The organism is Cupriavidus sp. 05T41 (genome assembly GCF_056396525.1).
The window spans coordinates 112,339-158,647 of sequence record NZ_JBFTLQ010000005.1 but is presented as its reverse complement, the minus strand read 5'-3'; the positions used below and the strand labels follow the sequence as shown (position 1 = coordinate 158,647).

Sequence of the window (46,309 nt, the reverse complement as noted above, 5' to 3'; positions counted from 1 at the left end):
CCGCTGGCACCGCTGGCACCGCTGGCACCGCCCCAGCCGCCTTCGCGGCGGCGTCCGCGCCCGCGCGGCTGGCTGGCCGGAACCAGCGAGGCGGCGCGCGCCGCCGGGTCCACCGCTTCCACCGTCATGCCTTCCTTGAGACGGTCGGCGCCGTCCACCACCACGCGCTGGCCTGGCTCCACGCCCTTGGTCACCACCGTGCGGATGCCATCGGAGGGTCCCAGGGTGACCACCTGGACCTTGACCTTGCTGGTGTCGTCCACCACGTAGACGAAGGTGCCTTGCTGGCCGCGCTGGATGGACGCCACCGGCACCACGGTGGCGTCTTCCATCGTGTCCACGCGCGTGCGCACGTTGACGAACTGGTTGGGGAACAGCATGCCGTCGGTGTTCTGGAAGATCGCCTTGAGCTTGACCGTGCCGGTGGTGGTGTCGATCTGGTTGTCGGTGGTCAGCAGCTTGCCCTCGGCCAGGAGGTTGCGCGCCTGGCGGTCCCAGGCCTGCACGGCGACGTCCTCGCCGGCGTGCAGGCGCTTGAGTACGGACGGCAGGTTGTCTTCGGGGATCGTGTAGAGCACGGCGATCGGCTGGATCTGCGTGATCAGCGCGATGCCGTTGGTATCGTTGGTGCTGACGATATTGCCCGGATCGACCTGGCGCAGGCCGATGCGCCCGGATGCGGGGGCCAGGACGCGGGTGTAGCCGAGCTGCAGGCGCGCGCTGTCCACATTGGCCTGGTCGGTCTTGACCAGCCCTTCGTACTGGCGCACCAGCGCATCCTGGGTGTCGACCTGCTGGCTGGAGATGGAATCCTGGCCGAGCAGGGTACGGTAGCGCTTCTGGTCGAGCCGGGCGTTTTCCAGCAGGGCGCGGTCGCGCGCAAGCGTGCCCACGGCCTGGTCCAGCGTGGCCTGGAACGGGCGCGGGTCGATCTCGGCGAGCACGTCGCCGGCCTTGACCATCTGGCCCTCCTTGAACAGGACCTTGAGCATCGGGCCCGAGACCTGGGCCCGCACGGTCACGTTGGCCACCGGCGTCACGTTGCCCAGGCCGTTGAGGATGACGTCCATATTACGCCTGGCCACGGTGCTGACCACGACCGGCGAGCGCTGGGCGCCGGCGCCGCCGGGACCCCCGCGTCCGCCGGGGCCGCTGGCGCCACGCGCGCCGGGACCGGCCGCGCCGCCCTGGGCATCGGCGTTGGTGGCGGTGCGATGGTGATACCAGTACCAGCCGCCGCCGGCCAGCAGCACGATCAGCGCGGCGGCGATCAGTTTGCGGCGGTGCGAGACCGGCTTGCCGGACGGTGGCAGCTTAGCCTGTTGATTTTCTTCGGGGTTGGCCATGACCGGTTCCTGGGATGCGACGCGACGAAACGCGTTGTTCGATATTCGGGGTGGAAGAGGCAGAAGTATGCCGCAATGCCATCGGCATATGCCGCTAAGGGCACGTGGCGGCACGTCGTGCCGGCTGCTTCAGGTCGGTGCCGCGCGCTCCGGCGGCGCCGGTGGCAGCAAACATAAGCGAAGCATAATGCGCCTTGATTCCGTCGATGTTTCATTGCCGACGGCCTTTCTTACAGATCATTACCAGTGGCCCGGGTGTAATGCCCTGAAACAATTCGCCCGGATTGCCGCGCCCAGCCTAGCTATCATCTGCTTATGCGAGCCAATCAGCCTACCCAGATCCTGGTCGTCGACGACGATCCAGAACTCCGCGACCTGCTGCGCGAATACCTCAGCCAGCAAGGTTTTGCCGTGTCGGTCCTGCACGATGGCGAAGGTTTGCAGGCGCGCCTGGAGCGCGAGCGTCCGGCCCTGATCGTGCTGGACCTGATGATGCCCAAGGTCGACGGCCTCACCGCGCTACGCAACCTGCGCGCCAAGAACGACGATATCCCGGTGATCCTGCTGACCGCCCGCAGCGACGAGATCGACCGCATCGTGGGCCTCGAGATCGGCGCCGACGACTACCTCGGCAAGCCGTTCTCGCCGCGCGAATTGCTGGCGCGCATCAATGCCGTGCTGCGCCGCAAGCTGGCGCGCCCGGCATCCGCGCCGGAGGACCGCGAGGGACTGACCTTCGGGCCGTTCCGCGTGAATTTCCGCCAGCGCTCGCTGGTGCGCGGGGGCGAGGCCGTACCGATCAGCGACACTGAATTCGCGCTGCTCAAGCTGCTGCTGACGCACCCGCTGGAAGTGCTCTCGCGCGAGCGCGTCGTGGAGCTGATGTACGGCTCGGCGAGCGGCATCAGCGACCGCGGCATCGACGTGCAGATCTGGCGCCTGCGCCGCCTGCTCGACGAAGACGCGCAGCGGCCGCGCTATATCCAGACCGTGCGTGGCCGGGGCTATACCTTCGTGCCCGACGAAGCCGACGACATACCACGATGAAACTGCGCATCGATACCCTGTTCGGCCGCATCGCACTGCTGATCGCCGCCGTGCTGGTGCTGAGCCACTTCTCCTGGCTGGCAATCCTGCGCATGGACCGCCGACAGCAGCAAGTGGACTATTCGGTCGAGCAGATGCTGTTCCAGTTCGACAGTATCCAGCGCGCGCTCGCCGCTAAGCCGCCCGCGCCGCTGCCCAGCCTGGTCGAGGTGGCCAGCGAAGCCAGCGCGGCGGAGCACACCGTGGCGGCCAAGGGCCGCGCGCGGCGCCTGGTCGAGCAGTTCGCGCTGCGCCTCCCGGCCGGCAGCAAGGTGCGGCTGGAGGAGGAGGAAACCTCGCGCATCTGGGTCAAGCTGCCGCAGCGCCAGGACTGGATAGCCATGCCGGTGCTGTGGGTGCTCAACCCGCCCCCGGACAACCGCCTGGTGCCGGGCGTGATCCTGGTGGTCGGCGTGGCCATGGCGGTGGCACTGCTGATCGCCTGGCAGATCCAGCGCCCGGTGCGCGACATGGCGGCGGCGGCCGAGCAGCTGTCGCGCCAGCACAGCGTTGAGCCGCTGCGCGAGCGCGGCCCGCACGAGCTGCGCCAGCTGATCGTGCGCTTCAACCGGATGATGGCCGACCTGACGCGCATCGACCAGGAGCGCAACACCATGCTGGCCGGTATCGCGCACGATCTGAAGACCCCGCTGGCGCGGCTGCGCCTGCGCGCGGAGATGCTCGCCGATCCCAAGGCGGCGGCCGGCGTGACGCGCGATGTGGAATCGATGTCTGCCATCGTCGAGCAGTTCCTCACCTTCGCGCAGAGCGGCGAGCCGGCCGCGCGTCCGGTCCAGGTTGACCGCCGGCTCGGCGAACTGGCCGCTTCGCTGGCAGAGCAGGACAAGACAGTGGAGCTGTCGCTGACGGCGGGCGAGGGCTTCCGGATGATCGCCACCCAGCTCGACCGCATTGTCGGCAACCTGGTCGACAACGCCTATTCCTACGGCGCGCCGCCGGTGCGCCTGGCCACCTCGCGCCAGGCCGACGGCTGGCACATGGTGGTGGAGGACGAGGGCGACGGCATCCCGCCGGACGCCATGGAGAAGGTCACGCTGCCCTTCGTGCGGCTGGACCCGGCGCGCGGCGGCAACGCGCATTCGGGCCTGGGGCTGGCTATCGTCGACCGGCTGGTACGCCAGGCCGGTGGCCGGCTGGTGCTGGAAAACCGGCCCGAAGGCGGCCTGCGGGTCGAGATGATCTTCCCGTTCGCGGCGCTGGCGCAGGCGGCCTGAGCGCCCCCGCCGCGCGGCACGGCGTACCAGACCTGGAACACTTCCGGCCGGATCGGCGGGCCTGCGTGCCGGTCCGGCCGCGCCGGTGCCGTGCGGGGCGCGCGCCGGCTCGCATGGTACAGAGATTGCTGCTCCTGACGGCTTTGCCCGCGCTGCCCGCCCAGGCGGCGCATCGTGCCGTTCCAGTCGATCAGGAGACGCATCATGGCAACTTTTGTCACCCTACTGAACTTCACCGATCAGGGGATCCGTACCGTAAAGGAAACAACCCGGCGTGCCGCCGCCGTTCGCGAAATGGCGAAGACCTGCGGTATCGAGATGAAAGACATCTATTGGACGCTCGGCAAATATGACCTCGTGGCGACCTTTTCCGCCCCCGACGAAGCCACCATGACCGCGTTTGGACTTTCCCTGGGCGCGGCCGGCAATGTTCGCTCGCAGACCCTGCGCGCCTTCTCCGCGGACGAGATGGATAAGATCCTTGCCAAGATGCCGTGAACGGGTCGCTCCGACCCGCGGCCCCCATGAAAAAGCCCGCGCGAAGCGGGCTTTTTCATGGGGGCTGGCGAGGCGGCGCGTCAGCTTGCTTTTTTCTTGTCGCCGATCCGGCTTTCCTTGCCGGCCAGGAGGTTGCCGATGTTCTGGCGATGGCGCACCACCAGCAGCACGCCGATCGCGAAGACCGCGCCGGCGATCACGTCGATGCCCGACATCAACACGTAGAAGAATGGCGCGAACACCGCCGACACCAGCGCGGCCAGCGATGAATAGCGGAAGAAGAAGGCGATGATCAGCCAGGTGGCCAGCGTGCCCAGTCCCAGCAGCGGGTCGATGGCGAACAGGATGCCGGCCGCGGTCGCCACGCCCTTGCCGCCGGCGAAGCCGAAGAACACCGGGAACAGGTGGCCCAGGAAGACCGCCACCGCCGCCAGCGCGACGCCGGTGTCGCCGATGCCGTAGGCCGGCCCGAAATGCTGCGCGAGCCAGACCGCCAGCCAGCCCTTCAGCCCGTCGCCGATCAGCGTCAGCACCGCGGCTTTCTTGTTGCCGCTGCGCAGGACGTTGGTGGCGCCGGGATTGCCGGAGCCATAGGTATGCGGATCAGGCAGGCCCATGGCCTTGCTGACCACGACGGCGAAGGAGATGGAGCCGATCAGGTAGGCGGAAATAGCGAGAATCAGGTTGGCCATGTGGGAAACGGGAATTTGAGGCTGGGCGGATTGTAGCGCGGTCGGCGCCGGTTCAGTTCCGTGACTTCCCCAATACCGGAGCACCGTCTTTGCGGCACGGCCCGCCCGGGTGCTTTCAGTCGGGCAGCGCGCATTCCACCGCCACCGCACCCGCCAGCTCGGTCAGCACGCCGGGCGCGATGCTGACCAGATAGCCGCGCCTGCCGCCGTTGATATAGATCTTCTCCAGCGCCAGCACGCCGGCTTCCACATACACCGGCATGCGCTTGCGGGTGCCGAAGGGCGATGTCCCGCCCACCATGTAGCCGCTGTGGCGCTGCGCGACTTCCGGCTTGCATGGCTGCACGCTCTTGCGGCCGGTCTGGCGCGCCAGGTTCTTGGTGGAGACCGAGCAGTCGCCATGCATCAGCACGATCAGCGGCTGCGCCTTCTCGTCCTCCATGACCAGCGTCTTGACCACGGCGTGTTCCGGCACGCCGAGCTGGCGCGCCGATTCGCCGGTGCCGCCGTGCTCCACGTAGTCGTAGGCATGCTCGCCGAAGGCCACGCCATGTTGCCTGAGGAACTGGGTGGCAGGGGTTTCGGATACGTGTTTGGACTTGCTCATGATTCGGTGAACTGGCGGTTTCGTCGCTCAGCCGCGCGGGTGGTGATGCTGGTGCAGCTCGCGCAGGCGCTCGCGCGCGACATGGGTGTAGATCTGCGTGGTGGAGATGTCGGCGTGCCCTAGCAGCAGCTGCACCACGCGCAGGTCGGCGCCGTGATTGAGCAGGTGCGTGGCGAAGGCATGCCGCAGCGTATGCGGTGACAGCGGGGCGTGGATGCCGGCTTCGCGCGCATGGCGCTTGATCAGGTGCCAGAAGGTCTGGCGCGTCATGCCGTCGCCACGCTGGGTGACGAACAGCGCGTCGCAGGCGCGCTCGCCGAGCAGGGCGGGGCGGCCCTGCGCGAGGTAGCGGCGCAGCCAGTCGCCGGCTTCCGCGCCGAACGGCACGAGCCGCTCCTTGTTGCCCTTGCCGCCGACCACGCGTGCCACGCCTTCGTTGAGGCCGACCTCCACGGTCTTCATCTGCGTGAGCTCGGACACGCGCAGGCCGCTGGCGTACATCAGCTCGAGCATGGTGCGGTCGCGCAGGCCGAGCGGGGTGCCGGTGTCGGGCGCCTCGAGCAGGGCTTCCACCTGCGCTTCGCTCAGCGTCTTGGGAAAGCGCGGCGGCTGCTTGGCCGGGCGCAGCAGCAGGCAGGGGTCTGCGGTGATCATGTGCTCGCGCAGCGCCCACTGGAAGAAGCGCTTGAACACCGTGAGCCGCCGGTTGGCCGACGATGCGCGCGTCTCCAGGTGGCGCGAGGCGATGTAACCACTGAGGGCTTCGTCGTTCACCTCGAGCAGCGCGCACACCGCATTGGCATGCAGCCAGCGCGAGAGCAGCGCGAGATCGCGCCGGTAGGCGTCGATGGTGTTCTGCGAGAGGCCGTCCTCGAGCCAGAGCGCATCGCAGAAACGGCCGACCAGGTCGAGGTCGGCCAGCAGCGCGGCTTCGTCAATGGTTTCGTCGATGGCGTCATCGCTGGCTTCGTCGCCCGCGTGGGCGGCGCCGCCGCGGGCGACGTCCGTGTCGTCGGTGGGGAGTCCGCTCATATCAGCAGCACGCCTTCGTGGCGCAACAGCCAGCGCTTGGTCTCGAGCAGGTAGCCATCTTCGCTGTGGTGGGCGAAGCCGCCGAGGCCGCCGGCGCCGACCACGCGGTGGCACGGGATCACCAGCGGGAACACATTGGAGCCGCACGCTTGCCCGACCGCGCGCGGTACGCTGGCGATGTCCCGCGCCATCGCGCCGTAGGTGGTGGTCTTGCCGCGCGGGACCGCGGCGATGGCCTGCCACACGCGGCGCTGGAACCCGGTGCCCGCCGGCGCCAGCGGCACATCGAGAGGGGCGTCGGGATCGGCGTAGTAGGCCTCGAGCTGCCGCGCCAGGCGTTCTGCGACGGCGCTGGCGGGCGCGATGAGGGGCATGCTGTCCGGCAGGTAGACGATCTCGCGGATCAAGTCACCCTCGGTGCGCACGCCGACCTTGCCGAAAGGCGCGGCGAGGATGGCGTCGAAAATGGAATGCATGGTTGGCCGGGCGGGATGCAGGGACGGAACGGATGGCCTTGCGGGCCATTCCGGATTCTAGTGCATGGCGCCGCCGCAATGAAAAAGGGCTTCCCTCGGGAAGCCCTTGCGTTGCCGGCAGGGATAGCCTGTCGCGTGTTGTCTCTCCTTCCCATTTCGTCGGAAATGGGCGCAAGACCTTCCACGGCGCAGGCTTGCCTGGCTTGCCTTGCGCTTACTGTTCGAGCTTGATGTTCTGCACCTTCACCAGGTTCTTCATCTTGTCGAACTCCTTCTTGATCTCGGCCGCGTGCTGCGCCGGCGTGTTGCCCGACGGCTCGGCGCCGGCGGCGCGCAGGCGCTGCTGGAAGTCCTTGTCCTGCAAGGCCTTGACGGCGGCGTCGTTGAGCTTCTTGATGACGTCGTCAGGCGTGCCGGCCGGGGCCACCAGGCCGTACCAGGCGGGGTCGTTCGGCTCCTTCAGTCCCATTTCGCCGAAGGTAGGCACATCGGGCAGCGAGTCCAGGCGCTTGTTCCACGCCACTACGATCGGGCGCAGCTTGCCGGCCTTGATATAGGGCATCGACGAGGGCAGGTTGTCCACCATGATCGGCACCTGGCCGGCCAGCACGTCGTTCAGCGCGGGACCCGCGCCGCGGTAGGGGATATGGACCATGAAGGTCTTGGTCGAGACCTTGAACTGCTCGCCCAGCATGTGGCCGAAGGCGCAGGTGCCCGAAGTGGCGAACGAGTATTTGCCCGGGTGCGCCTTGAGCGCGGCCAGGAACTCCTTGTAGTCCTTGGCAGGGAAGTTCGGGTTGACCGCGATCACATTGGCCACGTTGGCCAGGTTGGTGATGGGCTTGAAGTCCTTGATGGGGTCGTAGGACAGCTTGGGATTGCAGGCCGGGTTGACCGCCATCGTCGATACGGTGGAGATGCCGATGGTGTAGCCGTCCGGCGGCGACTTGGCGATGGCGTCCGCGCCGATCGAGCCGCCCCCGCCGGCGCGGTTCTCCACCACCACCGGCTGGCCCAGGATGCGGCTCATCTGGTCGGCCGCGCCGCGGCCCACGATATCGGTGGTGCCGCCCGGGGCGAACGGGATGATCAGGCGGATCGGCTTGGTCGGAAAGCTCTGTGCCTGCGCGACCGACGCGGCGACTGCCAGACTCAGGGCCAGTGCAATCTTGCTTGTGTGCATGAGATCGTGTTTCCCATCAAAGACCGGGCGGGGATATCCGCCCAAGGTGAAGAACGCCGGCCAGGCACCCGCGGTGGCGGGGCGGTGTGGCCGGCGGCGTGAGTTGTGGCGGCGGGCCGTGCGGCGTTGCCGGTCCGCCGGCGTTCAGCCGCCCAGGAGCCCGCGCTTGAGATCCCGGTCGACCGGATGGTCGCCCAGGAAGATGCGCAGCACGGCCTGGTAGAAGTCCTCGCCCGGAATTGCCCTGCCGCGTGGCGTGCCGTTGATGGCGACCACGGTGCCGCCGTCGGGCGAGAAGTCGAAGTCGATCACGTCGCCTTTGCGGGCGGTGCCCATCTGCTCCATGGTCTGGCGTAGCTGGAGCATGCGGTCCGACAGGCGCAGCACCTGCATCTCGCTGTGATTTTCGCGGATGCCCTGGTTGAGCGCCTTGAAGAATGCCTCCGACCTTACCTCGCGCAGCGGCCGGATCTGCAGCCGCTTGGGGCCGGGCACACCCAGCACCACGGTGGCGTTGCGGGCTTTCTCCGGCAGGTAGAGCGCGGCCACGTAGCCCTTGATGACAAAGCCAGAGCGCAGGCCGGTGCCGTTGAGCTGCAATTCCTTGCCGCCCACGCGGGTTGCGTCGTCGATGCGCATGCCCTCGATCTCGCCGGCGCGCGCGTGCGGCGCCGGCAGGGCCAGCGCCGCGCCTGCGCACAGGACGAGCGCCAGCTGGCTTGCGCGATGGCGCAGCAGGGCGCGCGCGGACGGGGTACGACGGGGCAACATGAGGCGTGGACGGTACGACGGAACGTGCCATATTGGGCGAATTCTGGAACAATACCAATTGGTATCTGCCCTAGTCGGCACATGACGATGCCATCCTTCCGTCCCTTCCCATGGCCGGAACCTGGCCGCCACCGGCGCGGCGGCCATCACGAAAAATAAAACGAGACAATGTCTTTTGCCTTGCTGCTGGTGCCGGATTTCAGCCTCATCCTGATTGGCTGGCTGCTGGTGCGCTACACGTCGTTCGACCGCGCGTTCTGGTCCGGCGTCGAACGCCTTGTGTACTTCGTCCTCTTCCCGGCGCTGCTGCTGCAGTCCACCAACAGCGCCAAGTTCGACTTTTCGTCGACTTCGGCCATGCTCGGGCTGGCCGTGATGACCACTGCCTTCGGCATGGCTGGCGGATACGCGGCCAAGTGGGCGCTGCGGCCCGCGCCGGTCGACTTCGCCTCCGGCCTGCAGACCGCCTTCCGCTTCAATTCCTATATCGGGCTGGCGCTGGCCGCGCGCCTGGGCGGCAGCGAGGGCCTGGCCATGATGGCGGTGATCGTCGGCTGCACGGTGCCGCTGTGCAATGTGGTGGCGGTCTGGGCCCTGGCCCGTCACGGCGAGGCGCGCGTGTGGCGCGAAATCGCGCGCAACCCGCTGATCCTGGCCACCGCGGGCGGCTTGCTGACCAACCTGCTGGGCCTGCATCCGCCGGAGGTACTGGCGACGACGCTGACGCGGCTGGGCTCGGCATCGACCGCGCTGGGGCTGATCACGGTGGGCGCCGGGCTGCAGATGCGCGGCGCCTCCGGCGCGGTCGGGCCGATGGCGTGGTGGAGCGGGGTCAAGCTGCTGGCAATGCCGTGCTTTGCGTGGGCGGTGGGGCGGATGCTCCCGCTGACGGAGCTGCAGTCGCAGATCGTGGTGCTGTTCGCTTCGCTGCCGACGGCGTCGAGCGCCTATATCCTGGCCGTGCGCATGGGCGGCAACGGGCCGATGGTGGCGGCCACCATCTCCGTGATGACCATCGCCGCCATCGTCACGACGCCGTTCTGGCTGTCGCTGGTCAGTTAGCCGGCTCAATCCGCGATGCAGGCCGGCGCGTCGGCGCCCACATCCTGCGCCAGCGCCCAGCCGATATGCTCGCGCACCAGCGGGCTGGCGTCGGCCTGGCGCGCGCCGAGCGCGGCGCGGATGCGCGCGGCGAGGGCGGCGTCGCCGGTCTCGCAGGCTGCGCGAAGGCTGTTGCCCAGGCCCACCGCCAGGTTGCGCAGCCAGCGCTCGTGGCCGATGCGGCGGATCGGGCTGCCTTCGAGTCGCTGGTTGAACTCCGTTTCCGTCCAGCCGAACAGCGTGACCATGTCGGGCGCCCCGAAGCCATTGCGCACGTCGAAGTCAGGCAGCGTCGCGCGGTGGGCAAACTTGTTCCAGGGACAGGCCAGCTGGCAATCGTCGCACCCGTACACGCGGTTGCCCATGGGGGCGCGCAGCGGCTCGGGGATGGCGCCCTTGTGCTCGATCGTCAGGTAGGAAATGCAGCGGCGCGCGTCGAGCCGGTACGGTTCGAGGATGGCCTGGGTCGGGCAGATGTCGATGCAGCGGCGGCAACTGCCGCAATGGGGCTCCAGCGGCTGGTCGGCGGGAAAGGGCACGTCGACCAGGATCTCGCCGAGGAAGAACATCGAGCCGCCGTCCCGGTCCAGCAGCAGCGTATGCTTGCCGCGCCAGCCCAGTCCGCCCTGCGTGGCCAGCGCCACCTCCATGACCGGCGCGGAGTCGGTAAAGACCCGGTAGCCGAACGGGCCGATGGCGGCTTCGATGCGGCTGGCGAGCTGCTGCAGGCGGTTGCGCAGCACCTTGTGGTAGTCCCGGCCGCGCGCATAGAGCGAGATCACCGCGGTGGCGGGATCGTCCAGCCGGGCCAGTTCGTGGCCGCGCCAGTCGGCTTCGCCGGAAGCCGGCAGGTAAGGCATGCGCGCCACGATGGCGCGTACCGTGCCGGGCACGAGTTCGGCTGGGCGGGCGCGCCGCAGGCCGTGGTTGGCCATATAATCCATGTCGCCGTGGTAGCCCTGTGCCAGCCACGCCATCAACCCCGCTTCCGCCCGGCTCAGGTCGACTTCGGCGATGCTGACCGCGTCGAAGCCCAGTTCCGCGCCCCACGTCCGGATCGAGCGCGCCAGCGCATCCAGCCGCGCGGCGTCCGCACGGGCGCCGCCGCTGGCGGGAGGAGGTTGGGTGGCGGCTGGCGCCTGGGTTGCACGGTCGATCATTCCCGAATTGTACGCAATGCCCTTGCTCGAAGAACGCACCTTGATCCTGCCAGACGAAGCCGCCACCGCGCGGCTGGGCGCGGCACTGGCCGGCGCGGCGCGCGCGTTGCCGCCGCAGACCGTGCACCTGCAGCTGTCGGGCGATCTTGGCGCGGGCAAGACCACGCTGTCGCGCGCGATCCTGCGCGCGCTCGGCCATCAGGGCAAGGTCCGCAGCCCCACCTACACGCTGTGCGAGCCGTACGCGGTCACGCGCGCGGATGGCTCGCCGCTGACCGTCTACCACTTCGACCTGTACCGTTTCGCCGATCCGGAGGAATGGGCCGATGCCGGGTTCCGCGACTGTTTCGCCGAACCCGCCGTCAACCTGGTCGAGTGGCCGGAGAAAGCCGGCCGGCTGCTCGGGGAACCCGACCTTCACTTGTTGCTCCAATCGGACACAAGCGACGCCGACGATGCTGCGGAGCGTCGGATGGTTACGCTTCGTGCCTATACTCAGACTGGACTTACCCTGCTTTGCGCATGCTGATCAAGCGACTCGCTACCGACCGTCCCGATGAATTGTTGCTGGCCCGCCGTAAATGGCTGGCGCAGTGTCTCAAGGCCGGCGCCGGCAGCGTGGTGCTGACGCTGGCGGGGCCTCAGATCGCCTTCGGCGCCGGCATCGTGGCCGTGCGCGTCTGGCCCGCCGAGGAATACACCCGCGTCACCATCGAGTCCGATGCGCCGCTGGCCGCCGTGCACCAGATGGTCCACGGCCCCGACCGCCTGGTGGTGGACATCGATGGCCTGGACCTGTCGCCTACGCTGCGCGAACTGGTGGCCAAGGTCACCTCCAATGACCCCTATATCCAGACCGTGCGCGTCGGGCAGAACCGCCCGCGCGTGGTGCGGCTGGTGTTCGACCTGAAGGAAGACGTCTCGCCGCAGGTGTTTACGCTGGCGCCGATCGGCAGCTACCGCAACCGCCTGGTGTTCGATCTCTACCCGGTCAACCCGCCCGATCCGCTGTGGAAGCTGGTGCGCGACACCGAGGACAAGCAGCGCCGCTTTGCCGCGACGCCGCCGCCGGCGGGCGCCGATGGTGTGTCCGGCGCGCCCGCCACGGGCGAGGAAGATGCCATCGGCGCGCTGGTGCGCAAGTTCGACGACAAGGGCGCCAATCCGGTGCCGGCCCTGCCGCCGATGGCGGCGAACCGGCCCAGGCCGCAGGCGCCCGCCACACCGCCCACGGCAGGCGCGCCGCCCGTGCCGCCGCTGGCGCAGAACAATGCGCCGCCCGCGCTGCCGGCCAACAATGCGCCGGCCGACCGGCCCTTCAAGATGCGCCGCCTGCTGACGGTGGCGATCGACCCGGGCCACGGCGGCGAAGACCCCGGCGCCACCGGCGCGTCCGGTTCGCGCGAGAAGGACGTGGTGCTGCAGATCGCGCACCGCCTGCGCGCCAAGATCGACGCGCAGCCCAATATGCGGGCCATGATGACGCGCGACGCCGATTTCTTCGTGCCGCTGAACGTGCGCGTGCAGAAGGCGCGCCGCGTGCAGGCCGACCTGTTCGTGTCGATCCACGCCGATGCCTTCCTGTCGCCGGAAGCCAAGGGGGCCTCCGTGTTCGCGCTGTCCGAGCGCGGCGCGTCGAGCAGCGCGGCACGCTGGATGGCCAACAAGGAGAACGCCTCCGATCTGATCGGCGGCGCCAACATGGGCAACAAGGATGCCCAGGTCGCGCGCGTGCTGCTGGACCTGTCCACCACCGCGCAGATCAACGACAGCCTGCAGGTGGGCAAGGCGGTGCTCGCGGAAATCGGCGGCATCAACAGGCTGCACAAGGGCAGCGTGGAGCAGGCGGGCTTTGCCGTGCTGAAGGCACCGGACATTCCCTCGATCCTGGTCGAGACCGCCTTCATCAGCAACCCCGAAGAGGAGCGCAAGCTCAACGACGAGAACCACCAGGAGCAGCTGGCCAACGCCATCCTGCGCGGCATCCGCAATTACTTCGCGCGCAATCCGCCTCTGTCGAAGAATCCGTCGGTGTAGGGCGGGGAGCCGCCGGAAGGCAGCCAGAAAGCAAAATGGCCGGCATCCGCCGGCCATTTTGCCTTGTGCGCGAAGACTCTTGTGCGCGAAGACTCTTGTGCGCGAAGACTCTTGTGCGCGAAGACTTACGCGCGTGCGGTGGCGCCATCGGGGAGCGCGTCGCGGTTGGCGTAGCGCGAGGCGATCACCGAGCAGACGATCAGCTGCAACTGGTGGTAGACCATCAGCGGCAGCACCAGCAGGCCCAGCGCCGGATGGCCGGCGAACAGGATCTTGGCCATCGGGATGCCGTTGGCCAGGCTCTTCTTGGAGCCGCAGAACACCGCGGTGATCTCGTCTTCCACCGAGAAGCCCAGGCGGCGCGCGGTGAAGGTGGTGGTGGCCAGGATCACCAGCAGCAGCACGGCGGCCAGGACCATCACCGCGCCGATGGTTTCCCAGTTGTACTTGCGCCACAGGCCGGCGGCGGTGGCGTCGCAGAACGAGGAATAGACGATCAGCACGATCACGCCGCGGTCGATCTTGTTGGTGACCTGCTTCTTCTTGGCCAGCCAGCTGGCGATCAGCGGGCGGGCCGCCTGGCCCAGTGCGAACGGCAGCAGCAGTTGCAGCGCCACGCCCATCAGCGCCTTGCCCAGCGGCATGGAGGCGCCGCTGGCGCTGATCACCAGGCCCATCAGCAGCGGGGTGGCGGCCATGCCGATCAGGCCGGAGATGGTGGCGTTGAAAATGGCGCCGGGCACGTTGCCGCGCGCCATCGATGTCATCGCCACCGAGGACGATACCGTCGACGGCAGCGCGCACAGGTAGAACACGCCCAGCAGCAGCTCGGCGGGCAGCATATGGCGCAGGCCGAACATCAGCGCCAGCCCGACCACCGGGAAGACGATATAGGTGAAGGTCTGCACGAACGCATGCAGGCGCCAGTGACGCGCGCCGGCCACCAGCTTGTCGCGCGACAGCGCCGCGCCGTGCAGGAAGAACACCAGCGCCACGCCCAGATTGGTGACAAGGCCCAGGTGCAGCGGACCGTCGCCGGTGCCGAGCTGGGGCGCCAGCAGCGCGATGCCGATGGCGGTGAGCATGATCAGGACGAAACCGTCGATCAGGTCGTAGATTTTCTTGAAGGGTGAGAGGATGGCGGACATGACAGCAGTGTTGGATAAGGGTTTCGCCTAGTATTGGACGCCACCGCAGCCTAGAATGCAAATTCATTTATCGCATTCATTGATCTCATAAACGCATGAATTACACATTGCGCCAGTTGCGGGTGTTCCTCGCCGTGGTCGGGCACGGCAGCTTCAGCCGTGCCGCTGATGCCGTGGGGCTGACCCAGCCCGCCGTCAGCCGGGGCGTGGCTGAGCTGGAAGAAGCACTTGGCGTGCGCTTGCTCGACCGGACCACGCGCGAAGTGGTGGTGACCGAGGCGGGCCAGGCGCTGGCGCCGGCCATCGAGCGCCTGCTAGGCCAGCTCGACGACACACTGGAAGAAACACGCCAGCTGGGGGAGCGCTATCGCGGGCGGGTCGTGATTGCCAGCGCACCCACGATCTCGGCGCGCCTGATGCCGCTTTACGTCTCCGCCTGCGCGCGCCAGTACCCGGACATCCGCCTGAGCGTGCGCGATAACGTGCAGGCCGACGGGCTCGAGCAGATCCGTGCCGGCGCGGTGGATTTCGGCGTGCTGATCGACCCGCTGGCGCGCGAGGGGCTGACCATCGCGCCGCTGGCCACCGACCCGTTCTGCTTCGTCTGCCGGCGCGACCATCCGCTGGCCAGCGCGGAGTCGGTGCCCTGGAGCGCGCTGGACGGCATGCCGCTGGTCCTGCTGGATTTCGCCTCGGGCAGCCGGCCGCTGATCGACCGCATCTTCGCCAGCCACGGCGTGGCGCCGAGCGTGGTGCAGGAGCTGGGGCATTCGGCCAGCGTGTTCGGCATGGTCGAGGCCGGCATCGGCGCCTCGGTGCTGCCGTCGTTCTCGCTGCCGCTGCCGGCGGCGTCGCCGCTGGTGTGGCGCCCGCTCACGCCGCGCGAGGAGCGGCGCATCGTCATGGTGTGCCGCGAGGACCGCTCGCTGTCGCCCTCCGCGGCGGCGGTCTGGCAGATGGTGCAGAGCCTGCCGCTGCCGGCCGAGCCCGCCATGCCGTAGGCTGGTTGGGCCCGGCCGGCGTTCAGGCGCGCGTCGCCGTCACCATCACGGCCTCCAGCGCAAAACTGCCGTCAGCCTGCACAAGATAGTGGTCGCGGACTTCCGCCGGCGCCAGCTGCCACAGGTGCCGGATGGCCGCCACCGCCACCTCGGGCGTGCGCATGCGCTGCACCCAGCTGGCGAATTCCAGTTCGATCCGCCACACCGGCGACACGCTGGCCGCGAAGCCGGCGGTCGCCAGCATCGCCAGCCAGGCGCGGCCGGTGTAGTCGCGGATATGGGAAGGATCGCGCAACAGTTCCACCGACTGCAGCCAGGTGTCGAGCAAGGGATCCTCGGCGCCGGCGATATCGATCAGCACGACCCTGCCGCCGGGCTTGAGCACCCGGTGCATCTCGGCCAGCGCCGCCGGCACGTCGCGCCAGTGGTGGGCGCTCATGCGCGAGATCACGGCGTCGAAGCTGGCATCCTCGAACGGCAGCGATTCCGCCGCACCCTGGCGCGTGACGATATTGCCCAGGCCCTTGTCGCGCGCGGCGGCTTCCACCACCGCCAGCATCTCGGCCGAGAGATCGTAAGCCGTCACTTCGGCGGCGGCGCCCGCCGCGGCAAAGCTGGCGTGGCCGGCGCCACAACCCAGGTCGAGCACGCGCGCCGCGGGGATGTCCGCCAGCGCCCGCGCCAGCTGCTGCAGGTCCGCGCCCTGGGCGTGGACCGCGCTGGTGAGGTAGGCGCTGGCGGTCGCGCCGAACTGGGCGGCGACAAGGTCTTGTTGTTGCATGGGGTTCTCCTGGCGGCGCTGGCCGCTGGTGGGTTCTGGTGACCGGGGACCGGGAATCTGGAGGCCACCCGGCGGGACTTGCCCTTCAGGTGGCTTCGACGTACTGTAGCAGGCTGTTTTCCCGGTACAAGTCACCGATTTATCCTGGTATAAAACGCACCAGCTTCTACTGGATACCGACCAGGGCCTGCCCCGACGACCTGATGAACGACACCACGCCACTTGCAGAAGCCGCTGCCCCGAATGACGCCGCCAGTGAGCGCGAGCTAACCCGCGAAGCCGTGCTCGGGCGTTTCCTGCGTGCGCACCGCGAGCGGCTGGCACCGTCCGAAGTCGGCCTGGCCCCGGGCCGGCGGCGGCGCACGCCGGGCTTGCGCAGGGAAGAGCTGGCGCAACTGGCGGGGCTGAGCGCCACCTGGGTGACATGGCTGGAGCAGGGGCGCCCGGTAGCGCTGTCCGCGCGTGCGCTGGACGGCCTGGCGGGCGCGCTGCGGCTGTCGCGTGCCGAACGTGCCTATCTGTTCGAGCTGGCCGGCCGCCGCGACCCGATGCAGGCACAGGACACGCACGTGCCGGCGACCGTGATGGCGAGCGTGGAAGCGATCAGCGGCCCGGCCTACCTGCTGGACCGGCAGTGGAACGCACTGGTGTGGAATGCCGCGGCGGCGGACCTGTTCGTGGGATGGCTGGACGACGCCAGCAGTGAGCGCAACCTGTTGCGCAGCATGTTCCTGTCGCCGGGGCTGCAGGCGCTGGTGGAAGACTGGCCGCACCGGGCGGCCCGGCTGGTGGCGGAATTCCGCGCCCACAGCATCCGCCATGCCGAAGATCCACCCACGCGGGCGCTGGTCGAGGGCCTGCTGGCCGAAAGCCCGGCCTTTCGCGCGGACTGGGTCTCGCAGGATGTGGAGGAGCGGCAGGGCGGCCGCCGCGGTTTCCTCCATCCGCGGCGCGGCTTGCTGCATTTCGAGCAGCTCACGCTGGTGCCGGCCGCCGCGCCGGGATTGACGCTAGTGATGCTGATGCCGGCGCACAGCGCCGGCTGAACTTACTTCGGCTGCATGCGGATGGCGCCGTCGAGCCGGATCACCTCGCCGTTGAGCATGGTGTTGCCGAGGATGGCGCCGACCATCTTGGCGTACTCGGCCGGGCGGCCCAGGCGCGGCGGGAACGGTACCATCTTGCCGAGCGCGTCCTGCACTTCCTGCGGCATGCCCAGCAGCATCGGCGTCTCGAAGAGGCCGGGCGCGATGGTCATGCAGCGCACGCCGTCGCGCGACAGGTCGCGCGCGATGGCCAGGGTCATGGCCACCACGCCGCCCTTGGAGGCGGCGTAGGCGGCCTGGCCGATCTGGCCGTCGAAGGCCGCCACCGAGGCGGTATTGACGATCACGCCGCGCTCGCCTTCGGCGTCGGGCGTGTTCTGCACCATGGCCGCGGCAGCCAGCCGGATCATGTTGAAGGTGCCGATCAGGTTGACGCGGATGGTCTTGTCGAAGGCGTCGAGCGGGTGGGGGCCGTTCTTGCCGACCGTCTTGTTGGCGGTGGCGATGCCGGCGCAGTTGACCAGCCCGGCCAGGCGGCCGAGCGCGGTGGCGGCGGCCACCACGGCCTGTCCATCGGCCTCGCTGGTGACGTCGCAGCGCACGAAGCGCCCGCCAAGCTCGGTGGCCAGCGCCGCGCCGGCGGCTTCGTTGAGGTCGGCGATCACGACCTTGCCGCCGGCCGCGGCCAGCATGCGGGCGCTGCCTTCGCCCAGGCCCGACGCGCCGCCGGTGACGATGAATACGTTGTCGCGGATTTCCATGCCTGTCTCTCTCCTTCGATCTCGGGGTTCGGAATTTGCAATGCCGTTGGATCGGCATGTTGGCATAACGTTTACGTAAACGTCAATCGAGAGTCAGCGATGGTCGTCCCGCCGGCATCGCCGGCATCGCCCGCACGCCGGCGCCGCAAATGAAAAAGGCAGCCCGAAGGCTGCCTTTTCCCGGTGGCGCGGCGCGGGCGCCGCTGCTGCCGCTTACTTCAGTGCGTCGAACACGCGCGCGGTGATGTCGTCCACGCTGCCCACGCCCGCGATCTTGCGATACTGCGGCGGCGCGACCTTGGCGGTGCCATCGCCCTCGGCGGCCCACTTGGAGTAGTAGTCCACCAGCGGACGGGTCTGCTGCGAGTAGACGTCCAGGCGTTTCTTGACGGTCTCTTCCTTGTCGTCGTCGCGCTGGATCAGCGGCTCGCCGGTGACATCGTCGAGGCCTTCGGCCTTGGGCGGGTTGTACTTGACGTGATAGGTACGGCCCGAGGCTACGTGTGCCCGGCGGCCGCTCATGCGCTCGATGATGGCGTCGAACGGCACGTCGATCTCCAGCACGTAGTCGATCGCCACGCCCGCTTCCTTCATGGCTTCGGCCTGGGGAATGGTGCGCGGGAAACCGTCGAACAGGTAGCCACCCTTGCAGTCGGCCGCCTGCAGGCGATCCCTGACCAGGCCGATGATGATGTCGTCAGACACCAGGCCACCTGCGTCCATCACCTTCTTGGCTGCCACGCCGAGCGGCGTGCCTGCCTTCACCGCCGCGCGCAGCATGTCGCCGGTGGAGATTTGCGGGATGCCGAACTTCTCGCAGATGAACTGGGCTTGCGTGCCTTTGCCGGCGCCGGGCGCGCCCAACAGGATCAAACGCATTTACGGGTCCTCAGAGTTTTGAATCTGGTAAGGCGGGGGATAGAAGGAGGGTAACGCCGAAACTTGACGCGAGGCTTACCGCGCCGCAAGTGCGGCACGCCTCGGATCGGAGTCTGGTCTGTTGACGGCCGGTACGCTGTTGGCCGCTACCGATGGCGGCGGACGGGTACCGGACGGGCTCGCTCTTTCATCTCCCACCGAGCCTTGGCCGGGCGCCTGGCGCCCGACGGCTCTGTATCGTCGAGCATTATGCCATGAGGCGGCGCGAAAACGGCCTGCAGCCGTGGTGAGAACTGTCATGACACTTGTGCCGGTGATGCCGTGCCGGTATCGGCGGCGGGCGGTCCGGCCCGCTCGGATGTGACTTCAGGGACCTTCCTGCGCCATCGACTGTGCCCACAGCGCGCGCACGCGCTCCAGGTCGGCCTGCGTATCGACACCCGGCGCGGGCGCGGCGGCGGTCTGCAGCACGCCGATGCGCTCGCCATGCCACATCGCGCGCAGCTGCTCGAGCGCCTCGGCCTGTTCCAGCGGCGCCGCCGCCAGCGTGGGGAAGCGCCGCAGGAAGCCGGCGCGGTAGGCGTACAGGCCGATGTGACGCAGCACCGGCATGCCCGGCAGCGCCACCTGGGCCGTGGCGGCGGCCTGCGCGGGGACACCGGCCCAGGCATCGCGCGCCCAGGGAATCGGCGCCCGCGAGAAATACAGCGCGCGTCCGGCGGCGTCGCACACCACCTTCACCACATTGGGATTGAAGACTTCGGCAATCTCGCCGATCGGATGGGCGGCGGTGGCGATGGCGCAATCGGCATGGTGCGCCAGGTGCAGCGCCACTTCGTCGATCAGGCCCGGCTCGATCAGCGGCTCGTCGCCTTGCACGTTGACCACGATGGCGTCATCGGCCAGGCCCAGCAGCGTGGCCACTTCGGCCAGGCGGTCGGTGCCGGACGGATGGTCGGAGCGTGTCAGCAAGGCCTCGATGCCATGCGCGGCGCAGGCGGCCGCCACTTCAGGCGCATCGGTGGCCACCACCGTACGCGCGGCGGAGCTCGCGTGGGCGCGTTCGGCCACGCGTACGATCATGGGCCTGCCGCCGATATCGGCCAGCGGCTTGTTGGGCAGCCGGGTCGAGGCCAGGCGGGCCGGAATGACGACAGTGAAGGCGGGCAGGGACATGGCGCGTGCTTGGCGTGCTTGGATGGCGTTCGATGGGCGTTCGATGCTTATTCGGGCGAGACCAGCCGGCCCGGCACGGTCTGGCGGGCCTCGTCGGCCAGCATCACGGGAATGCCGTCGCGGATCGGGTAGGCCAGCTTGTCGACCTGGCAGATCAGCTCCTGGGCGGCGCGGTCGTGTTCCAGCTTGCTCTTGCAGAGCGGGCAGACCAGGATTTCAAGCAGCCGGTTGTCCATCTCGTGTTTCCTTGGTGTGGCCTGCGGCGGCCGCTGCACCTGCCGCGCCGGAGGCGGACTGGGCATGCGCGGCGACAGCGCGGCGAATTTTGTCGATCAGGCCCGCGTCGATCACGGGCGTGGTGGGAACGACCCAGATCCGCGGATCGAGCGGGTCGCTGAGGCGCTCGCATTTTACGGCATCCTTCTCCGTGATCAGGATGGCGTCAGCCGCGCGCGCGACGGGATCGTCGGCGAAAGGGTCCTCGGCGAAGTCGTAATGGTCCGGCAGCGGCATGGTGTCCGGCTGCAGGCCGGCCGCGCGCAGGCTGGCGAAGAAGCGCTCCGGGTTGCCGATGCCGGCCGCGGCCAGCACGCGCTGCCCGGCGAACGCGGACAGCGGACGCGCCATGGTCGGGTCGGCCAGCTGCCAGGCTTCGTCCAGCTCCAGGCGCATGCCGTAGACCTCTGGCCGGGCCGGGCTGGCACGGAATTCCGGGTCATTGATCAGGGTGGCGTCGCGACGGCGCGACAGCGGCTCGCGCAGCGGGCCCGCCGGCAACAGGAAGCCGTTGCCGCCCATGCGCGCGTCGAACATCACGATCTCGAAGTCGCGCTGCAGCCGGTAGTGCTGCAGGCCGTCGTCGAGCAGCAGCACATTGACGCCGGGATGGGACACCAGCATGGTCTGGGCGCATAGCGCGCGGTCCGGGAAGACCCATACCGGCACATCGGCGGCGCGCGCGATCAGCAGCGGCTCGTCGCCGACGTCCTTGGCCTGCGAGGTCGGCTTGACCCGGCGCGGATGCCTGAGCTTGACGCCGTAGCCGCGCGAGACCACGCCCGGGCGCAGGCCGGCCTCAGCCAGCGCATGGGCCAGGGCGATCACGGCGGGGGTCTTGCCGGTGCCGCCCACCGTGACATTGCCGACCACCACCACCGGCATGGGCAGTCGCGTGGAGCGGTACCAGCCGCGCCGGTAGGCCAGGCGGCGCCAGCCGCTGACCAGGCCGAACACCCACGACAGGGGCAGCATCAGCCAGGCGAACCAGCCACGGCGCTGCCACTGGGCGGTCACGAAGTCGGCTAGGGCGTGGCGGGGAGCGGGCATGTGGCGTCGGGAAAGGACGGGCGGTAACGGTGAAAGGGGGGGCGCGAAAGAGAGCGCGGCATAACGCGGCACTCCGGGCGGGCCGCGGCGCGCAGCGTGTCGCGCCCGGCTTATCCAACCATTATGGGCACCTTGAGGCGCCCACGGCAAGGCCGGGGTTTGCCGGCCTTCGCGCAGCGCCGGCCCGGCGCCGGCTCAGCGCGCCTGCGAACTCTGCGTGGCGAAGGTCAGGCGCGACAGGCCGGCCAGGCGCGCGGCTTCCATGACATTGATCACCGACTGGTGGCTGGCCTGCGCGTCGGCATTGACGATCAGCACGGGCGGCTGGCCGCTGCCGGTACCTGCCACCTCGCGCAGGCGCGCGGCGAGGCTGGTCACGTCCTGCTGGTCCATGACCTGCTTGTTGATGGCGTAGACGCCCTTGGCCGATACCGTCACCACGATCTCGCCCGGGCGCTGCTGGGCCTTCTCGGCATCCGCGGTGGGCAACTGGACCTGGAGTTCGGTGTAGCGCGAATAGGTGGTCGTGATCATCAGGAAGATCAGGATCACGAGCAGGACGTCGATCAGCGGGATCAGGTTGATCTCGGGTTCTTCGCGCCTCTGGCGGGAACGGAAGTGCATGGCGGTCAGTAGCGCATTAGGCCCGGCGCTGCGGCAGGATGGCATCCAGGAACGCCGTGGCGCGGAATTCCAGCTCGGCCACGTAGTCGTCCACGCGGCGGCGGAAATAGCGCCAGAAGATCAGCGCGGGAATCGCGATGATCAGGCCGAAGGCGGTGTTGTAGAGCGCCACCGAGATGCCGTGCGCGAGCTGTTCTGGGCTGGCGCCGGAGCCGCCCTGGCTGCCAAAGATCTCGATCATGCCGATCACGGTGCCCAGCAGGCCCATCAGCGGCGCCACCGAGGCGATGGTGCCGAGCGCATTCAGGTAGCGCTCCAGCTCGTGCGCTACCGCGCGGCCGGCTTCTTCCACCACTTCCTTGGCAGCGTCGCGCGAGGTATGGGGCTGCAGCACGACGTGGCGCAGGCCCGCCGCCAGCACGCGGCCCAGTGGCGAATTCTGTTCGAGCGTGCTTACCACCTCGGGCGTGGCGCGGCGCTGGTGCGCCACCGTCAGCGCCTCCTCATACAGCCTGGGCGGCAGCACCTTGCTGCGCTTGAGGCTGAGGAACCGTTCGACGACCAGCGCCAGGGCGATGACCGAGGCGATCAACAAGGGCCAGATCGGCCAGCCGGCCGCTTGAATGATGGAAAACACGTGGAACCCCGAAATTCGACGGCTTGTTTGCAGGCCAGCCGCTGCAGCCGTACGCGCGCTGGCTCTGTTGGAAAAAATCAGGCGCCACTCTAACCCGCGGCGGCGTGGCGCGGCAAGACGCTGGACCGTGGTGTATCGGCGGCGCATCGCCGCAGCCTGGCGTCGCCCGGCGGGATGTCCACATCCAGGCGGGACAGTGCTGTGGATGGATTGTGGACAGCTGCCTGACAAGCCTGTCAGGTTATTGATTCAAAAGGAAAAATCCCTGGCAGCCTAAAAAACAGGCAGCCAGGTTGTGATGCGGACCTCCTTCCACGAGATGGAAACCGGCGGCGGTGGGGTTTACGGATGTCCACATAAAAGCAGGACAGGATTGTGGACCGGTTGTGGACAGCTGCCTGGAAACGACCCTAAGTCATTGAATGGAAAACCTATTTTATGTGCTGCTCAAATAATGTGCAGTGGGGGCCAGACAGGGCGGATAAGGGTCGTCGCGGGCACGAATCGCAAAAAAATCACCCATGTCTCTCATTTTCCACATTCGGCCGGGACAGGCTTGTGGACGGGTTGTGGAAAACTGGCTGGAAAACAGGATAAGTCATTGATTACAAATAAAACTAACTTTCCTGATTAAAAATTGGGCAGGGGGCGAAAAGCCTGCGGTTTCGTGACAGATTCGTGTCGGGCGACGTTTGTGATGCCGGGAGCCTTTTCCACGGCGACGCGACTGCTTTTCCGGATTGCCCACAGGCGCGTGGCCCCCGGCGGCAAAGTAATCCACAGGCAGGAGCCACACATTCAGGTTGTCCAGAGTTCCTGTGGATAACTTTGTGAACAAGCCGGGGGTGCAGCCGGTAAGTCGTTGACGCATAAGGGGTTTGCTTACATTGCCTAAAAAATAAGACGGAAGAAACCACATAAGAATCAAAGGCTTGTGTCAAGTCATGCGGCTTTGCGGGTCGCAGGGCCTCCTTGCACCAAGAGGCTTGACAGACCGGTTATGCTGTGGACATGTCAATTCCACGCCGCTTGCGCGGCCGCGCCGCATGCCCGAACCGCTGAACTTTTCGCGTGAATCACAGCCCATGGCACCCGGTGGCGGGCGCGAAGCCATTCCCGTCGGCGAGCTCAACCATGCCATCGCGCAGGTGCTCGAGCGCAACTTTCCGCTGACCTGGGTAAGGGGCGAAATCTCCAATTTCACGCGTGCTGCGAGCGGGCACTGGTACTTTTCGCTCAAGGACGCGCGCGCCCAGATCCGCTGCGTGATGTTCCGGGGGCGCAATCAGCATGTGGACTTTGCGCCGCGCGAAGGCGAGGCGGTGGAAGTGCGCGCGCTGGTGTCGATGTACGAGGCACGCGGCGAACTCCAGCTCGGCGTGGAGGCCATGCGCCGCGCCGGCATCGGCAATCTGTACGAAGCGTTCCTGCGCCTGAAGGAAAAGCTCTCGCAGGCCGGGCTGTTCGCGCCGGAACGCAAGCGTGCCGTGCCCGCCCACCCGCGCACCATCGGCGTGGTCACTTCGCTGCAGGCGGCGGCACTGCGCGACGTGCTCAGCACGTTGCGCCGGCGCGCGCCGCACGTGCCGGTGGTGGTCTATCCGGTGCCGGTGCAAGGCGCGGGCGCCGCCGACAAGATCGCCTCGATGATCGATCTGGCCAGCGCGCGCAATGAGTGCGATGTGCTGATCCTGTGCCGTGGCGGCGGCAGCATCGAAGACCTGTGGTCGTTCAACGAGGAAAGCGTGGCGCAGGCCATCGCGCGCTGCGCCGTGCCGCTGGTGTCGGGTGTCGGCCATGAGACCGATTTCACCATTGCCGATTTCGTGGCCGATGTGCGCGCCCCCACCCCCACCGGTGCCGCCGAGCTGGTCAGCCCGGACCGGGCCCACATGCTGATGCAGGCCATGCGCGCACGCCACGCACTGGCCCAGTGCATGCAGCGCCAGCTCGACCGCCGCGCCCAGAACCTGGACTGGCTGGCGCGCCGCCTGCGCAGCCCCCAGGCGCAACTGCAGGAGCGCCGCTCGCAGGTCGACAACCTCATGCGGCACCTGCGCAGTGCGCTGCGCGATACCGTGGCTGCCCAGCGTCACCGGCAGCAGGTGCTGGCCATGCGCTGGGCCGCCGGTCGCCCCGATCTGGCGCTGGCCCAGGCGGAGCTGCGCCGTGCCGCGCTGCGCATGCGCGACGCCACCCAGCGCCAGCACGAGCGCGCCGGCCAACGCTGGCAGCGCGCCGCCGGCGCGCTGGAGCTGCTGGCGCCGCAACGCACGCTGGAACGCGGCTACGCCGTGCTCATCGACCAGCGCGGGCGCGCGCTGCGCTCACCGTCCGAGCTGCGCGCCGGCAGCACCATCGAAGTCCACCTGGCCGAGGGCGTGGCCGACGCCGCCATCGCCAGCGTGCAGCCGCGGCTGGCAGATCTGTAGGCGCGCCGCGGGCGTCGGCGAGGCACCGACAGCAAGCGCATATCGATGAACCTAATATGATCGAGGGGGCTTTGTTTTCCGCGTTTGCGCGGGTCTGGCAAGTCCCCTACAATCGACAATTCCTGAGAATTACTGATCTTCAACCCCACAGAGACAGAACAATGGAACATACTCTCCCCCCGCTGCCCTACGCGCATGATGCGCTCGCTCCGCACATCTCCAAGGAGACCCTGGAGTTCCACCATGACAAGCACCACCAGACCTACGTCACCAACCTGAACAACCTGATCAAGGGCACCGAGTTCGAGAACTCGTCCCTCGAGGAAATCGTCAAGAAGTCCTCCGGCGGCATCTTCAACAACGCCGCGCAGGTGTGGAACCACACCTTCTACTGGGACTCGCTCAAGCCCAACGGCGGCGGCCAGCCGACCGGCGCACTGGCCGATGCCATCAACGCCAAGTTCGGCTCGTTCGACAAGTTCAAGGAAGAGTTCACCAAGACCGCAGTCGGCACCTTCGGTTCGGGCTGGGCCTGGCTGGTGAAGAAGGCCGACGGTTCGCTGGACCTGGTCTCGACCTCCAACGCTGCCACGCCGCTGACCACCGACGCCAAGCCGCTGCTGACCTGCGACGTGTGGGAACACGCTTACTACATCGACTACCGCAATGCCCGTCCGAAGTACGTCGAGGCATTCTGGAACGTCGTGAACTGGGACTTCGCCGGCCAGAATTTCGCTGGCTGAGCGCGCGTTTGCGCGTGACTGCGGTGCGACAAGGCAATCCGGCAAGCGGCGAGACCGTTTGCCAGAAGCCGGACTAGACGGCGCGCCGCAGTCTGAAGCCTGGCGCAGGTAGTACAAGGAAGAGGGCCCTCCATTGCGAGGGCCTTCTTTTTGCCCGCCGTCGACGATGGCCGGCTACGGCCTCCCGGCGGCCCGCTGCTGCGGCCTGGCGGCGGCAGCGCTCGCGCAGGCCGCGCTGACTGTGCTGAATGCGTTCCGTCCCGCGTAGCTCGCCAGCTCGCCGAGCTCCGCCTCGATGCGCAGAATCCGGTTGTACTTCGCCACCCGGTCCGACCGGCAGAGCGAGCCGGTCTTGATCTGCGTTGCCGACGTTCCCACGGCAATGTCGGCAATGGTGGTGTCTTCCGTTTCCCCCGAGCGGTGGGATACCACCGCCGTGTATCCGGCTGCCGTCGCCATCGAGATCGCCGCGAGCGTTTCGGTCAGCGTGCCAATCTGATTGGGCTTGATCAGGATGGAGTTGGCAATGCCCTCGCGGATCCCGCGCTCCAGGGTAGCGGTGCTGGTGACGAACAGGTCGTCGCCCACCAGTTGCAGGCGCTGGCCCAGCGCCTGCGTCAGCAGCTTCCAGCCGGCCCAATCGTCCTCGGCCATACCGTCTTCGATGGTGACGATGGGATAGGCCTTCGCCAGCGAGCCCAGGTAGTCGCAAAAGCCCGCCGCGTCGAAATGCTTGCCTTCGGATGCCAGGCTGTAGACGCCATTCTCGTACAGCTCCGAACTGGCCACATCCAGGCCGAGCACGATATCCGTTCCCGCGCGATAGCCGGCGAGATCGATGGCGGCGAGGATGGCCTCGAGCGCGGCTTCGTTCGATGGCAGGTCCGGCGCGAATCCGCCTTCGTCGCCCACTGCCGTGGCAAGCCCGCGCTTGCGCAGCACGCTTTTGAGCGCGTGGAATACTTCGGCCCCCCACTGCACGGCCTGTGCGAACGAGACGGCACCTACCGGCAGGATCATGAACTCCTGGATGTCGACGTTGTTGTCGGCATGGGCGCCGCCGTTGATGACGTTCATCATCGGCACCGGCAGGACAAAGCGTGCCGGGTTGCCGAAGCGCCGGTACTGCGGCACGCCCTCGGACGCCGCCGCGGCGCGCGCGGTGGCCAGCGACACGGCGAGCAGCGCGTTGGCGCCCAGCCGCGATTTGGCCGGCGTGTCGTCGGCCTGCAGCAGCAGGCCGTCCACCGCGGACTGGTCGGCGGCGTCGCACCCGACCAGCATGGCGCTCAGTTCGTGGTTGACGTGCGCCACGGCGCGCAGCACGCCCTTGCCGCCGTAGCGGGCCGGGTCATTGTCGCGCAGCTCCAGCGCTTCGCGGCTGCCGGTGGATGCGCCGGAAGGGGAGGCGGCGTAGCCGCAAGCGCCGTCGGACAGCGTGACCTCTGCGGCCACGGTGGGGTTGCCGCGGGAGTCGAGAACCTCGAAGCCGCGGATCGAACGAATAGCAGTCATGGTGTCGCCCTTGTTTCAGTGAAGTCGTTGACGGTGCCAGTCAGGCGGCGGGCTGGCCGACCGTGGCGATGCGCAGCAGGTTGGTGGTGCCGGGCGTGCCGAACGGCATGCCGGCCGAGATCACGATCACCTGACCGGGCTTTGCAAAGCCCTCCTGCTCCGCGGTGTCGCACGCATAGGTGGTCATCTCCGTGACGCTCTCCACCTCGTGGATCACCACCGCATGCACGCCCCACACCAGCGCCATGGCGCGCGCGGCATGCAGGCTCGGCGTCATGCCGATGATGGGCGCTTCGGGCCGCTCGCGCGACATGCGCATCGCGGAGTATCCCGAACTGGTGTACGCCACGGTGGTGGCCACGTGCAGGAGCCCCGCCACGCGCCGCATGGCGCTGCCGATGGCATTGGCGATATCCGGCGTCGGCGGCGTCTGCGAGGCCTCCATGAACTCCCGGTAGTAGGGGTCGGCCTCGGTCTGCACGATGATGCTGTTCATCATCTGCACGGCTTCCACCGGATACCTGCCTGAGGCCGATTCGGCGGACAGCATCACCGCGTCGGCGCCGTCGTAGATGGCGGTTGCCACATCGGAGGCCTCGGCGCGGGTGGGCACCGGCGAGCTCACCATCGACTCCAGCATCTGCGTGGCCACGATGACGGGCTTGCCGGCGCGGCGGCAAGCCTGCACGATGCGCTTCTGGATCGCCGGCACCTGCTCGGCGGGCAGTTCCACGCCGAGATCGCCGCGCGCCACCATCACCGCATCGGTCTCGGCCACGATCGCCTGCAGCTCGGCGATGGCAGCGGGCTTCTCCAGCTTGGCGACGATGCCGGCGCGTCCCCCGACGATCTGCTTGATCTCGCGGATATCCTCCGCGCGCTGGACGAAGGACAAGGCGATCCAGTCCACGCCCAGCGACAGCCCGTAGTCCAGGTCTTCCCTGTCCTTGGCCGTCAGCGCCGACAGCGGCAGCACCACGCCGGGCACGTTGACGCCCTTGCGATCGGATAGCAGGCCGCCGTCGATCACCTCGGTCTGCGCGAAATCGGGGCCAAAGGCCTTGACGCGCAGGCGCAGCTTGCCGTCGTCGAGCAGGAGGTCGGTGTCGGCCTGCAGCGCGGCGAAGATCTCGGGATGCGGCAGGGCCACGCGGGTGGCGTCGCCGGGACGGTCCCGGTCCATGTCGAGCCGGAACGACTGACCCGCCACCAGCGTCACCGGGCCATCGCCGAATTGCCCCACGCGCAGCTTCGGGCCCTGCAGGTCGAGCAGCACGCCGATCGGCCGGCCCAGCTCCGTCTCAAGGTCGCGGATCAGCGCGAGCCTCGCCTTGTGGTCGGCGTGCGTGCCGTGGCTGAAGTTCAGCCGGAACACATCGGCACCGGCCTGGAACAGGCGGCGCAGCGTGGCGGCATCGCTGCTCGCGGGGCCGATGGTGGCGACAATCTTGGCATTGCGGGTACGGCGCATGATCTAGCATCCTTTCCCGGCCGCTGCGCAGATCAGCAGGGCACGGAAGTCGTTGACGTTGGTAAGCGTGGGGCCCGTGACGATGGCGTCGCCCAGGGACCCGAAGAGGGTGTGTCCGTCGTTGTTGGCAAGATAGGCGCGCGGCGCCATGCCGCTGGCCCAGGCCCGCGCGAGCGTGGTGGGATCGGCGTAGGCCCCGGCGATTTCCTCGATGCCATCCACGCCGTCGGTATCGGCGGCCAGCGCATGCACGCCGGCGTGACCGTCGAGCGCAATCGCCAGGGACAGCAGGAACTCCACATTGCGCCCGCCGCGGCCACTGCCCTTGACCGTGACGGTGGTCTCGCCGCCAGACAGCAGCACGCAGGGAAGCTCGAACGGGGGCGTGCCGTGCGCGGCCTGGAAGGCGATGCCGGCCATCACCTTGCCGACATCGGCCGCCTCGCCTTCGATGCGGTCGCCCAGCACATAGGGCTGGATGCCGGCTGCCTGCGCGGCCCGCGCGGCGGCCGCCAGGGATCTCGCGGGCGTGGCGATGGTGCGCACCGCGCTGCGTGCCAGGCGCGCATCGCCCGGCTTGATGGATTCTCCGGCACCGGACACCAGCAGCCGTTGCGCACCCGCCGGCAACGCAATGCGGTAGCGCTGCACGATCTCCAGCGCATCCTGGCAGGTGGTGGCGTCGCCAACGGTGGGGCCGGAGGCGATATTCACGGGATCGTCGCCAGGCACGTCCGAGATCAGCAACGTGACCACGCGCGCCGGATGGCACGCCGCCGCCAGCCGGCCGCCCTTGATGGCGGAGAGGTGCCGGCGCACGCAATTCATCTCGGAGATGGTGGCGCCGCTGGCCAGCAGCGCCTGGCTGACCGCGCGCTTGTCCGCCAGGCTCATGCCGGGCGGCGGCAGGCTGAGCAGCGATGAGCCGCCGCCCGAGATCAGGCAGATGACCAGGTCGTCGGCGCACAGTCCCGCGACCAGTTCCAGCATGCGTGCCGCCGCGCGCTCGCCGGCGGCATCGGGCACGGGATGCGCCGCCTCCACGACCTCGATGCGCGAGGTGGGCACGGCATGGCCGTAGCGTGTCACGACCAGCCCGCTCAGCGGGCCCGGCCAGGCCTGCTCCAGCGCATGCGCCATGCTCGCGGCAGCCTTGCCGGCACCGACCACCAGGGTGCGGCCGGCCGGTGGCTCGGGCAGCGCGCGCGCCAGGCAGTCGCGCGGATCCGCCGCGGACACGGCTGCCCGAAACAGCGACTCGAGAAATGCGCGGGGATTTTCGATGGTGGGAGAGGTCACGATGAGCTACCTGTTTCTCATGTAGTTGTGCTGCTCTTGCGCTGCCGTTGTGCTGCCGTTGTGCTGCCGTTGCGCAGAGGGCGAAGACTAGGCGCTCTTGCGTGCGCCGGCGGCAAAGCCCGGCTGCAAGGGCCGCTCGGGCAGCACTTGCGCGACCTCGTCCTCATAGAGCTGTTCGAGGTTCTCGGGGTCGACCTCGCCGTCGAGCACGCGCCTGACGCGATCCTCGTCGAGCGCCCCCACCCACTTGGCGATTGCCATGGTGGCGACGGCGTTGCCGATGGTGTTGGTGATGGCCCGTGCCTCGGACATGAAGCGGTCCACGCCAAGCAGCAGCACCATGCCGGCCACCGGGATCTTGCCCAGCGAAGCGAGCGTTGCCGCCAGGGTGATGAAGCCCGAGCCGGTGATGCCGGCAGAGCCCTTCGAGGTCAGCAGCAGCACGCCCAGCACCACGAACTGGTCTGTCAGGGTCAGCGGTGTATTGGTTGCCTGGGCGATGAAGATGGCAGCCATGGTGTAGTAGATGCATTGGCCGTCGGGATTGAAGGTAAGGCCGGCAGGCACCACCAGGCCGACGACCGGCTTCGAGACGCCTGCGTTCTCGAGCTTGCGCATCAACTGGGGAATCACCGACTCCGACGAACTGGTGCCCAGCACGGTGAGGATCTCGTCCTTGATGTACTTCAGGAACTTGAGCAGGCTGAAGCCGCAGGCGCGGCAGATGGTGCCCAGCACCACCAGCACGAACAGCGCGCAGGTGCCATACATGGTGGCCACCAGCTTGCCGAGCGACGCGATGGAGCCGAAGCCGTATTTGCCCACCGTGAACGACATGGCGCCGAACGCGGCAACCGGCGCGAAGCGCATGATCATGCCAACCACTGCGAACATGGCATTGGCGAACGAATCCAGCGCTGCCACGAACGGCTTGCCGCGCTCGCCCAGGTGCGCCAGTGCCACGCCCATGAAGACCGAGAACACCAGGATCTGCAGAATGTCGTTCTTGGCCAGCGCGTCGGCGATGCTCAGGGGCACCAGGTTGAGCAGGAAGTCCATCACGCCTTCGTGCTTCACCTGCGCGGTATAGGCGGCAATGCTCTTGGTATCGAGCGTCGCGGGATCGACATTCATGCCGTGCCCCGGCTGCACCACGTTGACGACAATGACGCCGAGCAGCAGCGCAAACGTGGACAGCACCTCGAAGTACAGCATGGCACGCCAGCCCACGCGGCCGAGGTCCTTCATGCTTTCCATCTTGGCGATGCCAAGCACGACGGTGGCAAAGATGATCGGCGCGAACACCATCTTGATCAGACGGATGAAGATGTCGCCGAGCGGCTTGAGCTCGCTGCCGACCTGCGGCAGGAAGACGCCGAGCAGGATGCCTGTCGCCACCGCGATCAGCACCTGGACATACAGTGAGCCAATGAGTCGCCTTTTCATGATGTCTCCTGCGGCGACGCACTTGCTGCAGACGCCAGTTTTGCCTTTGTCAACCGGATGCGGCCACCGTCTCGGCGGTGGCCGTGATTGCCGCTCAATCCATGCTTACCTGCGCGTCCTTGACGAGCTTGCCGAAGCGGGTGACTTCTTCCCTGATCTGCGCCGTCATCTGGGGCGGGGTGTTGCCCACCGGCTCGGCGCCGATGGCTGCGAGCTGCTGCCTGACATCGGGACGGGCCAGCGCCTTGATGATCTCCGCGCTGAGGCGGTTGACGATCTCGGGCGGCGTGCCGGCGGGCGCCAGGATGCCGAACCAGGAGGCGATGTCGAAGCCGGGCAGGCCGGCTTCGGCCAGCGTGGGCACATCCGGCAGCGCCGATGAGCGCCTGGCCGTGGCAACGGCCAGCGGCTTGAGCTTGCCCGCCTTGATGTAGGGCAAGGCCGAAGACATCGTGTCGAACATCATCGAAACCTGCCCGCCCATCAGGTCGGTGATGGCCGGCGCGCTGCCCTTGTACGGAACGTGGACGATGCTGGTGCCGGTCTGCGCCTTGAATTGCTCGCCGATCAGGTGGTGGGCCGTGCCGTTGCCATTCGAGGCATAGGTGAGCTTGCCCGGGTTTGCCTTGGCATAGGCCACCAGTTCCTGCACGTTCCTGGCGGGAAACCCCGGGCTGACCACCAGCACGTTGGGCACGATGGCCACCACCGAGATCGGGGTCAGGTCTTTCTGGAAATCGTAGGAGAGCTTTTTGTAGACGTTGGGCGCGATGGTGTGGTGTACCGCGCCCATCAGCAGCGTGTAGCCATCCGCCGGCGACTTGGCGACGGCGTCCGCGCCGATGGTGGCGCCGGCGCCCGGGCGGTTCTCGATGACCACGGGCTGGCCGAGTGCCTGGGTAAGCCGCTGGCCCACGGCGCGGGCAAGCACGTCGGTGGTGCCGCCCGGCGGGAACGGCACCACGAGGCGGATCGGCTTGGTGGGATAGGTCTGCGCGAGCGCGGTGCCGGCGGCGAGCGCGAGTGCGAACGCGGTCACCGCAGTCCGGATGGCGGATTGCATGCTTGTCTCCTGTCTTGGTATCTTTGCCGGCCCATCGCGGGCCGGCCCGGTGCGGGGCACCTGTACCGGTGCTGTCCCGCCTGCCTCGGGGGCTGCGCGGCGAACCGCGCCTTGCCTTCGTCCTGCCGTATGGCTCAGGCTGCTTGCCTGACCTGGCTTGCCAGCACCTTGCAGACCGCATCGGTGACCGACGCAGTGGTGGCATTGCCGCCCAGGTCGGGCGTGAACACGCCATCCGCCGTGATCTGCTCGATGGCGGCCATCAGCCGGTCGGCCGCGGCCTTCTCGCCGAGGTGCTCCAGCATCATGGCGGCGGTCCAGAAGGTGGCGATGGGATTGGCCACCCCCTTGCCGGTGATGTCGAAGGCCGAACCGTGGATGGGTTCGAACATCGACGGGAACACGCGCTCCGGATTCAGGTTGGCGGTCGGGGCGATACCCAGGCTGCCGGACAAGGCGGCGGCCAGGTCGGAGAGAATGTCGGCGTGCAGGTTGGTGGCAACCACCACGTCGAGCGTATGGGGCTTGAGCACCATGCGCGTGGTGACGGCGTCGACCAGTTCGCGGTCGGTCTTGACGTCCGGATAGTCCTTGGCGACTTCGTAGAAGATCTCGTCCCACATCACCATGCCGAAGCGCTGCGCGTTCGACTTGGTCACCAGGGTCAGGTGCTTGCGAGGACGCTTGCGCGCCAGCTCGAAGGCAAAGCGGTGGATGCGCTCGACGCCGGCGCGGGTGAACACGGCCGTTTCCGTGCCGGTTTCGATCGGCAGGCCGCGGTGGGTACGGCCGCCGTTGCCCGCGTACTCGCCCTCCGAGTTCTCGCGGATGATGACCCAGTCAATGTCCTTGCCGTTGGCCAGCGGGCTCTTGACGCCCGGCAGCACGCGCGCCGGGCGCACGTTGGCGTACTGGTCGAAGCCCTGCGCGATCGGTAGCCGCAGGCCCCACAGCGATACGTGGTCGGGCACGTTGAGCGCACCGACGGCGCCGAAGAAAATCGCGTCGAACTGTTTCAGGCGCTCCAGCCCGCCCTCGGGGATGTAGTGGCCCTGCTCCAGGTAGTAGTCCGAGCTCCAGGGGAAATGCTCTACGCTCAGCTTGAAGCCGCCGTCCTGGGCCGCCAGGGCATCCAGCACCTGCAGGCCGGCAGAGATGACTTCCGGGCCGATGCCATCACCGGGGATGGCTGCAATCTTGTATTCGCGCATGGCGATGCTCCTCTCGTTGGTTTCACACTGCGAAGGCCTTTCAACCGGCATGGTGTCGTTGCCTTGCGTGACCTAACTATCGGTGAAAACTGGAGGAGTAAAATGAACTGGAATTCAAACTAATATTAACTTGAGGTTGAAAATGGGCCAGCCTTCCGAACTTGCCTTCTTCGCCGGCCTGGTCAAGGCCGGGAGCCTCTCGGCGGCGGCTCGCGAGCAGGATGTCACGCCGGCGGCGGTCAGCAAACGGCTGGCCCAGCTGGAGAGCCGGCTTGGCGTGCGCCTCTTGAACCGCACGACGAGGCGCATCGGCCTGACGGCGGAAGGCGAGGTTTATCTCGAGCACGCGCGCCGGCTGCTGGCCGAGATCGAAGACCTCGACCAGCTGATCTCCAGCAGCCATGTATCGCCGCGCGGGACATTGCGCGTCAATGCACCGCTGGGCTTCGGACGGACCTATATCGCTCCCGCCATCTCGGCCTTCGTCAAGCAGCACCGGCAGATGGAAGTCCAGCTTCATCTCACGGACAGGCCCATGAACCTGGGGGACGAAGGTTTCGACGTGGGGATCCGCTTCGGCGAGATCCCGGATACCCGCCTGATGGCGCGCAAGATTGCCGACAACCGCCGGCTCGTCTGTGCCGCGCCCTCGTACCTGAAGGCGCACGGCATTCCTGCCACGCCGCAGGATCTGTCGCAGCACCAGTGCATCGTGCTGCGGCAGAACGAATCGGCCTATGGCATCTGGCGCTTCACCAGGGGCAAGAAGACCGAAAGCGTCAAGGTGCGAGGCGCGCTGAGCAGCAATGACGGCGAAGTGACGCTCACCTGGGGCCTGGACGGCCAGGGCATCCTGCAGCGCGCCGAATGGGACCTTGCCAAATACCTGCGCAGCGGACGCCTGGTCTTGCTGCTCGAAGACTACGCACTGCCGCCGGCGGATATCTTCGCGGTCTTTCCCGAGCGGCTGAACCTGTCCGCCAAGGTGCGGGCGTTCCTGGATTTCCTGGTCGCCCACTTCGAGGGAAAACTGCTGAAGGCGCGCGGGGCGGGGTCGCCCTGGTAAGGGAAGACCAGGGGCATGGGACAGAAGAATATCGCCTTGAGCCGGCGCGGCCGCACACCCGCGACCGCGGCCGCTCAGCGGTGCCGGCGGGGCCGCCAGGGTTGTGCAGCCAGCCGGGCCGCCCGGGTGACGATCGGGCCCTACTTGATCAGCGCCAGCACGTCGCGGAAGCGCGGATGCCGGCTGGTGCGCAACCATTCGAAGCCCACCATCTCCACCGTCACGGCACTCGCGCCTGCCTCGCGCAGGCGTTCGACGGCGGCACGGTGGCTGGCTTGCTGGCGCGAGCCGCTTGCGTCGATCACAAGGTTGACGTCGTAGCCGTGCCGCAGCAGGCCCATGGCAGTCTGCAGCACGCACACATGGGCTTCGCAGCCTGCCACTACCAGCGTCTTGCGCCCGGCGGGCAGGGCCTCGACCAGGCCGCCTTCGCAGGCATCGAAATGGTCCTTGGCGATGGTCCGGTCGCATAGCTGCCGGATCTCGGGGAGATTCTCGCCGAGGCTCGCCGGACTTTGCTCGGTGCCGATCACGGGCACGCCAAGGATGCGCGCGATGCTGGCGAGCCGCACGCTTTCCCTGACCACGCGCTCGGCCTGGTGGATCGCCGGCATCAGCCGCGCCTGCAGGTCCACCAGGACCAGTACGGAACCTTCCGCATTCAATAGCACATCGGTCTCCATCGGTAAGCCTCCCGGGGGCGCGGGTGGCACGCCCGCCTCCCAATTTAAGCGCTGTCCAGGCCAGTTTCAAGCAGGCGACGGCAGCCGCGCGGCCATCAGGCGAACATGTCGATGCCTTGCACCAGGCGCCTGGCCAGCCGCGGCTGGCGGAACTGGTCGAGCCACCATTGCAGCGCGCGGCCTTCGTGGTCGCCGCGCCAGGCCACATAGAGCGTATTCGGCTCGCGCGGATCGGCGGTGCGCTTCTCGACCAGTTCACCGCGCTTGAGCAGCGACGCCACCCGGTGGCGCGGCAGCCAGCCCACGCCAAGCCCCTCGCGCTGCGCCAGGATCTTGGCGCGCATGCTCGGCACGGCCAGCGAAGCCTGTCCGCCAACCAGCCCGTAGGCGCGCCCGGCCGAGGCGCGCGATGAATCCGCCACCACCACCGCGCGGTGCGCGGAAACCAGATCGCGCGTGAGCGGGCCTGCCACGCTGGCCAGCGGGTGGCGCGGCGCGACGGCGAACACCCATTCCACCACGCCCAGCTCGAACCAGCGCAGGCCGGGAATGGCGGGCGGCTCGTTGGTTGCGCCCACGATCACATCGGCGCGGCCATCGCGCAGGGCTTCCCAGGTGCCGCTCAGCACTTCGTGCGTCAGGCGGATCGCCACGCCCGACTTGAGGGCGTCGAAGCCGCGGATCACCGGCATCAGCGATTCGAACTCCATGACCTCGTCGGTGACGATCCACAGGCGGTCTTCCCAGCCGCTGGCGACCTGCCGCACGCGCTGCGTCATGCGCGACACATCCTGCATCAGCCGCGCCGCCTCGTCGGCCAGCAAATGTCCAGCGGGGGTCAGCTGCAGGCGGTAGCGCCGGCGGTCGAACAGCAGCGCGTCGAAGCGGCCCTCCAGCTGCCGCGCGGCATGCGAGACCGTGGAGGGTGCCTTGCCCAGGCGCGCGGCCGCGCGCGAGAGGCTGCCGCTGGCGCGGATGGCCTCGAGCAGGGCCAGTTCATCTTCCGACAACATGTTCAACTCCGTCGAACGAGTTCATCGGGGAAATCGTACGGCAAAAGCGCGGCGGGGGTGCAATATTCCCCTCACATTGATGCACTGTCTTTCCCTGAAACCCTTTGTCTAGTGCGCCGTCGGCCAGGAAACGAGTTCCGGCCAAGGCACCGTACCGCGGAGAAAAATCATGGCCCTGTTCCACCGCCTGGCGCGATATGCCGGCGCCGCCGCGTTTGCCCTCGCCACGCTGGCGCCGCTCGCCACCCAGGCGCACGCCGCCCAGGGCGCCGGCGACACCTCCGCCGCCTCCGCCGCCATCCGGCAGCATGACGTCACCGCCAACGGCGTTTCGCTGCACTACATGCAGGCCGGCAGCGGCGACGGCACGCCGGTGATACTGCTGCACGGCTACGCGGAGACCAGTCATATGTGGCTGCCGCTGATGTCGCGGCTGGCCGGCAAGCGCGTCGTCATCGCGCCCGACCTGCGCGGCGCGGGCGCGTCCGGCATCACGCCGGCGGGCTATGAGAAGAAGGCGCTGGCGCAGGATATCCATGCCCTGGTGCAGGCGCTCGGCTACCGCAAGGTCAATGTCATCGGCCACGATATCGGCCTGATGGTGGCCTACGCCTATGCTGCGCAATACCCCGGCGAAGTCGAGAGCGTGACGCTGATGGATGCCTTCCTGCCCGGCGTGGGCGACTGGCAGAAGGTCTGGCTGCTGCGCGACAAATGGCACTTCAACTTCTACGGCGACACGCCCGAGAAGCTGGTGCAAGGCCGCGAGCGTATCTACTTCGAACATTTCTGGAACGATTTCGCGGCCGATCCGGCGCGTGCGATGTCGGAAGCCGACCGCCAGCGCTATGCCGCCGCCTTCGCGCGTCCTGGCCGGATGCGCGCCGGCTTCGAGTTCTTCCGTGCCTTCCCGCAGGATGCGAAGGACTTCGCCGAACTCGCCCGGCGACCGCTGCCAATGCCCATGCTGGTGCTGGCCGGCGAGAAGGCCTCGGGCAATTTCCTGATCGACCAGGCGCGGCTGGTGGCCACCAATGTGCAGGGCGTGATCGTCAAGGGCTCTGGCCACTGGCTGATGGAAGAGGCGCCCGGCCAGACCATTCCGGCCATCGTCGACTTCATCAACGCACAGGCAGGGAATCAAGCCTCGTCAGCGCAATAATGCAACAAGGCAACAACGCGGCGATGCCTGTGCGCGGCGCCGCACCGAAGGAGTAAGACATGGGACTGCTCGTCAACGGCAAGTGGGAAGACCGCTGGTACGACACCAAATCCACGGGCGGCCGCTTCGTCCGCAAGGACGCCGCCTTCCGCAACTGGGTGACGGCCGACGGCGCCGCGGGCCCCAGCGGCCGCGGCGGCTTCAAGGCGGAAGCCGGCCGCTATCATCTGTACGTGAGCCTGGCCTGCCCGTGGGCGCACCGCACGCTGATCCTGCGTGCGCTCAAGGGGCTGGAAGACATGGTCAGCGTCTCCACGGTGCACTGGCTGATGCGCAACGAGGGCTGGACCTTCGCGCCGGGCCCGGGCGTGGTGCCGGACAGCGTCAACGACGCGCGCCTGCTGCATGAGGTCTATACCGCCGCCGACCCGGGCCACACGGGCCGCGTCACCGTGCCGGTGCTGTGGGACAAGCGGCAGGGAACCATTGTCAGCAATGAGTCCTCCGAGATCATCCGCATGTTCAACACGGCGTTCGACGGCATCGGCGCACGTGCCGGCGACTACTACCCGGCGGCGCTGCGCGCCGGCATCGACGAAGTCAACGCCCGGGTCTACGACACCGTCAACAACGGCGTCTACAAGTCCGGCTTCGCCACCACGCAGCAAGCATACGAAGAGGCCGTGGCGCCGTTGTTCGACACGCTCGACTGGCTCGAAGCCCGCCTCGCGGACCGCCGCTTCCTCATGGGCGACCAGCTCACCGAGGCCGACATCCGCCTGTTCACCACGCTGGTGCGCTTCGACGCGGTCTATGTGGGGCACTTCAAGTGCAACCTGCGCCGTATCGCGGACTACCCGAACCTGTCGGCCTACACGCGCGATATCTACCAGCTGCCCGGCGTCGCGCCGACCGTGAATATCGAGCACATCAAGCGGCACTACTACGAGAGTCATCTCTCGATCAATCCGAGCGGCGTGGTGCCCGCCGGCCCGGTGCTGGACTTCACTTCGCCGCCAGCACGCGCCTGACCGCAGGAAAACCCGCGTCCGCCCGGCCCGGACGCGAGCCGGCCAGGCAATTCCGCCTTGGCCGTGGATCGTCTCGCCCATCCTCCAGGAAAACATCATGCTCAAGTTCTACGACGTGGAGTTCGTCTGGGCGGACCAGCAGATCTCGGCGCAGTTGCGCTCGACCATGCTGCGCGATCCCGAGGGCAACCTCGTCCATATCTTCGGCCCGGGCGCGACGAAGGGCTGAGCGGCGCGCGGCAGATGCCGCGGCTTTCCGCTACGATGCCCGGGTCCGGAACTGGCCCGCCCGCGTGGGCGTCCGCGCTTGTTCGATTCATCTTCTTTCGTCGGGATCCCCTGTCATGCGTTTGCACCGCCACTTCCGCCTTACCCTGCTCGCCGCTGCGTGCGTTGCCGCTCCGGCGGCCGTGCTGGCCGCCGACGACGGCCCGGCCTACGGCCCCGAGCTGCAGGGCTTCGACTATCCCGCCCCGGTCCAGCAGTTCAGCTTCACCTCGCAGGGGGAGGCCATGCACATGGCCTACATGGACATCAAGCCGGCCCGGCCCAACGGACGCACCGCGGTGCTGCTGCACGGCAAGAACTTCTGCGCCGCGACCTGGGAGGGCAGCATCAAGGCGCTGAGCGCGGCGGGATACCGCGTGGTGGCGCCGGACCAGATCGGCTTCTGCAAGTCCAGCAAGCCGGCGCGCTACCAGTACACGTTCCAGCAACTGGCGCGCAACACGCACGCCTTGCTCGAGTCGATCGGGGTCGACCAGGCGGTGGTGATCGGCCATTCCACCGGCGGCATGCTGGCGATGCGCTACGCGCTGATGTATCCGCAGCAGACCACGCAACTCGCGCTGGTCAATCCGATCGGCCTGGAAGACTGGAAGGCCAAGGGCGTGCCTTCGCTGTCGGTCGACCAGTGGTATGCGCGCGAACTGGCCACCAATGCCGACAAGATCCGCAGCTATGAGCAGGCGACCTACTACGTGGGCACCTGGCGCCAGGACTACGAGCCCTGGGTGCAGATGCTGGCCGGCATGAACCGCGGCCCGGGCAAGCAGCAGGTGGCATGGAATTCCGCGCTGATCTACGACATGATCTTCACGCAGCCGGTGGTCTATGAGCTGGGCGCGCTGAAGACGCCGACCCTGCTGCTGATCGGCGACAAGGACACCACTGCGATCGCCAAGGATGCGGCGGCGCCCGAGGTCCGCGCCAAGGTGGGCAACTATGCCGAGCTGGGCAAGCTGACTGCCGCCACGCTGCCCAACGCCAGGCTGGTGGAGTTCCCCGAGCTGGGGCATGCGCCGCAGATGCAGGACCCGCAAGCCTTCCACAAGGCGCTGCTAGACGGGCTGGCGGCGCTGCCGGCGAGCCGCTGATCGCCGTCTTTGGTGCCTCGGTGCCTTGCCGCGCTGCGCGATGCTGCTGCCTGACAGTGAGCGCGCGGGCCGCTCACGCCGCCAGCAGCCTGATGGCCCTGGTCAGCGTCTGCCGTGATCTGGCATAGGCGGCCCACGGGTCGGCGCGCTGCGCGCCGATCCGCTCGTGGAGACTGGCGATATTCCATTGCGCGCCCGAGGTGATTTCGTCGAGCTCGTCCCACGCCAACGGAACCGAAACGCCGAGTCCCGGCCGCGCCCGCGCCGAGTAGGCTGCGACCGTGGTGGCGCCGAAGCCGTTGCGCAGGTAATCGATGAAGATCTTGCCGACGCGGTTGCGCGGCCCGCTCCTGGCGACGAAGCGCTGCGGCACGGTCGCCGTCATGTGCAGCACGAGCTGATGCGAGAAGTCCTTCACGGTCTCCCAGTCGAGCCGCGCGGCGATCGGCAGCACCACGTGCAGGCCCTTGCCGCCGCTGGTCTTGAGAAACGCGGACAGGCCCAGTTCGTCGAGCACCGCTTTCATCATGGCGGCGCCCTCGCGTACATGGCCGAACGGCACGCCTTCGCCGGGGTCCAGGTCGAAGATCACGCGGTCCGGCTTGCCGATCGCGCGCTTGTTCGCGTTCCACGTATGGAGCTCGATCACGTTGAACTGCGCCGCGGCCACGATGCCGGCTTCTGACGCGATCTCGAGCAGCGGCGGGTGGGTGGGCCAGAGCGCGGGATCGAGCGTGTTGATGCCCGGCATGCGCAAGCTGTCGCCGTGCTTCTGGAAAAAGAGCTCGCCGCCGATGCCCGCGGGCCCGCGCACCAGCGCCACCGGCCGGCCGCGCAGGTGCGGCAGCAGAAGCGGCGCGATGGCTTCGTAGTACGCCACGAGGTGGCCCTTGGTCAGGCCGGTGGCGGGGTCGATGACGCGATCGGCATGGCTCACCCGCACGCCGGCACCGGCGCCTGCGGTGGCAGCGCTGGCGGTCCTGGCTGCAGCCTTCGTCGCGCTTTTCTTCGGGGTCCTCCCGGCGTGCGTCTCCGAGTCCGTCTCCGAGTCCGTCTTCGAATCTGTCTCCATCTCCATGTTCCTGGCCTTGCCGGCGTCCTTGCTGCTGCGCGTCGTTCCGGGCTTGCGCGCCGGCGTGGCAGCCATCGCGTGGTCCTCTCTGGTGTCCGTTGCACGTTCCACCGAGATGGCCGAGGCCGGCTTGTCGGAGCGCAGGCCGTGGAAAACCGCATGCCGCACGCGCCCCTCCCGGGTCCAGTTGCCGAACGCGATCTCGGCCACCAGCCTGGGCTTGACCCAGTGCGCCTGCATCCTGCCCGGCGGCGTGTCCTGCATGCTGTCCATCGGCGAGGCATCCTGGCGCAGTGGTTCGAGCTTGCGCTGCAGCGAAGCCAGCGTCTGTGTGTCGAAGCCGGTGCCGACCTTGCCGGCGTAGCGCAGGCGGCCGCGCTCGTCATGCACGCCAAGCAGCAGGGCGCCGATACCCTGGCGCGAGCCGGCAGGGTCGGTATAGCCGACCACCACGAACTCCTGGCGGCGGGTGCATTTGAGCTTGATCCACGTGGGCGAGCGCGCGGATACGTAGGGCGCGTCTGCGCGCTTGCCGATCACGCCCTCGAAGCGGAGCTTGCAGACCGCACGCAGCAGCTCGGCGGGCCCGGCGTCGAAGCTTTCGCTGAAGCGCAGGCGGCTCGACGTGCCTGCCGCGAGCGCGTGCCGCAGCATGTCGCGGCGAGCGGCCAGCGGCACCTTGCGCAGGTCGAAGCCGTTGCAGTACGGCAGGTCGAAGACGTAGTACTGGACATCTTCCACCTGCGCGCTTTCGAAGGCGTTCTGCAAGGCCTGGAAATCCGTCCTGCCTTGCTTGTCGGCGATCACGATCTCGCCGTCGAGCCAGCCCGAGTGCAGGCCGAGCGCGGCCACGGCGCGGGCCAGGCTGCGCAGGCGCGAGGTCCAGTCGTTGCCATTGCGCGTGAACAGGCGCACGTCCTTGCCGTCGACGCGCGCAAGCAGGCGGTAGCCGTCGAACTTGACCTCGTACAGCCAGTCCTGGTGCGCCGGCGGCGCCTGTTCGACCAGCGAGGCAAGCTGCGGCGCCAGCATGAGCGGCAGGCCGGCGGCCTTCGCGCCGGCAGGCATATCGTCGGCGGCGGGCGCCTGAGCGGTTTTCCGCGTGCCTTTCGCCGCGGCTCTTGCCGCGGGCTTCGCCGCCGCCTTCTTGCCGGACAAGACGCTGTCGGGCATCGCCGCCACGACGTCGAAGGCCGACGCCGCGCGTGCTTCTTCGTCGCGCTCCTTAATAAGCAGCCAGGCCGGCCTGGCGGTGTCCTGGTCCCGGCCGTGCATGCGTACCAGGGTCCAGTGCCCGTGCAGCTTCTCGCCCTGCAGCGCGAACTTGAGCTTGCCATCGCGATATCCCGCCAGCGGATCGCCAACCGGCTCCCAGGTGCCGCGGTCCCACACGATGACGGTACCTGCGCCATATTGCCCCGGCGCGATGACGCCCTCGAACGAACCGTAGTCGAGCGGGTGGTCCTCCACCTGTACCGCCATGCGCTTGTCGGCGGGATCGAGGCTCGGCCCCTTCGGCACCGCCCAGCTCTTGAGGGTGCCGTCCAGTTCCAGGCGCAAGTCGTAGTGCAGGCGCCTGGCGGCGTGCTTCTGGATCACGAAGGACAGCCCGGCGGCGTGCTTGCGCGAGGCGCGCCCCCTGGGCTCGCTGGTGACGGTGAAATCGCGCTTCTGGCGGTACTTGTCCAGTTGGCTCGGCATCTTGCGCACCCCGCTGCAAAAGGAGGACGGACCAGGGATAGGAGCGGCTATCGGTATGCGCCGGCAGGAAGCGTGCCCGCCGCCGGCGGGCGAGGCGGAGGGAACGACAGGCGCAGGGAACGATTCCTGCATTGGCATCGTACGCCGCCGCCGGCCGCCGTGTATGGCACGCCGGCGTCCCGCCGCGGCGCTGGCACCGCACGCCGGTCTCGTTTTCCTTGTATTTTTTTCCAGCCCCATGCCGGATAAGTTTTGTAGAAATTTCAAACGATTCGCGCCAGATGCCTTGTCGAGGCGGGGCCGATATGTCGGTCACCTGCTGTGCGTGGCGGTTGCCGTACTTGCCACCGGCGTGCGTGCGGCGGACGCCGAAGACGCAAGCCAGCCTGGCGCAGCCCCGGCGCCTCCCGCGGCCCTGCCGGCTCAGCCGGTCCAGCCGGTCCAGCCGGTCCAGCCGGTCCAGCCGGTCCAGCCGGTCCAGCCGGCGAACTGCGGCGACCTGCTGAGCATCGTGCGAGACAGTCTCGACAAGGAAACCGAAGTGGCTTGTGCGCACGCCAGGGCCGCCTGCGGCGAGCGCAAGCGTCCGCTGCTGGGCATCACCGCCTATATCCGCAAGCGCGCCGCAGACGGCGGTGACGATTGCGACACGTTGCTGGAGGTCAACCGGCGCCTGCGCGCGCTGCCGCCGAAGCAGGAGCGTGGCGAGACCCGGTGAGGCCCGGTGAGGCCCGCTGCCGCGGGGAGCATGTGGGGCGGGGCAGGCAGCCGCGCGCAATCCGCTTGCGTGCCTGCCGGGGCGCGCCGTGGTGGTGCTACCATTCGCGCTGATTGCTGGCCCCGGCATGCCGCCGGGGCGGCGAAACGCATTTCTTGCAGGAGAATCCGGATGGACCCGACCGTAGTAATCAGCACTTTCGAACGCATTGCCACTGATGAAACGGTCGAGTTGTCGGTCGACGACGCCGTGGCAGGGCTGGCCGCGCTGCTGGCCAGCGAACCGTTTTCCGATGCCGCGCGCGCATTGCTCGAGAAAGTCGGGGCCACCCTATACCGCGTCGGGCTGGACGGCTACGACGACTGAGCGCATCCGGACCGCGGCCGGGGTGACCAGAGCGCGGTCCCCGGCATACTTTTTCTATCGCATCGTTGACATCGTGGGTGCGTCCCTGTATAAACGCTGATGCAGGTCTTTCAAGCGGTTACTCCGATGTTATGGATCGTCCCCTCCAAGCGGCGATTCAATTGCTCCATGTTCCTTCCTTGATCGTCGTGCCTGGTGAGCATCAGGCTCATTCAGAACTTTTAAGGTTTAAAGGATATCCAGCATGGAAACCGGTACCGTCAAGTGGTTCAATGATTCCAAGGGCTTCGGCTTCATCACCCCGGACGCAGGCGGCAACGACCTGTTCGCTCACTTCTCGGAAATTCAAGGCAGCGGCTTCAAGTCCCTGCAAGAAGGCCAGAAGGTCCGTTACGTAGCCGGCGTTGGCCAAAAGGGCCCGGCAGCGACCAAGATCGAGCCGATCTGATCGCCCGAGTCGCTTCGTGAAAAAACCCCGCATTGCGGGGTTTTTTTACGTCTGCAGGCCGCTCGCGCGGCAGCAAATAAATGGCGAGCGGCCCGGGTGATAGGAGTACAGTGAGAAACATCAAAATGCGGAGCGGATCATGGATACCAACCCGATTGCCAGCTATAAGGGATACGACCTGTACCCGCTCGTATATAAGCATGCGGTGGTGCGCAACTGGCCAGAACGCAGGCCAGACCGGACTTTTGACGCCGCCGTGGTGATCTGCCGCGAGGGCGGCGAGCCCAGCGGCGGGCATGCGCTCACGTTCCGCCTCGACAGCACGCAGTGGGACAACGTGGGCGCGGCGCGGCGCGGGGTACTGCGCTACGCCGAAGACATCATCAACGGCGCGGTTCCCGGGCAATCCGTGGTATCGCTCTGACACCTGGCCAGGGCTGCCGCATGGGCCGCAGCCATCCCCGGTAACATGGTGGACCGGTAGGTGATGTGGTTCGTGCCGCTGGTCTGTCTGCCTGTCAATCCGGCCGCGTGTGCCGCGGCCTCGCAAGCGCATACACCATGAACAAGGTTGCCTTACCGTCCAACTTCCTGTGCACTCTGCCTGGCCAGGGCAAGGGAATCGCCTACCACGTTGCCGTGAGCTTCGTCGACGCCAGCCGTCCGAACGGCGTGCGCTTCACCAGTTTCGTCGGCGAGGGCAGGCGCTCGTTCGGCGTACAGGCCAGCGAGGAGACCGCGCTGGCCGGCACTGTTGCCGACAACTCCGAAGCCCTCTGCCGCCTGGCGATCGGGCAGGTAATCCGCGACAACCTCTACGACAAGGCCGGCGAAGGCGACTACGTGCTGGACCTGCAGGCGCAGCCATGGGAAGGCGAGTTGCGCCCGGTAGGCTCCCGTGTCGCCGCCGGCGTGCCGCGCATGCGCTTCCCCGGATAGCTGGTACGGACTGGCCGCGGGGCGGTCGCCCCGCGGTGCATTGCCGCGCTACTTGCCTTCGTCCGGCACGTTGTAGTTCTGCTGCAGGGAATTCGTGAAGGCCTGGATCTTCTCCAGGCAGGCCTTGCTGTTCGCGCCTTCCATGGTGGACACGGTCCAGTTGCAGCCGTTCGTGTCGGGAGCGTGCCATGCCACGTCGCCGAAACAGGTGCCGGCGCATTCCGGGTACTTCAGTTGCTCCGCGCGAATCATCGCGCGCAGTTCCGCCTTGTGCTTGATCTGTCTGGACATCGTCGTCTCCCGTGCCGGCGTTTTCCTGGGCAGCATACGCCGTTTGTTCTCGAATGTGCGATTTGTTTTGCGCGACGGCACACCCATGGCGCGCCGCGCGAAATATCACTATGGGTGCGCGTTAGCGCCTATGCTGGCAGCAGGGGGAAAGTGCCGGCGCACCGGCGCTGCGCTGCGATACTGCGGGGGGACGAGATGCGGCGAGACATGTCTTTCGCGGACCGGGTGCTGACGGCATTGCGTTCCGATAGCCAGGCAATGATGAGCGACCTCCAGCTTGCCAAGGCACTCGGCAATGTCGAGGCGGCCAAGCTCAGCCACCATCTGCTGCTGCTGCAGGATGCGGGGCTGGTGGCGAAGACCGCCACGTCCGGCTGGCGCCTGACGTGGACCGGGCACGACCGAGCCGAAGCGCGCAGCGCGGGCTAGCAGAGCGTGCGCGCGGGCGCGCATCAAGGCGCGCCTCACTCTTCCTGGAAGGCCTCTTCGCGCTTGGCCTTGATCGAAGGCAGCGCCACGATGGCCACCAGCACGGCGGCGGCGATCAGCAGGCCCAGCGACAGCGGCCGCGTCACGAACACCGTGAACGCTCCACGCGAGAGCAGCAGCGCGCGGCGGAAATTCTCCTCCATCATCGGTCCCAGCACGAAGCCCAGCAGC

At 67.8% G+C, this 46,309-nt stretch carries 49 protein-coding genes (1 of these 49 cut by a window edge); 21 read left to right on the top strand and 28 right to left on the bottom strand.

Annotation, left to right across the window (positions count from 1 at the left end):
* The coding region (locus tag AC1DKV_RS05160) for an MdtA/MuxA family multidrug efflux RND transporter periplasmic adaptor subunit (RefSeq protein WP_477137503.1) at nucleotides 1-1,346 on the bottom strand (1,346 nt) is incomplete at its 3' end.
* A gap of 315 nt (nucleotides 1,347-1,661) precedes the next feature.
* Between AC1DKV_RS05160 and AC1DKV_RS05155 the strand changes: the two genes are divergently transcribed.
* From AC1DKV_RS05155 to AC1DKV_RS05145, 3 genes are all read left to right on the top strand, one after another.
* Nucleotides 1,662-2,393: a response regulator gene (locus AC1DKV_RS05155; protein ID WP_441612719.1), complete on the top strand. Its 732-nt coding sequence runs from the start codon at nucleotides 1,662-1,664 to the stop codon at nucleotides 2,391-2,393.
* Nucleotides 2,390-3,667, top strand: coding sequence for an ATP-binding protein (locus AC1DKV_RS05150; RefSeq protein ID WP_441612717.1), 1,278 nt, complete (start codon nucleotides 2,390-2,392; stop codon nucleotides 3,665-3,667). Before AC1DKV_RS05155 ends, AC1DKV_RS05150 begins: the two co-directional genes overlap by 4 nt.
* A gap of 204 nt (nucleotides 3,668-3,871) precedes the next feature.
* The gene (locus AC1DKV_RS05145) at nucleotides 3,872-4,165 is read left to right on the top strand and encodes a GYD domain-containing protein (protein WP_441612716.1); all 294 of its coding nucleotides are present in this window, start codon (nucleotides 3,872-3,874) and stop codon (nucleotides 4,163-4,165) included.
* A gap of 80 nt (nucleotides 4,166-4,245) precedes the next feature.
* Here AC1DKV_RS05145 and plsY read toward each other — a convergent pair whose 3' ends face one another.
* The 6 genes from plsY to AC1DKV_RS05115 all read right to left on the bottom strand — a co-directional run bounded on the left by plsY (nucleotide 4,246) and on the right by AC1DKV_RS05115 (nucleotide 8,926).
* Nucleotides 4,246-4,857: a glycerol-3-phosphate 1-O-acyltransferase PlsY gene (gene plsY, locus AC1DKV_RS05140; RefSeq protein ID WP_441612715.1), complete on the bottom strand. Its 612-nt coding sequence runs from the start codon at nucleotides 4,855-4,857 to the stop codon at nucleotides 4,246-4,248.
* Between the two features lie 115 nt (nucleotides 4,858-4,972).
* Nucleotides 4,973-5,464 carry an aminoacyl-tRNA deacylase gene (locus AC1DKV_RS05135; RefSeq protein ID WP_441612714.1) on the bottom strand — a complete coding sequence of 164 codons (492 nt, stop codon included), beginning with the start codon at nucleotides 5,462-5,464 and terminating at the stop codon, nucleotides 4,973-4,975.
* 27 nt (nucleotides 5,465-5,491) lie between these two features.
* Complete coding sequence (xerD, locus tag AC1DKV_RS05130) at nucleotides 5,492-6,496, bottom strand: site-specific tyrosine recombinase XerD (protein WP_441612713.1); 1,005 nt, start codon at nucleotides 6,494-6,496, stop codon at nucleotides 5,492-5,494.
* A complete protein-coding gene (locus AC1DKV_RS05125) occupies nucleotides 6,493-6,972 on the bottom strand; it encodes a methylated-DNA--[protein]-cysteine S-methyltransferase (protein ID WP_441612712.1) in 480 nt (159 codons plus the stop codon). The genes xerD and AC1DKV_RS05125 overlap by 4 nt, the downstream gene beginning before the upstream one ends.
* Nucleotides 6,973-7,186: 214 nt before the next feature.
* Nucleotides 7,187-8,155, bottom strand: coding sequence for a tripartite tricarboxylate transporter substrate binding protein BugE (locus AC1DKV_RS05120; RefSeq protein WP_441612711.1), 969 nt, complete (start codon nucleotides 8,153-8,155; stop codon nucleotides 7,187-7,189).
* A gap of 144 nt (nucleotides 8,156-8,299) precedes the next feature.
* Entirely contained in the window at nucleotides 8,300-8,926 is a 627-nt protein-coding gene (locus AC1DKV_RS05115) for a chalcone isomerase family protein (RefSeq protein ID WP_441612710.1), read from the bottom strand.
* Between the two features lie 168 nt (nucleotides 8,927-9,094).
* Between AC1DKV_RS05115 and AC1DKV_RS05110 the strand changes: the two genes are divergently transcribed.
* Entirely contained in the window at nucleotides 9,095-9,988 is an 894-nt protein-coding gene (locus AC1DKV_RS05110; RefSeq protein ID WP_441612709.1) for an AEC family transporter, read from the top strand.
* A gap of 5 nt (nucleotides 9,989-9,993) precedes the next feature.
* On the opposite strand, the gene queG is transcribed toward AC1DKV_RS05110, so the two are convergent.
* A complete protein-coding gene (gene queG, locus AC1DKV_RS05105) occupies nucleotides 9,994-11,187 on the bottom strand; it encodes a tRNA epoxyqueuosine(34) reductase QueG (protein WP_441612708.1) in 1,194 nt (397 codons plus the stop codon).
* A gap of 16 nt (nucleotides 11,188-11,203) precedes the next feature.
* Between queG and tsaE the strand changes: the two genes are divergently transcribed.
* Both tsaE and AC1DKV_RS05095 read left to right on the top strand, forming a co-directional pair.
* Nucleotides 11,204-11,716 carry a tRNA (adenosine(37)-N6)-threonylcarbamoyltransferase complex ATPase subunit type 1 TsaE gene (gene tsaE, locus AC1DKV_RS05100; RefSeq protein WP_441612733.1) on the top strand — a complete coding sequence of 171 codons (513 nt, stop codon included), beginning with the start codon at nucleotides 11,204-11,206 and terminating at the stop codon, nucleotides 11,714-11,716.
* A complete protein-coding gene (locus AC1DKV_RS05095; RefSeq protein ID WP_441612707.1) occupies nucleotides 11,710-13,224 on the top strand; it encodes an N-acetylmuramoyl-L-alanine amidase in 1,515 nt (504 codons plus the stop codon). Before tsaE ends, AC1DKV_RS05095 begins: the two co-directional genes overlap by 7 nt.
* Nucleotides 13,225-13,349: 125 nt before the next feature.
* Here the strand turns inward: AC1DKV_RS05095 and AC1DKV_RS05090 are convergent, their stop codons facing one another.
* Nucleotides 13,350-14,372 carry a bile acid:sodium symporter family protein gene (locus AC1DKV_RS05090; RefSeq protein ID WP_441612706.1) on the bottom strand — a complete coding sequence of 341 codons (1,023 nt, stop codon included), beginning with the start codon at nucleotides 14,370-14,372 and terminating at the stop codon, nucleotides 13,350-13,352.
* Nucleotides 14,373-14,467: 95 nt separating this feature from the next.
* On the opposite strand from AC1DKV_RS05090, the gene AC1DKV_RS05085 reads away from it, so the two are divergent.
* Nucleotides 14,468-15,373 carry a LysR family transcriptional regulator gene (locus AC1DKV_RS05085; protein WP_441612705.1) on the top strand — a complete coding sequence of 302 codons (906 nt, stop codon included), beginning with the start codon at nucleotides 14,468-14,470 and terminating at the stop codon, nucleotides 15,371-15,373.
* A 22-nt stretch (nucleotides 15,374-15,395) separates the two neighbouring features.
* Here AC1DKV_RS05085 and AC1DKV_RS05080 read toward each other — a convergent pair whose 3' ends face one another.
* A complete protein-coding gene (locus AC1DKV_RS05080; RefSeq protein WP_441612704.1) occupies nucleotides 15,396-16,154 on the bottom strand; it encodes a class I SAM-dependent methyltransferase in 759 nt (252 codons plus the stop codon).
* A 203-nt stretch (nucleotides 16,155-16,357) separates the two neighbouring features.
* Between AC1DKV_RS05080 and AC1DKV_RS05075 the strand changes: the two genes are divergently transcribed.
* Nucleotides 16,358-17,200: a helix-turn-helix transcriptional regulator gene (locus tag AC1DKV_RS05075; RefSeq protein ID WP_441612703.1), complete on the top strand. Its 843-nt coding sequence runs from the start codon at nucleotides 16,358-16,360 to the stop codon at nucleotides 17,198-17,200.
* Between the two features lie 2 nt (nucleotides 17,201-17,202).
* On the opposite strand, the gene AC1DKV_RS05070 is transcribed toward AC1DKV_RS05075, so the two are convergent.
* The 7 genes from AC1DKV_RS05070 to AC1DKV_RS05040 form a co-directional block, all read right to left on the bottom strand.
* Nucleotides 17,203-17,961, bottom strand: a complete 759-nt coding sequence (locus AC1DKV_RS05070; RefSeq protein WP_441612702.1) for a 3-hydroxyacyl-CoA dehydrogenase — start codon at nucleotides 17,959-17,961, stop codon at nucleotides 17,203-17,205.
* 213 nt (nucleotides 17,962-18,174) lie between these two features.
* Nucleotides 18,175-18,840 carry an adenylate kinase gene (adk, locus tag AC1DKV_RS05065; RefSeq protein ID WP_441612701.1) on the bottom strand — a complete coding sequence of 222 codons (666 nt, stop codon included), beginning with the start codon at nucleotides 18,838-18,840 and terminating at the stop codon, nucleotides 18,175-18,177.
* 366 nt (nucleotides 18,841-19,206) lie between these two features.
* Nucleotides 19,207-20,016, bottom strand: coding sequence for a 3-deoxy-manno-octulosonate cytidylyltransferase (gene kdsB, locus AC1DKV_RS05060; protein WP_441612700.1), 810 nt, complete (start codon nucleotides 20,014-20,016; stop codon nucleotides 19,207-19,209).
* A 47-nt stretch (nucleotides 20,017-20,063) separates the two neighbouring features.
* Complete coding sequence (locus tag AC1DKV_RS05055) at nucleotides 20,064-20,252, bottom strand: Trm112 family protein (RefSeq protein WP_441612699.1); 189 nt, start codon at nucleotides 20,250-20,252, stop codon at nucleotides 20,064-20,066.
* Nucleotides 20,233-21,342 (bottom strand): tetraacyldisaccharide 4'-kinase, encoded by a 1,110-nt coding sequence (gene lpxK, locus AC1DKV_RS05050; protein WP_441612698.1) that lies wholly within the window; start codon nucleotides 21,340-21,342, stop codon nucleotides 20,233-20,235. Before lpxK ends, AC1DKV_RS05055 begins: the two co-directional genes overlap by 20 nt.
* 195 nt (nucleotides 21,343-21,537) lie before the next feature.
* Nucleotides 21,538-21,966, bottom strand: coding sequence for an ExbD/TolR family protein (locus tag AC1DKV_RS05045; protein ID WP_441643356.1), 429 nt, complete (start codon nucleotides 21,964-21,966; stop codon nucleotides 21,538-21,540).
* A gap of 16 nt (nucleotides 21,967-21,982) precedes the next feature.
* A complete protein-coding gene (locus AC1DKV_RS05040; protein WP_441612696.1) occupies nucleotides 21,983-22,603 on the bottom strand; it encodes a MotA/TolQ/ExbB proton channel family protein in 621 nt (206 codons plus the stop codon).
* A gap of 1,046 nt (nucleotides 22,604-23,649) precedes the next feature.
* Between AC1DKV_RS05040 and xseA the strand changes: the two genes are divergently transcribed.
* The gene (xseA, locus tag AC1DKV_RS05035) at nucleotides 23,650-25,035 is read left to right on the top strand and encodes an exodeoxyribonuclease VII large subunit (protein ID WP_441612695.1); all 1,386 of its coding nucleotides are present in this window, start codon (nucleotides 23,650-23,652) and stop codon (nucleotides 25,033-25,035) included.
* Between the two features lie 161 nt (nucleotides 25,036-25,196).
* On the top strand, nucleotides 25,197-25,778 hold the full coding sequence (gene sodB, locus AC1DKV_RS05030; protein ID WP_441612694.1) for a superoxide dismutase [Fe]: 582 nt from the start codon (nucleotides 25,197-25,199) through the stop codon (nucleotides 25,776-25,778).
* Nucleotides 25,779-25,952: 174 nt separating this feature from the next.
* Here the strand turns inward: sodB and eno are convergent, their stop codons facing one another.
* The 6 genes from eno to AC1DKV_RS05000 form a co-directional block, all read right to left on the bottom strand.
* Nucleotides 25,953-27,293: a phosphopyruvate hydratase gene (gene eno / locus AC1DKV_RS05025; RefSeq protein ID WP_441612693.1), complete on the bottom strand. Its 1,341-nt coding sequence runs from the start codon at nucleotides 27,291-27,293 to the stop codon at nucleotides 25,953-25,955.
* Nucleotides 27,294-27,333: 40 nt separating this feature from the next.
* The gene (gene pyk / locus AC1DKV_RS05020) at nucleotides 27,334-28,764 is read right to left on the bottom strand and encodes a pyruvate kinase (RefSeq protein ID WP_441612692.1); all 1,431 of its coding nucleotides are present in this window, start codon (nucleotides 28,762-28,764) and stop codon (nucleotides 27,334-27,336) included.
* A 3-nt stretch (nucleotides 28,765-28,767) separates the two neighbouring features.
* A complete protein-coding gene (locus AC1DKV_RS05015) occupies nucleotides 28,768-30,063 on the bottom strand; it encodes a glycerate kinase type-2 family protein (RefSeq protein ID WP_441612691.1) in 1,296 nt (431 codons plus the stop codon).
* Nucleotides 30,064-30,150: 87 nt separating this feature from the next.
* A complete protein-coding gene (locus AC1DKV_RS05010; protein ID WP_441612690.1) occupies nucleotides 30,151-31,509 on the bottom strand; it encodes a dicarboxylate/amino acid:cation symporter in 1,359 nt (452 codons plus the stop codon).
* A 94-nt stretch (nucleotides 31,510-31,603) separates the two neighbouring features.
* The gene (locus AC1DKV_RS05005; RefSeq protein ID WP_441612689.1) at nucleotides 31,604-32,572 is read right to left on the bottom strand and encodes a tripartite tricarboxylate transporter substrate binding protein; all 969 of its coding nucleotides are present in this window, start codon (nucleotides 32,570-32,572) and stop codon (nucleotides 31,604-31,606) included.
* Between the two features lie 134 nt (nucleotides 32,573-32,706).
* Entirely contained in the window at nucleotides 32,707-33,783 is a 1,077-nt protein-coding gene (locus tag AC1DKV_RS05000) for a tartrate dehydrogenase (RefSeq protein ID WP_441612688.1), read from the bottom strand.
* Between the two features lie 142 nt (nucleotides 33,784-33,925).
* Between AC1DKV_RS05000 and AC1DKV_RS04995 the strand changes: the two genes are divergently transcribed.
* Entirely contained in the window at nucleotides 33,926-34,849 is a 924-nt protein-coding gene (locus tag AC1DKV_RS04995; protein WP_441612687.1) for a LysR family transcriptional regulator, read from the top strand.
* Nucleotides 34,850-34,989: 140 nt separating this feature from the next.
* On the opposite strand, the gene AC1DKV_RS04990 is transcribed toward AC1DKV_RS04995, so the two are convergent.
* Both AC1DKV_RS04990 and AC1DKV_RS04985 read right to left on the bottom strand, forming a co-directional pair.
* Entirely contained in the window at nucleotides 34,990-35,520 is a 531-nt protein-coding gene (locus AC1DKV_RS04990; protein ID WP_441612686.1) for an isochorismatase family protein, read from the bottom strand.
* A 107-nt stretch (nucleotides 35,521-35,627) separates the two neighbouring features.
* Complete coding sequence (locus AC1DKV_RS04985; RefSeq protein ID WP_441612685.1) at nucleotides 35,628-36,545, bottom strand: LysR family transcriptional regulator; 918 nt, start codon at nucleotides 36,543-36,545, stop codon at nucleotides 35,628-35,630.
* A gap of 169 nt (nucleotides 36,546-36,714) precedes the next feature.
* On the opposite strand from AC1DKV_RS04985, the gene AC1DKV_RS04980 reads away from it, so the two are divergent.
* From AC1DKV_RS04980 to AC1DKV_RS04965, 4 genes are all read left to right on the top strand, one after another.
* Nucleotides 36,715-37,707, top strand: coding sequence for an alpha/beta fold hydrolase (locus AC1DKV_RS04980; RefSeq protein WP_441612684.1), 993 nt, complete (start codon nucleotides 36,715-36,717; stop codon nucleotides 37,705-37,707).
* Between the two features lie 59 nt (nucleotides 37,708-37,766).
* A complete protein-coding gene (locus AC1DKV_RS04975) occupies nucleotides 37,767-38,738 on the top strand; it encodes a glutathione S-transferase family protein (protein WP_441612682.1) in 972 nt (323 codons plus the stop codon).
* 97 nt (nucleotides 38,739-38,835) lie between these two features.
* Nucleotides 38,836-38,967, top strand: coding sequence for a hypothetical protein (locus tag AC1DKV_RS04970; protein WP_441612681.1), 132 nt, complete (start codon nucleotides 38,836-38,838; stop codon nucleotides 38,965-38,967).
* A gap of 115 nt (nucleotides 38,968-39,082) precedes the next feature.
* Nucleotides 39,083-40,114 (top strand): alpha/beta fold hydrolase, encoded by a 1,032-nt coding sequence (locus AC1DKV_RS04965; RefSeq protein WP_441612680.1) that lies wholly within the window; start codon nucleotides 39,083-39,085, stop codon nucleotides 40,112-40,114.
* Nucleotides 40,115-40,187: 73 nt separating this feature from the next.
* Here the strand turns inward: AC1DKV_RS04965 and ligD are convergent, their stop codons facing one another.
* Nucleotides 40,188-42,887, bottom strand: a complete 2,700-nt coding sequence (gene ligD, locus AC1DKV_RS04960; protein ID WP_441612679.1) for a DNA ligase D — start codon at nucleotides 42,885-42,887, stop codon at nucleotides 40,188-40,190.
* Nucleotides 42,888-43,212: 325 nt separating this feature from the next.
* Here ligD and AC1DKV_RS04955 point away from each other — a divergent pair, with 325 nt between their 5' ends.
* The 5 genes from AC1DKV_RS04955 to AC1DKV_RS04935 all read left to right on the top strand — a co-directional run bounded on the left by AC1DKV_RS04955 (nucleotide 43,213) and on the right by AC1DKV_RS04935 (nucleotide 45,358).
* Nucleotides 43,213-43,605 (top strand): hypothetical protein, encoded by a 393-nt coding sequence (locus AC1DKV_RS04955; RefSeq protein ID WP_477137502.1) that lies wholly within the window; start codon nucleotides 43,213-43,215, stop codon nucleotides 43,603-43,605.
* 171 nt (nucleotides 43,606-43,776) lie between these two features.
* Nucleotides 43,777-43,971, top strand: coding sequence for a hypothetical protein (locus AC1DKV_RS04950; protein WP_441612677.1), 195 nt, complete (start codon nucleotides 43,777-43,779; stop codon nucleotides 43,969-43,971).
* 244 nt (nucleotides 43,972-44,215) lie between these two features.
* Entirely contained in the window at nucleotides 44,216-44,419 is a 204-nt protein-coding gene (locus tag AC1DKV_RS04945) for a cold-shock protein (RefSeq protein WP_020202065.1), read from the top strand.
* A gap of 139 nt (nucleotides 44,420-44,558) precedes the next feature.
* Entirely contained in the window at nucleotides 44,559-44,843 is a 285-nt protein-coding gene (locus AC1DKV_RS04940; protein ID WP_441612676.1) for a hypothetical protein, read from the top strand.
* A gap of 137 nt (nucleotides 44,844-44,980) precedes the next feature.
* Nucleotides 44,981-45,358, top strand: a complete 378-nt coding sequence (locus AC1DKV_RS04935) for a hypothetical protein (protein ID WP_441612675.1) — start codon at nucleotides 44,981-44,983, stop codon at nucleotides 45,356-45,358.
* Between the two features lie 48 nt (nucleotides 45,359-45,406).
* On the opposite strand, the gene AC1DKV_RS04930 is transcribed toward AC1DKV_RS04935, so the two are convergent.
* A complete protein-coding gene (locus AC1DKV_RS04930) occupies nucleotides 45,407-45,649 on the bottom strand; it encodes a hypothetical protein (RefSeq protein ID WP_441612674.1) in 243 nt (80 codons plus the stop codon).
* Nucleotides 45,650-45,856: 207 nt separating this feature from the next.
* Here AC1DKV_RS04930 and AC1DKV_RS04925 point away from each other — a divergent pair, with 207 nt between their 5' ends.
* Nucleotides 45,857-46,078 (top strand): hypothetical protein, encoded by a 222-nt coding sequence (locus tag AC1DKV_RS04925; protein ID WP_441612673.1) that lies wholly within the window; start codon nucleotides 45,857-45,859, stop codon nucleotides 46,076-46,078.
* A gap of 35 nt (nucleotides 46,079-46,113) precedes the next feature.
* Here the strand turns inward: AC1DKV_RS04925 and AC1DKV_RS04920 are convergent, their stop codons facing one another.
* Nucleotides 46,114-46,309, bottom strand: the 3' end of a protein-coding gene (locus tag AC1DKV_RS04920) for a tripartite tricarboxylate transporter permease (RefSeq protein ID WP_441612672.1). Its footprint extends 1,307 nt past the window's final position; the window shows 196 of its 1,503 coding nt (coding positions 1,308-1,503); its start codon lies beyond the right edge, outside the window — the gene reads right to left on this strand; it ends in the stop codon at nucleotides 46,114-46,116.

What these genes read in the sequence shown, in the direction of transcription:
- AC1DKV_RS05095 (WP_441612707.1), top strand. Translation starts at nt 11,710, where the DNA reads ATGCTGATCAAGCGACTCGCTACCGACCGTCCCGATGAATTGTTGCTG.
- plsY (WP_441612715.1), bottom strand. Translation starts at nt 4,857, where the DNA reads ATGGCCAACCTGATTCTCGCTATTTCCGCCTACCTGATCGGCTCCATC.
- AC1DKV_RS04965 (WP_441612680.1), top strand. Translation starts at nt 39,083, where the DNA reads ATGCGTTTGCACCGCCACTTCCGCCTTACCCTGCTCGCCGCTGCGTGC.
- AC1DKV_RS05125 (WP_441612712.1), bottom strand. Translation starts at nt 6,972, where the DNA reads ATGCATTCCATTTTCGACGCCATCCTCGCCGCGCCTTTCGGCAAGGTC.
- AC1DKV_RS04945 (WP_020202065.1), top strand. Translation starts at nt 44,216, where the DNA reads ATGGAAACCGGTACCGTCAAGTGGTTCAATGATTCCAAGGGCTTCGGC.
- AC1DKV_RS05005 (WP_441612689.1), bottom strand. Translation starts at nt 32,572, where the DNA reads ATGCAATCCGCCATCCGGACTGCGGTGACCGCGTTCGCACTCGCGCTC.
- tsaE (WP_441612733.1), top strand. Translation starts at nt 11,204, where the DNA reads ATGCCCTTGCTCGAAGAACGCACCTTGATCCTGCCAGACGAAGCCGCC.
- AC1DKV_RS05155 (WP_441612719.1), top strand. Translation starts at nt 1,662, where the DNA reads ATGCGAGCCAATCAGCCTACCCAGATCCTGGTCGTCGACGACGATCCA.
- AC1DKV_RS05135 (WP_441612714.1), bottom strand. Translation starts at nt 5,464, where the DNA reads ATGAGCAAGTCCAAACACGTATCCGAAACCCCTGCCACCCAGTTCCTC.
- AC1DKV_RS05115 (WP_441612710.1), bottom strand. Translation starts at nt 8,926, where the DNA reads ATGTTGCCCCGTCGTACCCCGTCCGCGCGCGCCCTGCTGCGCCATCGC.
- AC1DKV_RS04950 (WP_441612677.1), top strand. Translation starts at nt 43,777, where the DNA reads ATGGACCCGACCGTAGTAATCAGCACTTTCGAACGCATTGCCACTGAT.
- AC1DKV_RS04985 (WP_441612685.1), bottom strand. Translation starts at nt 36,545, where the DNA reads ATGTTGTCGGAAGATGAACTGGCCCTGCTCGAGGCCATCCGCGCCAGC.
- AC1DKV_RS05150 (WP_441612717.1), top strand. Translation starts at nt 2,390, where the DNA reads ATGAAACTGCGCATCGATACCCTGTTCGGCCGCATCGCACTGCTGATC.
- xerD (WP_441612713.1), bottom strand. Translation starts at nt 6,496, where the DNA reads ATGAGCGGACTCCCCACCGACGACACGGACGTCGCCCGCGGCGGCGCC.
- AC1DKV_RS05045 (WP_441643356.1), bottom strand. Translation starts at nt 21,966, where the DNA reads ATGCACTTCCGTTCCCGCCAGAGGCGCGAAGAACCCGAGATCAACCTG.
- AC1DKV_RS05010 (WP_441612690.1), bottom strand. Translation starts at nt 31,509, where the DNA reads ATGAAAAGGCGACTCATTGGCTCACTGTATGTCCAGGTGCTGATCGCG.
- pyk (WP_441612692.1), bottom strand. Translation starts at nt 28,764, where the DNA reads ATGCGCCGTACCCGCAATGCCAAGATTGTCGCCACCATCGGCCCCGCG.
- kdsB (WP_441612700.1), bottom strand. Translation starts at nt 20,016, where the DNA reads ATGTCCCTGCCCGCCTTCACTGTCGTCATTCCGGCCCGCCTGGCCTCG.
- AC1DKV_RS04995 (WP_441612687.1), top strand. Translation starts at nt 33,926, where the DNA reads ATGGGCCAGCCTTCCGAACTTGCCTTCTTCGCCGGCCTGGTCAAGGCC.
- AC1DKV_RS05055 (WP_441612699.1), bottom strand. Translation starts at nt 20,252, where the DNA reads ATGGACAACCGGCTGCTTGAAATCCTGGTCTGCCCGCTCTGCAAGAGC.
- AC1DKV_RS05120 (WP_441612711.1), bottom strand. Translation starts at nt 8,155, where the DNA reads ATGCACACAAGCAAGATTGCACTGGCCCTGAGTCTGGCAGTCGCCGCG.
- AC1DKV_RS04925 (WP_441612673.1), top strand. Translation starts at nt 45,857, where the DNA reads ATGTCTTTCGCGGACCGGGTGCTGACGGCATTGCGTTCCGATAGCCAG.
- AC1DKV_RS04930 (WP_441612674.1), bottom strand. Translation starts at nt 45,649, where the DNA reads ATGTCCAGACAGATCAAGCACAAGGCGGAACTGCGCGCGATGATTCGC.
- AC1DKV_RS05145 (WP_441612716.1), top strand. Translation starts at nt 3,872, where the DNA reads ATGGCAACTTTTGTCACCCTACTGAACTTCACCGATCAGGGGATCCGT.
- lpxK (WP_441612698.1), bottom strand. Translation starts at nt 21,342, where the DNA reads ATGCCCGCTCCCCGCCACGCCCTAGCCGACTTCGTGACCGCCCAGTGG.
- AC1DKV_RS04970 (WP_441612681.1), top strand. Translation starts at nt 38,836, where the DNA reads ATGCTCAAGTTCTACGACGTGGAGTTCGTCTGGGCGGACCAGCAGATC.
- AC1DKV_RS05000 (WP_441612688.1), bottom strand. Translation starts at nt 33,783, where the DNA reads ATGCGCGAATACAAGATTGCAGCCATCCCCGGTGATGGCATCGGCCCG.
- AC1DKV_RS04935 (WP_441612675.1), top strand. Translation starts at nt 44,981, where the DNA reads ATGAACAAGGTTGCCTTACCGTCCAACTTCCTGTGCACTCTGCCTGGC.
- sodB (WP_441612694.1), top strand. Translation starts at nt 25,197, where the DNA reads ATGGAACATACTCTCCCCCCGCTGCCCTACGCGCATGATGCGCTCGCT.
- AC1DKV_RS05085 (WP_441612705.1), top strand. Translation starts at nt 14,468, where the DNA reads ATGAATTACACATTGCGCCAGTTGCGGGTGTTCCTCGCCGTGGTCGGG.
- AC1DKV_RS04975 (WP_441612682.1), top strand. Translation starts at nt 37,767, where the DNA reads ATGGGACTGCTCGTCAACGGCAAGTGGGAAGACCGCTGGTACGACACC.
- AC1DKV_RS05110 (WP_441612709.1), top strand. Translation starts at nt 9,095, where the DNA reads ATGTCTTTTGCCTTGCTGCTGGTGCCGGATTTCAGCCTCATCCTGATT.
- AC1DKV_RS04940 (WP_441612676.1), top strand. Translation starts at nt 44,559, where the DNA reads ATGGATACCAACCCGATTGCCAGCTATAAGGGATACGACCTGTACCCG.
- ligD (WP_441612679.1), bottom strand. Translation starts at nt 42,887, where the DNA reads ATGCCGAGCCAACTGGACAAGTACCGCCAGAAGCGCGATTTCACCGTC.
- AC1DKV_RS04980 (WP_441612684.1), top strand. Translation starts at nt 36,715, where the DNA reads ATGGCCCTGTTCCACCGCCTGGCGCGATATGCCGGCGCCGCCGCGTTT.
- eno (WP_441612693.1), bottom strand. Translation starts at nt 27,293, where the DNA reads ATGACTGCTATTCGTTCGATCCGCGGCTTCGAGGTTCTCGACTCCCGC.
- queG (WP_441612708.1), bottom strand. Translation starts at nt 11,187, where the DNA reads ATGATCGACCGTGCAACCCAGGCGCCAGCCGCCACCCAACCTCCTCCC.
- xseA (WP_441612695.1), top strand. Translation starts at nt 23,650, where the DNA reads ATGCCCGAACCGCTGAACTTTTCGCGTGAATCACAGCCCATGGCACCC.
- AC1DKV_RS05080 (WP_441612704.1), bottom strand. Translation starts at nt 16,154, where the DNA reads ATGCAACAACAAGACCTTGTCGCCGCCCAGTTCGGCGCGACCGCCAGC.
- adk (WP_441612701.1), bottom strand. Translation starts at nt 18,840, where the DNA reads ATGCGTTTGATCCTGTTGGGCGCGCCCGGCGCCGGCAAAGGCACGCAA.
- AC1DKV_RS05090 (WP_441612706.1), bottom strand. Translation starts at nt 14,372, where the DNA reads ATGTCCGCCATCCTCTCACCCTTCAAGAAAATCTACGACCTGATCGAC.
- AC1DKV_RS05070 (WP_441612702.1), bottom strand. Translation starts at nt 17,961, where the DNA reads ATGGAAATCCGCGACAACGTATTCATCGTCACCGGCGGCGCGTCGGGC.
- AC1DKV_RS05075 (WP_441612703.1), top strand. Translation starts at nt 16,358, where the DNA reads ATGAACGACACCACGCCACTTGCAGAAGCCGCTGCCCCGAATGACGCC.